Annotated in this window: 49 protein-coding genes and 2 pseudogenes (1 of these 51 only partly in view); 22 read left to right on the top strand and 29 right to left on the bottom strand. The window is 57.0% G+C overall.

Annotation, left to right across the window (positions count from 1 at the left end):
• Together ligA and zipA are read right to left on the bottom strand one after the other, a co-directional pair.
• On the bottom strand, positions 1–395 hold the 5' end (the start) of the coding sequence (ligA, locus tag ACMGGE_RS00770; protein ID WP_420293246.1) for an NAD-dependent DNA ligase LigA. 1621 nt of this gene lie to the left of the window's left edge; only the first 395 of its 2016 coding nucleotides appear in the window; the start codon lies at positions 393–395; the stop codon falls past the left edge of the window.
• Positions 396–464: 69 nt separating this feature from the next.
• Positions 465–1448: a cell division protein ZipA gene (gene zipA / locus ACMGGE_RS00765; protein WP_262810894.1), complete on the bottom strand. Its 984-nt coding sequence runs from the start codon at positions 1446–1448 to the stop codon at positions 465–467.
• A 230-nt stretch (positions 1449–1678) separates the two neighbouring features.
• Here zipA and cysZ point away from each other — a divergent pair.
• The 5 genes and pseudogenes from cysZ to crr all read left to right on the top strand — a co-directional run bounded on the left by cysZ (position 1679) and on the right by crr (position 6470).
• Positions 1679–2439 (top strand): annotated as a pseudogene (gene cysZ, locus ACMGGE_RS00760) (sulfate transporter CysZ).
• 163 nt (positions 2440–2602) lie between these two features.
• Positions 2603–3573 (top strand): annotated as a pseudogene (cysK, locus tag ACMGGE_RS00755) (cysteine synthase A).
• A 317-nt stretch (positions 3574–3890) separates the two neighbouring features.
• The gene (ptsH, locus tag ACMGGE_RS00750) at positions 3891–4148 is read left to right on the top strand and encodes a phosphocarrier protein Hpr (RefSeq protein ID WP_045909449.1); all 258 of its coding nucleotides are present in this window, start codon (positions 3891–3893) and stop codon (positions 4146–4148) included.
• Positions 4149–4192: 44 nt separating this feature from the next.
• Entirely contained in the window at positions 4193–5920 is a 1728-nt protein-coding gene (gene ptsI / locus ACMGGE_RS00745; RefSeq protein WP_023332954.1) for a phosphoenolpyruvate-protein phosphotransferase PtsI, read from the top strand.
• A gap of 40 nt (positions 5921–5960) precedes the next feature.
• Positions 5961–6470, top strand: coding sequence for a PTS glucose transporter subunit IIA (gene crr, locus ACMGGE_RS00740; protein ID WP_003861316.1), 510 nt, complete (start codon positions 5961–5963; stop codon positions 6468–6470).
• Between the two features lie 44 nt (positions 6471–6514).
• Here the strand turns inward: crr and pdxK are convergent, their stop codons facing one another.
• From pdxK to ACMGGE_RS00690, 10 genes are all read right to left on the bottom strand, one after another.
• Positions 6515–7351 carry a pyridoxine/pyridoxal/pyridoxamine kinase gene (gene pdxK, locus ACMGGE_RS00735; RefSeq protein WP_048226156.1) on the bottom strand — a complete coding sequence of 279 codons (837 nt, stop codon included), beginning with the start codon at positions 7349–7351 and terminating at the stop codon, positions 6515–6517.
• Between the two features lie 5 nt (positions 7352–7356).
• Positions 7357–8268, bottom strand: coding sequence for a cysteine synthase CysM (gene cysM, locus ACMGGE_RS00730; RefSeq protein ID WP_044597836.1), 912 nt, complete (start codon positions 8266–8268; stop codon positions 7357–7359).
• A 118-nt stretch (positions 8269–8386) separates the two neighbouring features.
• Positions 8387–9481 (bottom strand): sulfate/thiosulfate ABC transporter ATP-binding protein CysA, encoded by a 1095-nt coding sequence (cysA, locus tag ACMGGE_RS00725; RefSeq protein ID WP_008501607.1) that lies wholly within the window; start codon positions 9479–9481, stop codon positions 8387–8389.
• A complete protein-coding gene (gene cysW / locus ACMGGE_RS00720; RefSeq protein WP_045909450.1) occupies positions 9471–10346 on the bottom strand; it encodes a sulfate/thiosulfate ABC transporter permease CysW in 876 nt (291 codons plus the stop codon). Before cysW ends, cysA begins: the two co-directional genes overlap by 11 nt.
• Positions 10346–11179: a sulfate/thiosulfate ABC transporter permease CysT gene (gene cysT, locus ACMGGE_RS00715; protein ID WP_004123378.1), complete on the bottom strand. Its 834-nt coding sequence runs from the start codon at positions 11177–11179 to the stop codon at positions 10346–10348. Before cysT ends, cysW begins: the two co-directional genes overlap by 1 nt.
• On the bottom strand, positions 11179–12192 hold the full coding sequence (locus ACMGGE_RS00710) for a sulfate ABC transporter substrate-binding protein (protein WP_420293245.1): 1014 nt from the start codon (positions 12190–12192) through the stop codon (positions 11179–11181). Before ACMGGE_RS00710 ends, cysT begins: the two co-directional genes overlap by 1 nt.
• A 175-nt stretch (positions 12193–12367) precedes the next feature.
• On the bottom strand, positions 12368–13267 hold the full coding sequence (locus ACMGGE_RS00705; protein ID WP_048226164.1) for a Dyp-type peroxidase: 900 nt from the start codon (positions 13265–13267) through the stop codon (positions 12368–12370).
• Between the two features lie 92 nt (positions 13268–13359).
• Positions 13360–13935 (bottom strand): RpoE-regulated lipoprotein, encoded by a 576-nt coding sequence (locus ACMGGE_RS00700; RefSeq protein ID WP_126534718.1) that lies wholly within the window; start codon positions 13933–13935, stop codon positions 13360–13362.
• 63 nt (positions 13936–13998) lie between these two features.
• On the bottom strand, positions 13999–14448 hold the full coding sequence (locus tag ACMGGE_RS00695) for a DUF2919 domain-containing protein (protein WP_048226167.1): 450 nt from the start codon (positions 14446–14448) through the stop codon (positions 13999–14001).
• Complete coding sequence (locus tag ACMGGE_RS00690) at positions 14435–14860, bottom strand: GNAT family acetyltransferase (protein ID WP_008501614.1); 426 nt, start codon at positions 14858–14860, stop codon at positions 14435–14437. The genes ACMGGE_RS00695 and ACMGGE_RS00690 overlap by 14 nt, the downstream gene beginning before the upstream one ends.
• A 212-nt stretch (positions 14861–15072) precedes the next feature.
• Here ACMGGE_RS00690 and amiA point away from each other — a divergent pair, with 212 nt between their 5' ends.
• Together amiA and hemF are read left to right on the top strand one after the other, a co-directional pair.
• Positions 15073–15948, top strand: a complete 876-nt coding sequence (amiA, locus tag ACMGGE_RS00685; RefSeq protein WP_045325904.1) for an N-acetylmuramoyl-L-alanine amidase AmiA — start codon at positions 15073–15075, stop codon at positions 15946–15948.
• Complete coding sequence (gene hemF / locus ACMGGE_RS00680) at positions 15948–16847, top strand: oxygen-dependent coproporphyrinogen oxidase (RefSeq protein WP_045909456.1); 900 nt, start codon at positions 15948–15950, stop codon at positions 16845–16847. Before amiA ends, hemF begins: the two co-directional genes overlap by 1 nt.
• Before the next feature lie 97 nt (positions 16848–16944).
• Here hemF and maeB read toward each other — a convergent pair whose 3' ends face one another.
• Positions 16945–19224, bottom strand: a complete 2280-nt coding sequence (maeB, locus tag ACMGGE_RS00675; protein WP_045406103.1) for an NADP-dependent oxaloacetate-decarboxylating malate dehydrogenase — start codon at positions 19222–19224, stop codon at positions 16945–16947.
• Between the two features lie 289 nt (positions 19225–19513).
• On the opposite strand from maeB, the gene tal reads away from it, so the two are divergent.
• Positions 19514–20464: a transaldolase gene (gene tal, locus ACMGGE_RS00670; RefSeq protein WP_045909457.1), complete on the top strand. Its 951-nt coding sequence runs from the start codon at positions 19514–19516 to the stop codon at positions 20462–20464.
• Between the two features lie 19 nt (positions 20465–20483).
• Positions 20484–22472 carry a transketolase gene (gene tkt / locus ACMGGE_RS00665; RefSeq protein ID WP_048029620.1) on the top strand — a complete coding sequence of 663 codons (1989 nt, stop codon included), beginning with the start codon at positions 20484–20486 and terminating at the stop codon, positions 22470–22472.
• A gap of 318 nt (positions 22473–22790) precedes the next feature.
• Here the strand turns inward: tkt and ACMGGE_RS00660 are convergent, their stop codons facing one another.
• From ACMGGE_RS00660 to aegA, 3 genes are all read right to left on the bottom strand, one after another.
• On the bottom strand, positions 22791–23834 hold the full coding sequence (locus tag ACMGGE_RS00660) for a DUF1176 domain-containing protein (RefSeq protein WP_420293244.1): 1044 nt from the start codon (positions 23832–23834) through the stop codon (positions 22791–22793).
• Between the two features lie 101 nt (positions 23835–23935).
• The gene (gene nudK, locus ACMGGE_RS00655; protein WP_420293243.1) at positions 23936–24529 is read right to left on the bottom strand and encodes a GDP-mannose pyrophosphatase NudK; all 594 of its coding nucleotides are present in this window, start codon (positions 24527–24529) and stop codon (positions 23936–23938) included.
• Positions 24530–24595: 66 nt separating this feature from the next.
• Positions 24596–26575 (bottom strand): formate-dependent uric acid utilization protein AegA, encoded by a 1980-nt coding sequence (aegA, locus tag ACMGGE_RS00650; RefSeq protein ID WP_420293242.1) that lies wholly within the window; start codon positions 26573–26575, stop codon positions 24596–24598.
• Positions 26576–26727: 152 nt separating this feature from the next.
• Here aegA and narQ point away from each other — a divergent pair, with 152 nt between their 5' ends.
• Positions 26728–28422, top strand: coding sequence for a nitrate/nitrite two-component system sensor histidine kinase NarQ (narQ, locus tag ACMGGE_RS00645; RefSeq protein ID WP_343666372.1), 1695 nt, complete (start codon positions 26728–26730; stop codon positions 28420–28422).
• 142 nt (positions 28423–28564) lie between these two features.
• Positions 28565–31678 (top strand): multidrug efflux RND transporter permease AcrD, encoded by a 3114-nt coding sequence (gene acrD / locus ACMGGE_RS00640; protein ID WP_008501624.1) that lies wholly within the window; start codon positions 28565–28567, stop codon positions 31676–31678.
• 109 nt (positions 31679–31787) lie between these two features.
• Here the strand turns inward: acrD and ypfM are convergent, their stop codons facing one another.
• A complete protein-coding gene (gene ypfM, locus ACMGGE_RS00635) occupies positions 31788–31847 on the bottom strand; it encodes a protein YpfM (protein WP_015572204.1) in 60 nt (19 codons plus the stop codon).
• A gap of 387 nt (positions 31848–32234) precedes the next feature.
• Between ypfM and ACMGGE_RS00630 the strand changes: the two genes are divergently transcribed.
• From ACMGGE_RS00630 to ACMGGE_RS00620, 3 genes are read left to right on the top strand one after another with little or no spacing between them, the layout of a single operon-like run.
• Complete coding sequence (locus ACMGGE_RS00630) at positions 32235–32585, top strand: ArsC family reductase (protein WP_023294259.1); 351 nt, start codon at positions 32235–32237, stop codon at positions 32583–32585.
• A gap of 10 nt (positions 32586–32595) precedes the next feature.
• Complete coding sequence (dapE, locus tag ACMGGE_RS00625; protein WP_023294260.1) at positions 32596–33723, top strand: succinyl-diaminopimelate desuccinylase; 1128 nt, start codon at positions 32596–32598, stop codon at positions 33721–33723.
• A 24-nt stretch (positions 33724–33747) separates the two neighbouring features.
• Entirely contained in the window at positions 33748–33945 is a 198-nt protein-coding gene (locus tag ACMGGE_RS00620; protein ID WP_008501627.1) for a YpfN family protein, read from the top strand.
• Between the two features lie 38 nt (positions 33946–33983).
• Here the strand turns inward: ACMGGE_RS00620 and ypfH are convergent, their stop codons facing one another.
• The 6 genes from ypfH to dapA all read right to left on the bottom strand — a co-directional run bounded on the left by ypfH (position 33984) and on the right by dapA (position 40441).
• A complete protein-coding gene (ypfH, locus tag ACMGGE_RS00615; RefSeq protein WP_420293241.1) occupies positions 33984–34679 on the bottom strand; it encodes an esterase in 696 nt (231 codons plus the stop codon).
• 73 nt (positions 34680–34752) lie between these two features.
• Entirely contained in the window at positions 34753–36699 is a 1947-nt protein-coding gene (locus tag ACMGGE_RS00610; RefSeq protein WP_420293240.1) for a tRNA(Met) cytidine acetyltransferase TmcA, read from the bottom strand.
• Positions 36699–37568 (bottom strand): neutral zinc metallopeptidase, encoded by an 870-nt coding sequence (locus ACMGGE_RS00605; RefSeq protein WP_028016137.1) that lies wholly within the window; start codon positions 37566–37568, stop codon positions 36699–36701. Before ACMGGE_RS00605 ends, ACMGGE_RS00610 begins: the two co-directional genes overlap by 1 nt.
• A 120-nt stretch (positions 37569–37688) precedes the next feature.
• Complete coding sequence (gene purC, locus ACMGGE_RS00600) at positions 37689–38402, bottom strand: phosphoribosylaminoimidazolesuccinocarboxamide synthase (protein ID WP_008501631.1); 714 nt, start codon at positions 38400–38402, stop codon at positions 37689–37691.
• A 109-nt stretch (positions 38403–38511) separates the two neighbouring features.
• Complete coding sequence (bamC, locus tag ACMGGE_RS00595; RefSeq protein ID WP_048029613.1) at positions 38512–39546, bottom strand: outer membrane protein assembly factor BamC; 1035 nt, start codon at positions 39544–39546, stop codon at positions 38512–38514.
• Positions 39547–39562: 16 nt separating this feature from the next.
• Complete coding sequence (gene dapA / locus ACMGGE_RS00590) at positions 39563–40441, bottom strand: 4-hydroxy-tetrahydrodipicolinate synthase (RefSeq protein WP_008501633.1); 879 nt, start codon at positions 40439–40441, stop codon at positions 39563–39565.
• 145 nt (positions 40442–40586) lie between these two features.
• On the opposite strand from dapA, the gene ACMGGE_RS00585 reads away from it, so the two are divergent.
• Both ACMGGE_RS00585 and bcp read left to right on the top strand, forming a co-directional pair.
• On the top strand, positions 40587–41156 hold the full coding sequence (locus ACMGGE_RS00585) for a glycine cleavage system transcriptional repressor (protein ID WP_023325845.1): 570 nt from the start codon (positions 40587–40589) through the stop codon (positions 41154–41156).
• Positions 41156–41626 (top strand): thioredoxin-dependent thiol peroxidase, encoded by a 471-nt coding sequence (bcp, locus tag ACMGGE_RS00580; RefSeq protein ID WP_008501635.1) that lies wholly within the window; start codon positions 41156–41158, stop codon positions 41624–41626. The genes ACMGGE_RS00585 and bcp overlap by 1 nt, the downstream gene beginning before the upstream one ends.
• A gap of 83 nt (positions 41627–41709) precedes the next feature.
• On the opposite strand, the gene ACMGGE_RS00575 is transcribed toward bcp, so the two are convergent.
• Complete coding sequence (locus ACMGGE_RS00575) at positions 41710–42774, bottom strand: AI-2E family transporter (RefSeq protein WP_045908583.1); 1065 nt, start codon at positions 42772–42774, stop codon at positions 41710–41712.
• Positions 42775–42995: 221 nt separating this feature from the next.
• Here ACMGGE_RS00575 and bepA point away from each other — a divergent pair, with 221 nt between their 5' ends.
• Complete coding sequence (gene bepA / locus ACMGGE_RS00570) at positions 42996–44459, top strand: beta-barrel assembly-enhancing protease (protein ID WP_045908582.1); 1464 nt, start codon at positions 42996–42998, stop codon at positions 44457–44459.
• 18 nt (positions 44460–44477) lie between these two features.
• Positions 44478–44834, top strand: a complete 357-nt coding sequence (gene arsC / locus ACMGGE_RS00565) for an arsenate reductase (glutaredoxin) (RefSeq protein WP_032675303.1) — start codon at positions 44478–44480, stop codon at positions 44832–44834.
• An 84-nt stretch (positions 44835–44918) separates the two neighbouring features.
• Here arsC and ACMGGE_RS00560 read toward each other — a convergent pair whose 3' ends face one another.
• The 4 genes from ACMGGE_RS00560 to ACMGGE_RS00545 all read right to left on the bottom strand — a co-directional run bounded on the left by ACMGGE_RS00560 (position 44919) and on the right by ACMGGE_RS00545 (position 49364).
• On the bottom strand, positions 44919–45620 hold the full coding sequence (locus tag ACMGGE_RS00560) for a DnaA inactivator Hda (protein ID WP_213014348.1): 702 nt from the start codon (positions 45618–45620) through the stop codon (positions 44919–44921).
• A 95-nt stretch (positions 45621–45715) separates the two neighbouring features.
• The gene (gene uraA / locus ACMGGE_RS00555) at positions 45716–47005 is read right to left on the bottom strand and encodes a uracil permease (protein WP_032675304.1); all 1290 of its coding nucleotides are present in this window, start codon (positions 47003–47005) and stop codon (positions 45716–45718) included.
• 86 nt (positions 47006–47091) lie between these two features.
• On the bottom strand, positions 47092–47718 hold the full coding sequence (upp, locus tag ACMGGE_RS00550; RefSeq protein ID WP_008501641.1) for a uracil phosphoribosyltransferase: 627 nt from the start codon (positions 47716–47718) through the stop codon (positions 47092–47094).
• Between the two features lie 215 nt (positions 47719–47933).
• Positions 47934–49364, bottom strand: a complete 1431-nt coding sequence (locus ACMGGE_RS00545; protein WP_420293239.1) for a 6-phospho-beta-glucosidase — start codon at positions 49362–49364, stop codon at positions 47934–47936.
• Positions 49365–49630: 266 nt separating this feature from the next.
• Between ACMGGE_RS00545 and purM the strand changes: the two genes are divergently transcribed.
• The 4 genes from purM (at position 49631) to ppx (ending at position 55137) form a co-directional block, all read left to right on the top strand.
• The gene (purM, locus tag ACMGGE_RS00540) at positions 49631–50668 is read left to right on the top strand and encodes a phosphoribosylformylglycinamidine cyclo-ligase (RefSeq protein ID WP_420293238.1); all 1038 of its coding nucleotides are present in this window, start codon (positions 49631–49633) and stop codon (positions 50666–50668) included.
• Entirely contained in the window at positions 50665–51306 is a 642-nt protein-coding gene (gene purN, locus ACMGGE_RS00535) for a phosphoribosylglycinamide formyltransferase (RefSeq protein ID WP_063622240.1), read from the top strand. Before purM ends, purN begins: the two co-directional genes overlap by 4 nt.
• A 228-nt stretch (positions 51307–51534) precedes the next feature.
• Positions 51535–53595 carry a polyphosphate kinase 1 gene (gene ppk1, locus ACMGGE_RS00530; protein WP_048029611.1) on the top strand — a complete coding sequence of 687 codons (2061 nt, stop codon included), beginning with the start codon at positions 51535–51537 and terminating at the stop codon, positions 53593–53595.
• A gap of 3 nt (positions 53596–53598) precedes the next feature.
• Complete coding sequence (ppx, locus tag ACMGGE_RS00525; protein ID WP_008501646.1) at positions 53599–55137, top strand: exopolyphosphatase; 1539 nt, start codon at positions 53599–53601, stop codon at positions 55135–55137.
• 4 nt (positions 55138–55141) lie between these two features.
• Here ppx and ACMGGE_RS00520 read toward each other — a convergent pair whose 3' ends face one another.
• Positions 55142–57382, bottom strand: a complete 2241-nt coding sequence (locus tag ACMGGE_RS00520) for an EAL domain-containing protein (protein WP_420293237.1) — start codon at positions 57380–57382, stop codon at positions 55142–55144.
• Positions 57383–57671: the final 289 nt, after the last annotated feature.

Here is a 57671-nt window from a genome sequence, read left to right as displayed (position 1 = left end):
CGCACCAGCACGCCGTTTTCATAGAGAAGGCTGACGGCGAGGCCATCCAGCTTCAGCTCGCAGCACCAGGTGAGCGCGTCGCTGCTTTTCAGGCGATCCTGCACGCGCTTGTTAAACGCGAGGAAGCCCTCTTCATCGAAGACGTTATCCAGCGACAGCATTGGCACTTCATGCCGCACCTGGCTGAAGGCCCCCAGCGGCTCCGCGCCGACGCGCTGGGTGGGGGAATCCGGCGTGATGAGTTCTGGATGCTGCGCCTCTAATTCCCGCAGCTCACGCATCAGGCGGTCATACTCCGCATCCGGGACTTCCGGTGCGTCCATAACATGATAGAGATATTCATGATGGCGAAGCGTGGTTCGCAGTTCAGTGAGTTGTTGTTCGATTGAGTCCATATCACACCATCAATGAGAAAAAACCCCCGACATGCGGGGGTTGAGGAGGAGTTGAAGTCAACGCGGCGATTACGCGTTAGCTTCCTTAACTTCGCGGATGCGGTCCTGATACTCGCGCAGTTTCTGCGGGGTCATCATTCGACGCTGATCGTCGAGCACCACACCACCGACTTCGTCAGCGATATGCTGAGCGGACTGCAGCATCAGCTTAAAGTTTTGCAGTTCGTCGCCGTAAGACGGCACCTGCATAAAGATAGTGACGCCAGGCGTAACGAAATCACCGGTCATGTCCGGATCAAAGGTACCTGGGTTAACCATATTGGCCAGGCTGAATAGCGCCGGGCCGCTACCGTCAGGACTCAGGTGACGATGGAAAATGTTCATATCGCCAAACTTAAAGCCTGCCTGTTGAATACTGTTAAGCAGAACGTCACCGTTGAGATGGCTACCGTGATGCGCGGCCACGTTCATGATGATCACCGCTTCTTTACGCTGCGGTTTTTCAACAACCGGTTCTGGCTCTGCAACGGGCTCAGGCTCAACGTGCGGGGCTGGCGCGGGCTGCGGCGCAGGTTGAACATGAACAGGCTGCTGCGGTTGTGGTACCGGCTGTGCAGGCTGCTGTTGCACGGGCTGCTGCACCGGTTGCTGTTGAACCGGCTGTGGCGCAGCAGGCTGCTGATAGACAGGCTGTTGCGGCGGCTGGCGCACCGGTTCTTCCACAGGCTGCGGCGCTGGCTGGCGCGGCTGTGCAGAAGCATACGGCGGTTGATACTGGTGCTGCGAAGGACGAGGCGCTTCATGCTCCCCATGGCTTACGCCGGGCGCAGTATTGACCCGATGAACACGAACTTCACCCACGCCGTCGTCGTCGCTTCCATCGATGTCATCTTCACTGTCATCGTCGTCACGACTGGACTTCATGCGCTTCAGTGGGCGATCGCGAAACATTGAGGAACGCTCTTTACGGCTGGTCCAGAAACCATGTACCAGTAAAGCGATTATGGCGATCGCGCCAACAATGATTAATATCAGACGCAAATCCTGCATCATTATATTCTCTGTTGTTCTAACACCTTGCCACCACGGCAAACATTTACTCACTAAGAGTATTTGCCGTTTACGTCAAGTGCAAGTGTGTGCAGAGCATTCACAGCATAAAGATGAAGGAAATCGTGCTTTTTGCTGGTTTTTCGAACATTTCCGAACTGGTCATTGGTCCGTAAGTGGATAATATAGGCGGGCAATTCCACTGGTTGTGTAAAAAGGAGTACAGCCTGGCTATGGTTTCAACATCTTCTTCCCCCCGCGCAGCGGCGTCTGGTATTTTTCTCAGGGCTGGAAACTGGTCTCCCTGCCGGGTATTCGACGCTTCGTCATCCTGCCGCTGTTGATCAACATTATTCTGATGGGCGGCGCGTTCTGGTGGCTGTTCACAAAGCTGGAGAGCTGGATCCCGTCGCTGATGAGCCATGTGCCAAACTGGCTGCAGTGGCTTAACTACCTGCTCTGGCCGGTGGCGGTGATCTCCGTGCTGCTGGTGTTTGGCTACTTCTTCTCGACGATTGCCAACTGGATAGCCGCACCGTTTAACGGTTTGCTGGCGGAACAGCTGGAAGCGCGCCTTACCGGCGCAACACCGCCGGACACGGGCATATGGGGGATCATGAAAGACCTCCCTCGCATTATGAAGCGTGAATGGCAGAAGTTTGCCTGGTACCTGCCCCGCGCGATTGTGCTGCTTATCCTCTATTTTGTGCCCGGCATTGGCCAGACGGTGGCACCGGTGCTGTGGTTCCTGTTCAGCGCCTGGATGCTGGCCATCCAGTACTGCGACTATCCGTTCGATAACCACAAGGTGCCGTTTAAAGAGATGCGCACCGCCCTGCGCAGCCAGAAGGTTGCCAATATGCAGTTTGGTGCGCTGACCAGCCTGTTTACCATGATCCCCTTCCTGAATCTGTTCATTATGCCGGTTGCCGTCTGCGGCGCGACGGCAATGTGGGTGGACTGCTACCGTGCTAAGCACGCGTTATGGAAATAATGCAAAAATGTGTAAAGCAGGGGTGGCTTATGCCGCCCCTTATTCCATACTGATCCCCATTATTTCCTTGCAGTATATAGATATGCGAATTCCTTACTTCCCCCTACCTGCTTAGCAGGTATGCTGGGTCGGTATCCCAATTTCATACAGTTAAGGACAGGCCATGAGTAAGATTTATGAAGACAACTCGCTGACTATCGGTCATACGCCCCTGGTTCGACTGAACCGTATCGGTAATGGACGCATCCTGGCGAAGGTCGAATCACGTAACCCGAGCTTCAGCGTAAAATGCCGCATCGGTGCAAACATGATTTGGGATGCTGAAAAACGTGGCGTACTGAAGCCTGGCGTTGAGCTGGTGGAACCGACCAGCGGCAATACCGGGATCGCTCTGGCCTATGTTGCTGCCGCGCGCGGCTATAAGCTGACGCTGACCATGCCTGAAACCATGAGCATCGAGCGTCGTAAGCTGCTGAAAGCGCTGGGCGCGAACCTGGTGCTGACCGAAGGCGCGAAGGGCATGAAAGGTGCCATTCAGAAAGCCGAAGAGATTGTGGCCAGCGATCCGGCGAAATACCTGCTGCTGCAGCAGTTCAGCAACCCGGCAAACCCGGAAATTCACGAGAAGACCACCGGCCCGGAAATCTGGGAAGATACTGACGGCCAGGTTGACGTCTTTATCTCCGGCGTGGGTACCGGCGGTACGCTGACCGGCGTGTCACGCTATATTAAAGGCACGAAGGGTAAAAAAGATCTGATTACCGTTGCCGTTGAGCCGACTGACTCACCGGTTATCACCCAGGCGCTGGCGGGGGAGAACTCAAACCCGGCCCGCACAAAATTCAGGGTATTGGCGCAGGCTTCATTCCGGGCAACCTGGATCTGAAGCTGATCGATAAAGTGATCACCATTACGAACGAAGAAGCCATCTCTACCGCGCGTCGCCTGATGGATGAAGAAGGTATTCTGGCGGGTATCTCTTCCGGTGCGGCCGTTGCGGCAGCGCTCAAGCTTCAGGAAGATGAAGCCTTTACCAATAAGAATATTGTGGTTATCCTTCCTTCCTCGGGTGAGCGTTACTTGAGCACCGCGCTGTTTGCCGATCTCTTCACTGAAAAAGAGCTGCAACAGTAGTGCCAGCATGTTAATAACGCGTAAAAAAGCACCTTTTCAGGTGCTTTTTTGTGGCCTGCTTCAAACTTTTACCCCTCCTGGCATTGCTTCACCCCGAAGGGTCTGGTATTTAAACCAGCAATTATTTTGATGCGTGAAATTAATCAGCGAACGAAATAGCCTTGCTGAATCGATTTTATGATTTGGTTCAAGTCTTGCTTTCGCTGCATAATGTTTAATGACGATCGAAACGTCAGCGCTAACAATACAGGCTAAAGTTCAGTCGCCAGGCTAGACTTTAGTTCCACAACACTAAACCTATAAGTTGGGGAAATACAATGTTCCAGCAAGAAGTTACCATTACCGCTCCGAACGGTCTGCACACCCGCCCTGCTGCTCAGTTTGTTAAAGAAGCAAAAGGCTTTTCTTCTGAAATCACTGTGACTTCCAACGGCAAAAGCGCGAGCGCAAAAAGCCTGTTCAAACTGCAGACTCTGGGCCTGACTCAGGGCACCGTTGTCACCATCTCTGCGGAAGGTGAAGACGAGCAGAAAGCAGTTGAGCATCTGGTAAAACTGATGGCTGAGCTCGAGTAAGTTTCCGGGTTCTTTTAAATATCAGTCACAAGTAAGGTAGGGTTATGATTTCAGGCATTTTAGCATCCCCGGGTATCGCTTTCGGCAAAGCACTGCTGCTGAAAGAAGACGAGATCGTCATCGACCGGAAAAAAATTTCTGCCGACAAGGTTGATCAGGAAGTTGAACGTTTTCTGAGCGGTCGTGCCAAGGCATCTGCGCAACTGGAAGCAATCAAAACTAAAGCTGGCGAAACTTTCGGTGAAGAAAAAGAAGCCATCTTCGAAGGGCACATCATGCTGCTCGAAGATGAGGAGCTGGAGCAGGAAATCATAGCCCTGATTAAAGATAAAGGCATGACGGCCGACGCGGCTGCGCATGAAGTTATCGAAGGTCAGGCAACTGCCCTGGAAGAACTGGATGATGAATACCTGAAAGAGCGTGCGGCTGACGTACGTGACATCGGTAAGCGCCTGCTGCGCAACATCCTGGGCCTGGCCATTATCGACCTGAGCGCAATTCAGGATGAAGTGATCCTGGTTGCCGCGGACCTCACCCCGTCTGAAACCGCACAGCTGAACCTGAAAAAGGTCCTCGGTTTCATCACCGACGCGGGTGGCCGTACCTCCCACACCTCTATCATGGCGCGTTCTCTGGAACTGCCTGCCATCGTGGGTACCGGTAGCGTCACCTCTCAGGTGAAAAACGGCGACTATCTGATTCTGGATGCCGTAAACAATCTGGTTTACGTCAACCCAACCAATGAAGAGATCGATAAACTGCGCGCGGTTCAGGAGCAGGTTGCGACTGAAAAAGCGGAACTCGCTAAGCTGAAAGACCTGCCAGCCATCACCCTGGACGGCCATCAGGTTGAAGTGTGCGCAAACATCGGTACCGTCCGCGACGTTGATGGCGCTGAGCGCAACGGTGCGGAAGGCGTCGGTCTCTATCGTACTGAATTCCTGTTCATGGACCGCGACGCGCTGCCTACAGAAGAAGAGCAGTTTGCCGCGTATAAAGCCGTGGCTGAAGCGTGTGGCTCCCAGGCGGTTATCGTCCGTACCATGGACATCGGTGGCGACAAAGAGCTGCCGTACATGAACTTCCCGAAAGAAGAGAACCCGTTCCTGGGCTGGCGTGCAATCCGTATCGCAATGGATCGTAAAGAGATCCTGCGTGACCAGGTTCGCGCGATCCTGCGTGCCTCTGCGTTCGGTAAGCTGCGCATCATGTTCCCGATGATCATCTCTGTTGAAGAAGTGCGTGCACTGAAGAAAGAGATCGAAATCTACAAACAGGAACTGCGCGACGAAGGTAAAGCGTTTGACGAGTCAATCGAGATCGGCGTGATGGTGGAAACACCAGCGGCGGCGACCATTGCGCGTCATTTAGCCAAAGAAGTTGATTTCTTTAGTATCGGTACCAATGATTTAACGCAGTACACCCTGGCAGTTGACCGTGGTAATGATATGATTTCACATCTCTACCAGCCAATGTCACCGTCCGTACTGAACTTGATCAAGCAAGTTATTGATGCTTCTCATGCAGAAGGTAAATGGACTGGCATGTGTGGTGAGCTTGCAGGCGACGAACGTGCTACACTTCTGTTGCTGGGTATGGGTCTGGACGAATTCTCTATGAGCGCCATTTCCATCCCGCGCATTAAGAAGATTATCCGTAACACGAACTTCGAAGATGCGAAGGTGTTAGCAGAGCAGGCTCTTGCTCAACCGACAACGGACGAGTTAATGACGCTGGTTAACAAGTTCATTGAAGAAAAAACAATCTGCTAATCCACGAGATGCGGCCCAAATTACTGCTTAGGAGAAGATCATGGGTTTGTTCGATAAACTGAAATCTCTGGTTTCTGATGATAAGAAAGACTCCGGAACTATTGAGATTGTTGCTCCGCTCTCCGGCGAGATCGTCAACATCGAAGACGTGCCGGATGTAGTGTTTGCTGAGAAAATCGTTGGTGATGGCATTGCTATCAAACCAACTGGCAACAAAATGGTTGCTCCAGTTGACGGCACCATCGGTAAAATTTTTGAAACCAACCATGCGTTCTCTATCGAATCTGATAGCGGTATCGAACTGTTCGTTCACTTCGGTATCGACACCGTTGAACTGAAAGGCGAAGGCTTCAAACGTATCGCGGAAGAAGGCCAGCGTGTTAAAGTTGGCGACCCGGTGATTGAATTCGATCTGCCACTGCTGGAAGAAAAAGCCAAGTCTACCCTGACTCCGGTTGTTATCTCCAACATGGACGAAATCAAAGAACTGATCAAACTGTCTGGCAGCGTCACCGTGGGTGAAACCCCGGTTATCCGCATCAAGAAGTAATTCTTGCCGCACAGTAAAATGGCGCCTTCGGGCGCCATTTTTGTTTATGCCGGCAGGATAAGCTCGTCGTAGCCTTTCGACTGGGTGTAGAGCATCACGTCCGTCACCCGATCGCCAGCCATGCGAATGGCATCGGCAACGGTTTTCCCCTCAACAATGCCGCTCACCAGTTCTGAACAGAACAGATCGCCCGTCCCTTTCAGATCGGTTTCTACCCGCGGATGCGCACTGACGGTAACGCCTTCATTCGTCACCAGCACCACGTGGATGTTTTGCGGGTCGTCAGCGACCGGCGCACTGGTGATCGCCACCCATTTCAGGCTGTCAGAGAGCAGTCCCTGTGCCGCCGCGATGGCGCTTTCCGGCGTGCGGCACGGTTTGCCGCTTAGCACTTCCAGCTCATAGACGTTTGGCGTAATCCCCTGCGCCAGCGGCAGCAGGTGCTCCCGATACGCCTCGGGGATCTCGGGCTTCACGTACATCCCGCTGTCGATATCGCCTATAACCGGGTCGACCAGCACCAGCAGGTCAGGATGCTGCGCTTTGACCGCCTTCAGCCACTGCGCCAGCAGGGCGATCTGGCTGGCATTTCCCATATATCCGGTAGTGACCGCCTTAAGCTCGCGCAGGATCTCGCGCTCTTCCAGCGCCTTCAGGTAGCCGCTGAACCACTCATCGGGGATCACGCCGCCGTAGAACGTGTCATAGTGTGGCGTGTTGCTGAACAGTACCGTTGGCACGGCGGTGACGTTCAGCCTGTGGGTTCGAATATTCGGCACCGCGATGCTGTTTCCCACGCTGCCGTACACCACCTGCGACTGCACCGCGACAATATCGGTTTGCTGCGCCCGGGTATTATCCCGGAATAGAATCATCTCCATGACGCTTAAATCCCCGCCCCCTGCGAATAACTCTCTTCACCAAAGACGCCGGTAGACAGATAGCGATCGCCGCGATCGCAAATAATCGCCACCACCACCGCGCCCGGGTTTGCCTGCGCCACCCGAATCGCGCCCGCTACCGCGCCGCCCGAGCTGACGCCGCAGAAGATGCCTTCGCGCACGGCCAGCTCACGCATGGTATTTTCCGCCTCGCGCTGATGAAGATCCAGCACCTGGTCCACAAGCTGCGCATTAAAGATGCCGGGCATATACTCCGCCGGCCAGCGGCGAATGCCCGGAATGCTGCTCCCCTCTTCCGGCTGCAGGCCGACAATGGTGACGGCTTTATCCTGCTCACGCAGAAAACGCGATACCCCGGTAATGGTGCCGGTGGTGCCCATGCTGGAGACAAAATGGGTGATTCGCCCGTCGGTTTGCTGCCAGATTTCCGGGCCGGTGGTGGTGTAGTGCGCGTAAGGGTTGTCCGGGTTATTAAACTGATCGAGCAGTTTACCTTCGCCGCGCTCGGCCATTTCTAACGCCAGGTCGCGCGCGCCTTCCATCCCCTGCTCTTTGGTCACCAGAATCAGCTCGGCCCCGTAGGCACGCATCGCGGCGCGGCGCTCCTGGCTCATGTTGTCCGGCATCAGCAGCTTCATGCGGTAGCCTTTCAGCGCCGCAATCATCGCCAGGGCGATACCGGTGTTGCCGCTGGTAGCTTCAATCAGCACGTCGCCCGGCTTAATCTCGCCGCGCTTTTCGGCCTGGACGATCATCGACAGCGCGGCACGGTCTTTCACCGACCCCGCCGGGTTATTGCCTTCGAGTTTGACCCAGATTTCGCTGCCGTTATCCGGCCCCATGCGCTGAAGCTTGACCAGAGGCGTGTTGCCGATGGTATGTTCGAGTGTATTCACGATTTTTACTCAATAAAAAAGCCGGGTTGCGCGCAGCGATCCCGGCCTACAAGACACAGTTTTAGCTGTAGGCCCGGTCAGCGCAGCGCCACCGGGCGATAAACATCCTAATAACCTATCAGGCTGACTCCGCCAGAGCAATATCCTCGCGCGTCTCGATGCGTTCCTTGCCGTGATAAATACGGGCATGCTGCAGACCGACAAACAGGCGTTCTCCCCGATGCGGCGGGACGTCGTCGCGCATGACCACCGTCAGCGGCTCGGTATACCAGCCCAGCGGCTGTACCACCAGTTGGGTATAGTGCCCTTTAGGGCTCGCTTCCAGCACCTGCACCGGCAGCGGTGAATCCAGGCTGGTTCGACGGCTCACATCCACTTCCCACGGACGCAGGAACAGATCGACCGGTCCCTGGTGCGCAGAGGTATAGCCCAGCGGCCAGCGGTGCGCGCCGACGTGGAACTGTCCGCCGCGAATGGTTCCCTGCAGACGGTTCACCTCGCCCATAAACTCCAGCACGAAGCGGGTCGCCGGTTCACGCCAGAGTTGTTCCGGCTCGTCAACCTGCTCAATGTTGCCCTGACTCATGACCACCACGCGATCCGCGACTTCCATCGCCTCTTCCTGGTCGTGGGTCACAAAGACGCTGGTGAATTTCAGCTCTTCATGGAGCTGACGCAGCCAGCGGCGCAGCTCTTTACGCACCTGTGCATCCAGCGCGCCAAAGGGTTCATCCAGCAGCAGAATTTGCGGCTCAACGGCCAGCGCGCGCGCCAGCGCCACGCGCTGTTTCTGCCCGCCGGACAGCTGGGCCGGGAAACGGTCCGCCAGGTGAGCCAGCTGCACCATCTCCAGCAGTTTGGTCACTTTCGCCTTAATAGTTGCCGCATCCGGGCGCTCGCGACGCGGCAGCACCGTGAGGCCAAACGCAATGTTGTCAAACACGGTCATGTGGCGGAACAGCGCGTAGTGCTGGAACACAAAGCCCACTTTACGATCGCGGGCGTGCAGGCGGCTCACGTCGGTACCGTGGAAGCGGATGTGCCCGCTGGTCTGATGCTCAAGCCCGGCGATAATACGCAGCAGCGTGGTTTTGCCGGAGCCAGACGGTCCCAGCAGCGCCACCATTTGTCCGGAAGGGATATCCAGCGAGATATCATTCAGCACCTGGGTGCGACCAAAAGACTTCTTAATATTGGCAATCTCAATGCTCATGATTTCCCTCCTGATGCAGACGTTTTTCCTGATTTTCTAAACGCCACTGCACCACACTCTTCAAAAACAGGGTCAAAATGGCCATCAGCGTCAGCAACGCTGCGGCAGTAAACGCGCCGATGGTGTTGTAGTCCTGCTGCAGCAGTTCAATCTGCAGCGGCAGCGACAGGGTTTCACCGCGAATGGATCCGGAAACAACGGAAACAGCACCGAACTCGCCAATCGCGCGGGCGTTGGTCAGTACCACGCCGTAAAGCAGCGCCCAGCGAATGTTCGGCAGCGTCACGCGGCGGAACATTTGCCAACCTGAAGCCCCCAGCAGCACCGCCGCTTCGTCTTCGTTGCTCCCCTGGCTTAACATCACCGGCACCAGCTCGCGCACCACGAACGGACAGGTCACGAAGATGGTAACCAGCACCATGCCTGGCCAGGCGAACATGATCTGCAGGTTATGCGCATCCAGCCAGCCGCCCAGCGGGCCGTTGGAGCCGTAAAAGAGCAGGTATACCAGGCCCGCCACCACCGGCGACACGGCAAACGGAATATCCAGCAGGGTCAGCAGCAGCTGACGTCCCGGGAAGTTAAAGCGCGTCACCAGCCACGCCAGCAGGGTACCAAACACCAGGTTCACCGGAACGGTAATCAGGGCAATCAGCACGGTCAGCCAGATGGCGTGCAGCATATCCGGGTTCGCCAGATTTTCCAGCGCGGGCATCAGGCCCTTGCTGAACGCCTGAACGAAGATATAAATCGTCGGCACGACGAGAATGAGGGCGGACACCAGTACGCCCGCCCCAATCAGAAACCATTTACCCCAGTTGATGCGGGGCGCATCGTATCGCTTCAATTGCGTAACTTCCGCCATCAGTGACCTACCACACGTCGACCAAAGCGACTTTGCAGAGTGTTAATCGAGTACAGCAGCAGCAGCGAGGCCGCGAGGATCACCGAAGCAATCGCGCTCGCCGCCGGATAATCAAACTCCTGCAGGCGAATGAAAATCATCAGCGAGGTCACTTCCGTTTTCCAGGCGATGTTCCCGGCGATAAAAATCACCGCGCCGAACTCGCCAAGGCTGCGGGTAAACGACAGCGCGACGCCCGCCATCAGCGCCGGAGACAACTCCGGCAGCACCACCTTGCGGAAGCTCTGCCAGCGCGTGGCGCCCAGCGTTTCCGCCGCTTCTTCGTATTCCGGACCTAACTCTTCCAGCACCGGCTGCACGGTACGCACCACAAACGGGATGCTGGTAAAGGCCATCGCCACCGCGATACCGAGCCAGGTATAGGTCACCTTGATGTCAAATTTCGCCAGCCACTCGCCGTACAGCCCGTTAACGGAGAAGAGCGAGGCGAGGGTTAAGCCGGCGACCGCCGTCGGCAGCGCAAACGGCAGATCCATCAGGGCGTCAAGCAGCGTGCGGCCCGGGAAGCGATAGCGGGTTAAAATCCATGCCATCAGCAGACCAAACACGCCGTTAAAAATGGAGGCGACAAACGCCGACAGCAGCGTCACCTTATAGGCCGCCACCACCTGGGGGTTAGTGACCACGTCCCAGTACTGCGCCCAGCTCATCTGCGCAAGCTGCATCACCAGGGCGCTGAGCGGCAACAGCAGGATCAGGCAAACGAACAGCAGGCTGGTCCCGAGACTTAAGGTAAAGCCCGGCAGCACGCGTTTAGTCGATACTGCAAACATTACTTATGCCCCGCCGCCAGCAGTTTGTCTAACTCACCGCCGCTGGCAAAATGCGTTTTCATCACGTCTGGCCAGGAGCCAAAATGATCTTCCACGCGGAACAGCGCGGTCTGCGGGAATTTTTCTTTCAGCTTGTTCATCACGTCTGGGTTGTTCACGCGGTAGTAGTAATCGGTAATGATGGTCTGCGCCTGTGGGCTGTACAGGTAGTTGAGATAGGCTTTTGCCGCTTTCTCGGTACCGTTTGCCTGCACGTTTTTATCCACCCACGCCACCGGGAATTCGGCCAGAATATTGGTTTTAGGGATAACCACCTCAAAGCCCTGCGCTTCATACTGTTTGCGAATGTTGTTCACTTCCGACTCGAAGCTGATCAGCACATCGCCCAGACCGCGCTCTGCAAAAGTCGTGGTCGCCCCGCGGCCGCCGGTATCAAACACTTCGACGTTTTTCAGGAACTGGGTCATGAACTGCTCGGTTTTGGCTTTATCGTTACCGTCAGCCTTGTCCGCCGCGCCCCACGCAGCTAAATAGGTGTAACGCGCGTTACCGGAGGTTTTTGGGTTCGGGAAAATCAGTTTCACGTCGGAACGCACCAGGTCGCTCCAGTCGTGGATATTCTTCGGATTGCCCTTGCGCACCAGGAAACCCATGGTGGAATAGAACGGCGAGCTGTTGTTCGGCAGACGGCTCTGCCAGTCCGCCGGGATGAGCTTGCCTTTGTCATGCAGGATCTGCACGTCAGTGACCTGGTTGTAGGTCACCACATCCGCTTTCAGCCCCTGGAGAATGGCCAGCGCCTGCTTGGACGAACCGGCGTGGGACTGCTTGATGGTCAGCTTATCGCCGTTATTGTCTTTCGCCCACTGCTGTTCGAACGGGGGGTTAAGGGCGGCAAACAGCTCGCGGGAGACGTCATACGAACTGTTCAACAGTTCAGTCGCCTGCGCCTGTGCCACCAGCAGTAAACCTGCCAGCGCCAGAGTTCCTTTTTTCAGTACAGTAACGGCCATTGCGCACCCTTATAAATGTGATGACTATCTTATAGTCATAATATTTATAACGGGGATGAAAGGAGTAACGGTTTTATATACCGTTTGGTGATTTAGAAGCAGAAAAGGGAATAAGGGGCAGGGAAAATTGCCGGGTGGCGCTAACGCTTACCCGGCCTACGTATGGAGAGCGGTTTTACAGCGCCAGCAGACGCTCAACGGACGGCGCGAAGTAGTAGCCGCCGGTCACCGGTTTGGTGAAGCGCAGCATGGCGTCGCGCTTGCCGTCGGTATCGCCGAACATGCTCAGCAGCTGCTGTTCAATATTATACAGGCGCGCGCAGTAGGCGCAGAAGTAGAGGCCGTGCGTGCCGCTTGCCGTGCCGTACGGCAGGCTCTGGCGGACAATCTTCAGTCCTTTACCGTCTTCCTTGAGGTCAACGCGGGTCAGGTGCGAGGTGACCGGACGGTCATCACCGTCGATCTCTTCGTTGGCCTCTTTCGTACGGCCAATCATCATCTCCTGGTCGTGCACGCTCATGCGGTTAAGCTGCTTGAGGTTATGCTCCCAGCGCTGCACGAACACGTAGCTGCCGCCCGCGTCCACGCCGTCTTTGATTACCGCGACTTCACGACGCGTCTCTTCACCCGCCGGGTTTTCCGTTCCGTCAACGAAGCCGCTCAGATCGCGCTCTTCGACCCAGCGGAAACCGTGAACCTCTTCCTGCACCTCGATGCTGTCGCCAAAGGCCGCCACCGCCGCCTGCGCAACGGAGAAGTTCACGTCGTGACGCAGAGAAAGAATGTGGATCAGCACATCGTACTGGGTCGCCGGAGCCAGGCCTTTGCCGTAAGGGATGAAGTCTTTCAGCTCTTCCGCCCCTTCGCCGCCGCTCAGTTGACGCCAGACGTTATTGCCAAAGGCAACGACGGCGCCGAGGTGGGCTTCCGGGAATTTGGCCTGGAAGGTCGCCAGTTTATCAATAAACGCTTTGCTGGCCGCACGCAGGGCATCCACGTCCCCTTTGACGTTGGCTTCAATCCAAATCGCCGCGCGGCAATGTTCTGGCAAAATGCCACTCTGAACCTGAGACATCGCTCCTCCTGAAATAAAGATGCCACGTCAGCGTGGCATTGATGGCGGCTATTATACCCGGATTTCAGCGAGGCGGTTTGTTCAGACGCAAATTACTGCTTCCAGAGTATTTTGCTCACTTTCCAGCTCTTCAGCGTGTCGTCAGACGGCATCAACCCTTCCGGACCGCTCCAGGTGCCGGTAAAAACATAGCTGATGTGCTGGCTGCCTTCCGCCTTACACTCCACCGCCACTTCATCGTCGGATGGCGCGCTGGAGCAGTTGCCAAAGGCCTGCTTATAAAGATCGCTAAACGGGGTCCCGACCTTCACGCCGCTGGCGGTCGGAATATCTTCATCCATGACGGCAATCCGGTTTACCGTGCCTTTGTCACCGTTGATTACCAGTGCCAGCTTGTCGCCCTTCAGCGCTTCGTAATAGCGCACTATATTGCCATTCTCTGTTTTCATGCCGCTGCGAAGGCGGTAATCGCTGCTGAGCGCATCCTGAATAGCATTCTGATCCAGCGCCGTCGCGGCGGTAATTTTCCCCACGCCCTGCTCGGTCACTTCCGTTGATGAGCCAAACCAGTTCCACGGATACGCGGCGGACCAGTTAATGGAGGAGAGTGTCGAACAGCCGGTCAATGCCAGCGGGAGAGCGCATAAGAGTAAACGCAGCGATTTCATTGAAACGTCCTTACGTGTTAAATCAACGCTTGTTGGAGTGCGACATCGGCAAAAAGTGCCGGATTAATCATCCTGCGGCGCAAAACAGGCGCGAAGGCGCGGGTTGGTCAGCAGCCACAGCAGCGCCACAATATCGGCAACCACCAGCGCAACGCCGATGCCCGTCAGCGGTTCACCGTACCACCAGAGTACCGGCTGCCAGAAGAGCAGCGCAATCTGGGCAAGGATCAGCAGCCCGCGAAGCGCGCGCCACAAACGCGGGATCGCATGCCGTCGGCCGCTGCATAAGAAAGCCACCACCGCCGGTACGCCCGGCAGCAAGCCGAGCCAGAAGGCATCGTGATCGGGATAAAAGAGCGTCAGCAGCGTGTCGCCCTGCCCGCGCGACGCGGCGGCCATCACGAACAGCACCCAGGTCCGGGCCTGGAGCAGCAGAACGCACCAGAATAAAAAGGGCAGCCTGACGCGCCCCTGCGCGTCATAGTCTGCCGGATGGATCTCAGTACTCTTCATCTTCGATGAGACGCTTTCCTAAATTCAGCACGTCGGCGTGTACGTAGCCCAGGCGTTCATACATGCCCAGCACCACGTCGTTATCTTCCCGCACCATGATCTGGATTTTCGGACAGCCGCGGGCGATCAGCTTCTTCTCGAGCCGGTTGAGCAGCGCATTGGCGATGCCACGACCACGGTATTCCGGGTGCACGCCCAGATAATAGGCCGAGCCGCGATGGCCGTCGTAACCGCCCATGACCGTCCCCACGACCTCGCCATTGACTTCCGCGACCAGAAACAGACTGACGTCGTGATTCACCTTACGTTCGATATCCATTTCCGGATCGTTCCACGGACGCAGCAGATCGCAGCGCTCCCAAAGGGTGATCACCTCTTCGAAATCTTCCTGGCGAAAAACGCGTATCTCCATGGTATTAACCGCCTTTTCGGGTTTAAAAACAGTGATTATGGCGCGAACCATGCCTTTAGCCAATAACCGGGGAAAATCTCGCCAAAATTTGGCATAATGTCACTTTGTCACGTATTGAAATGAAAAGTAAAACAATTCTCACTATGGACTGTCGTAACGCTAAACGCGATACGATATAACACCAGGACCCCATTTTTTAGTATTCAGGCCGCATGAGCACATTCAAACCATTAAAAGCACTCACATCGCGTCGTCAGGTTCTCAAAGCGGGGCTGGCGGCCTTAACGTTAACGGGCATCGCAAAGCAGGCTCAGGCGAAAGACGAGAGCACGCTCAAAACCAGTAACGGACACAGCAAACCGAAAACGAAAAAGCCGGGCGCGAAGCGTCTGGTGATGCTCGACCCGGGCCACGGCGGTATTGATACCGGCGCCATCGGCAAAAACGGGTCGAAAGAAAAACACGTCGTGCTGGCGATTGCAAAAAATGTGCGGGCGATTTTACGCAGCAACGGCATTGACGCCCGCCTGACGCGCTCTGGCGACACCTTTATTCCGCTGTATGACCGCGTAGAGATCGCCCACCAGCACGGGGCGGATCTGTTTATGTCGATTCACGCCGACGGCTTTACCAACCCGTCAGCCGCCGGCGCCTCGGTGTTTGCGCTTTCCAACCGCGGCGCCAGTAGCGCCATGGCGAAATACCTCTCCGATCGCGAAAACCGGGCGGATGAAGTCGCCGGGAAGAAAGCCACGGACAAGGACCACCTGCTACAGCAGGTGCTGTTCGACCTCGTGCAGACGGATACGATCAAAAACAGCCTGACGCTCGGCTCGCATATTCTGAAAAAGATTAAGCCAGTGCATCGACTGCACAGTAAAGGCACCGAGCAGGCGGCGTTCGTGGTGCTGAAATCACCGTCCATCCCGTCCGTACTGGTGGAAACCTCGTTCATTACCAACCCGGAAGAGGAGCGACTCCTCGGCACCGCGGCGTTTCGTCAGAAGATTGCCAACGCCATCGCTTCCGGCATTATCAGTTACTTCAACTGGTTCGATAACCAAAAAGCGCACTCCAGGAAACGTTGATGAAACCCAATGCTCAACTGGTCAAAACGTTCCTGCTGCAGCTGCAGGATGAGATTTGCCAGAAACTGGCCGCCGCAGACGGCGGAGAATTTCAGGAAGATACCTGGCAGCGCGAGGCCGGTGGCGGCGGACGCAGCCGCGTGCTGCGTAACGGCGGCATCTTTGAACAGGCCGGGGTGAATTTTTCCCACGTTCATGGCGACGCGATGCCCGCGTCTGCGACGGCACATCGTCCTGAACTTGCAGGCCGCAGCTTCGAAGCGATGGGCGTCTCGCTGGTGGTGCATCCGCACAACCCGTTTGTGCCGACCAGCCACGCCAACGTGCGCTTTTTCATTGCCGAAAAGCCGGGGGCCGATCCGGTCTGGTGGTTTGGCGGCGGTTTCGACATGACGCCCTACTACGGCTTCGAAGAGGATGCCGTGCACTGGCACACCACCGCGCGGGACCTTTGTCTGCCGTTTGGCGAAGACGTTTACCCGAAATATAAAAAGTGGTGCGACGACTACTTTTACCTGAAGCACCGCGACGAGCAGCGCGGCATCGGCGGGCTGTTCTTTGACGACCTCAACACGCCTGATTTTGATACCGCGTTCAGCTTTATGCGCGCGGTGGGTGAAGGCTATACCGACGCCTATCTGCCCATCGTCGAACGCCGTAAAAACACCGACTACGGCGTGCGCGAGCGTGAGTTCCAGCTCTACCGCCGCGGGCGCTACGTGGAGTTCAACCTGGTGTGGGATCGCGGGACGCTGTTCGGCCTGCAGACCGGCGGGCGCACGGAGTCGATTCTGATGTCGATGCCGCCGCTGGTGCGCTGGGAGTACTGCTACGAGCCAAAAGAAGGCAGCCCGGAGGCTGCCTTAAAAGAGTTTATTCAGGTTCGGGATTGGGTGTAACTCCCCTCACCCCGGCCCTCTCCCCATAGGGGAGAGGGTGAAAGACGGCTCGGTGCAGTTCCCTCTCCCCTATGGGGAGAGGGTTAGGGTGAGGGGTTTACAGCGGCTGCGTCTGCGCCTCAACCACCGCCAGCGCCACCATATTCACGATACGGCGCACGGAGGCAATCGGCGTTAACACGTGCACCGGTTTTGCCACGCCCATCAGCACCGGTCCTACGGTCACCCCTTCAGAGCTGGAGACGCGCAGCAGGTTATAGCTGATACGCGCCGCTTCCACGTTCGGCATAATCAGGATATTTGCCGATCCCTTCAGCGGGCTGTCCGGCATACGTTCGTTACGGATGCTCTCCACCAGCGCCGCATCGCCGTGCATTTCCCCGTCAATCATCAGCTCTGGCGCGCGCTCGCGCACCAGCGCCAGCGTCTCACGCATTTTGCACGCCGCCGCGGATTTAGACGAACCAAAGTTAGAGTGCGACAGCAGCGCCACCTTCGGTTCGATACCAAAGCGACGCACGGTCTCAGCGGCCATCACGGTGATCTCCGCCAGCTCGTCCGGGGTGGGATCGTCGTTAACGTAGGTATCGGCAATAAAGGTGTTGCCGCTTGGCAGCAGCAGGGCGTTCATCGCCCCGGCGGTGTGCACGCCGTCGCGATAGCCGAAGATCTCCTGCACCACGCTAAAGTGCTCGTGGTAATCGCCGATGGTGCCGCAGATCAGCGCATCCGCCTCGCCGCGATGAACCATGATCGCGCCGATCACCGTCGTGTTGCTGATGACGGCTTTCTGCGCCTGCTCCTGGGTGATCCCCCGACGTTTCATGATCGCGTAGTATTCGCTCCAGTACTCTTTGAAGCGCGGATCGGATTCGTTGTTGACGATCTCGAAGTCGACGCCCGGCTTAATCTGCAGGCCCAGCTTCTGGATACGCATTTCGATCACGCTCGGACGACCAATCAGAATCGGCTTCGCCAGGCCTAAGGTGATCAGCTCCTGGGTAGCGTGCAGCACGCGCGCCTCTTCCCCTTCCGCCAGCACCACGCGCTTCGCGTCGGCGCGCGCCTGGGAGAAGATCGGCTTCATGAACAGGTTCGTTTTATAAACAAACTCGGTGAGTTTATCGACGTAAGCGTCGAAATCCTCAATCGGACGCGTCGCCACGCCGGAATCCATCGCCGCTTTGGCCACCGCAGGGGCAATTTTGACAATCAGACGCGGGTCGAACGGTTTTGGAATGATGTAGTCAGGGCCAAAGCTCAGATCCTGATCGCCATAGGCTGAGGCAACCACTTCGCTCTGCTCGGCGTGGGCCAGCTCCGCGATGGCGTGCACGGCGGCCAGCTTCATCTCTTCGTTGATTGCCGTCGCGCCGACGTCCAGCGCGCCGCGGAAGATGAACGGGAAGCAGAGCACGTTGTTGACCTGGTTCGGGTAGTCGGAACGTCCTGTACAGATAATGGCGTCTTCACGCACCGCTTTCGCCAGCGGCGGCAGAATTTCCGGTTCCGGGTTGGCCAGGGCCAGGATCATCGGCGCGCGCGCCATCTTCTTCACCATCTCCTGGGTCAGCACCTTCGGACCCGAGCAGCCGAGGAAGATATCCGCGCCGTCGATCACGTCCTCAAGCGTGCGTTTACCGTCGTCTTCTACCGCATAGGCTGCTTTGGTTTCCGCCATGTTCGGCTCGCGGTCTTTGTAAATCACGCCCTTGGAGTCGCAGACCACGATGTTGTGTTTCTGCATACCCAGCGCCACCAGCAGGTTCATACAGGCGATGGCCGCGGCGCCTGCGCCAGAAACCACCATGCGCACGTCGGAGAGATTTTTCTCCACCACGCGCAGGCCGTTGAGAATGGCGGCGGTGCTGATAATGGCCGTACCGTGCTGGTCGTCATGGAACACGGGAATGTTCATACGCTCGCGCAGCTTCTGCTCGATATAGAAACATTCCGGCGCTTTAATGTCTTCCAGGTTGATCCCCCCGAAGGTCGGCTCCAGCGCGGCTACCACGTTGATGAATTTGTCAGGATCGAGCTCGTCCACCTCGATATCAAACACGTCGATACCGGCGAATTTCTTGAACAGCACCCCCTTGCCTTCCATCACCGGCTTACCGGCCAGCGCGCCGATGTTACCGAGACCCAGTACCGCCGTGCCGTTAGAGATCACGGCAACAAGGTTGCCACGCGCGGTATATTTGTAGGCCGCCAGCGGATCTTTTTCGATTTCCAGACACGGGGCCGCTACGCCCGGCGAATAGGCCAGCGCCAGATCGCGCTGGGTTGCCAGCGGTTTGGTTGGGGAGACCTGAATTTTGCCCGGGACAGGGAACTCGTGAAAATCGAGGGCACTCTGTTTCAACTGCTCATCCATCTTATTTATCCTTTCACGTATCGGTCAAAAGGGTGACGAAAGCGATCCGGTTGCACACCCTGGTGTGCCGCCTAGTATCGCCTCAGACCGCCTCCTAAACTTTGAAGGCTGCCAAACTCTCACCATCACACATTAAAAATTGTTATCAATTTATAACAGCCATGTTACCCGTCTCAAAAGCAATGCCTCCCCCGTCTGCTATGCTTTTTTGTTAAGTCCATCATGATTTTTCCAGAAGTGTGAACTAACGCACTCATCTAACTCTTTTATTTCCAAGGAGTAATCATTTATGAACCAGCTAGACGGCATCAAACAATTCACCACCGTGGTCGCCGACAGCGGCGATATCGAGTCGATTCGTCACTACCAGCCGGAGGATGCGACCACTAACCCTTCGCTACTGCTCAAGGCAGCCGGGCTTGCCCATTTTAGTCATCTGATTGATGACGCGATTGCCTACGGTAAGCAGCGCGGGAAAACGCAGGAGCAGCAGGTCGCCGAAGCCAGCGACAAGCTGGCGGTTAATTTTGGTGCGGAAATTCTTAAAAGCATTCCGGGGCGCGTCTCGACTGAAGTCGACGCCCGCCTCTCGTTCGATAAAGAAAAGAGCATTAATAAAGCGCGTCGTTTGGTGGAACTCTACCAGGAGCAGGGGATCGATAAATCACGCATTCTGATCAAGCTGGCGTCGACCTGGGAAGGCATCCGCGCCGCAGAGGTGCTGGAAAAAGAGGGGATTCACTGCAACCTGACGCTGCTGTTCTCCTTTGCCCAGGCGCGCGCCTGTGCCGAAGCGGGCGTGTTCCTGGTGTCACCGTTTGTAGGCCGCATCTACGACTGGTACCAGGCGAAACAGCCGATGGATCCGTACGTGGTGGATGAGGACCCGGGGGTGAAATCGGTGCGCAATATTTACGACTACTACAAGCAGCATCGCTACGAGACCATCGTGATGGGGGCCAGCTTCCGCCGTACCGAGCAGATCCTTGCCCTGGCAGGCTGCGACCGCCTGACCATCTCCCCTAACCTGCTCAAAGAACTACAGGACAAAGAAGAGACGGTGATCCGCAAGCTGGTGCCAACCTCTACCGTTCTGCCAAAACCGAAAGCCATGACCGAAGCGGAGTTCCGCTGGGAGCATAATCAGGACGCAATGGCCGTGGAAAAACTGGCGGAAGGTATCCGTCTGTTCGCCGTCGACCAGCGCAAACTTGAAGATCTTCTCGCTGCCAAACTTTAACCTTGCCACGGAGTGAACTATGTCCCGTAAAGAGCTCGCCAATGCCATCCGCGCCCTCAGCATGGATGCCGTGCAGAAAGCCAATTCCGGCCACCCCGGCGCACCGATGGGCATGGCCGATATTGCCGAAGTGCTGTGGAACGACTTCCTGAAGCACAACCCCAACGATCCCACCTGGTATGACCGTGACCGCTTTATTCTCTCCAACGGCCACGCCTCGATGCTGCTCTACAGCCTGCTACACCTGTCCGGTTACGATCTGCCGCTTGAGGAGCTGAAAAACTTCCGCCAGCTGCACTCCAAAACCCCGGGACACCCGGAGATTGGCTATACGCCGGGCGTGGAGACCACCACCGGGCCGCTCGGTCAGGGGCTGGCAAATGCGGTCGGGCTGGCGATTGCCGAACGTACCCTGGCGGCACAGTTCAACCAGCCGGACCACGAGATTGTCGATCACTACACCTACGTGTTTATGGGTGACGGCTGTCTGATGGAGGGGATCTCCCACGAGGTCTGCTCCCTGGCGGGCACCCTGGGGCTGGGCAAGCTGATCGGGTTCTACGATCACAACGGCATCTCCATCGACGGGGAAACCGAAGGCTGGTTCACTGACGACACGGCAAAACGCTTCGAGGCCTACCACTGGCACGTGGTGCATGAGATCGACGGCCACGATCCTGAGGCGGTGAAAAAAGCGATTCAGGAAGCGCAGAGCGTGAAGGACAAACCGTCCCTGATTATCTGCCGCACGGTTATCGGCTTCGGCTCACCGAACAAGGCGGGCAAAGAAGAGGCGCACGGCGCGGCGCTGGGTGACGAAGAAGTGGCGCTGACCCGCCAGAAGCTGGGCTGGAAATACCCGCCATTTGAAATCCCGAAAGAGATCTACAGAGCCTGGGATGCCCGTGAAGCGGGTGAAAAAGCCCAGCACGCCTGGAACGAGAAGTTTGCCGCCTACAAAAAAGCGCACCCGGATTTGGCCGCCGAGTTTTCCCGCCGCATGAGCGGCGGTCTGCCGGAGGACTGGGACGATAAAACTCAGGCGCTGATTGAAAATCTGCAGTCCAACCCGGCAAAAATTGCCACCCGTAAGGCGTCGCAAAACACCCTGAATGCGATTGGCCCTCTTCTCCCTGAACTGCTGGGCGGCTCGGCGGATCTGGCACCGAGTAACCTGACCATCTGGTCGGGCTCGAAATCGCTGAAAGAGGACATTGCCGGGAACTATATTCACTACGGCGTGCGCGAGTTCGGGATGACCGCGATCGCCAACGGCATCGCTCACCACGGCGGCTTCGTGCCCTACACTGCCACCTTCCTGATGTTCGTCGAGTACGCCCGTAACGCGGCGCGCATGGCAGCGCTGATGAAGGCGAGGCAGATTATGGTCTATACCCACGACTCTATCGGTCTGGGAGAAGACGGTCCCACCCACCAGGCGGTTGAACAGCTGGCGAGCCTGCGCCTGACGCCAAACTTCAGCACCTGGCGTCCCTGCGATCAGGTCGAAGCGGCGGTGGGCTGGAAGCTGGCGGTAGAACGCCATAACGGCCCGACGGCACTGATTCTGTCACGCCAGAACCTGGCGCAGATAGAGCGCACGCCGGAGCAGGTGAAAAACATCGCTCGCGGCGGCTATATCCTGAAAGACAGCGGCGGCAAGCCGGACGTGATCCTGATTGCGACCGGTTCAGAGGTGGAAATCACGGTGAAAGCGGCGGAGAAACTGACCGCCGAGGGCCACGCGGTGCGGGTAGTCTCCCTGCCTTCCACGGATATCTTTGACGCCCAGGACGAGGCGTACCGGGAATCGGTCCTGCCGTCCAGCGTCACGGCGCGCGTGGCGGTGGAGGCCGGTATTGCCGACTACTGGTACAAGTATGTCGGGCTCAAAGGAGCGATTGTGGGCATGCGGGGCTACGGTGAGTCCGCCCCTGCCGATAAGCTGTTCCCGTACTTCGGCTTTACCGTTGAGAACGTGGTGGAGAAGGCGCTGAGCGTGCTGTAGTGCGGCCTGCGTTGCCGGGTGGCGCTATCGCTTACCCGGCCTACGGCTCGGTTTTTTGTAGGCCGGGTAAGGTGAAGCCGCCACCCGGCACATTGCCACAGACCGCATGATTCGTAGGCCGGGTAAATCGAAGCCACCACCCGGCACATTGCCACAGACCGCAAGATTCGTAGGCCGGGTAAGGCAAAGCCGCCACCCGGCACATTGCCACAGACCGCAAGATTTGTAGGCCGGGTAAGGTGAAGCCACCACCCGGCACATTGCCACAGGCCGCAAGATTCGTAGGCCGGGTAAGCGACTGCGCCACCCGGCAAAAAGCTACCGCGTGATCCACAGCGTGGGCCAGGCGTCTGGCCCGTTCCAGTTATCGCAACTGGGTTCCTCAGCATAACGCACCAGGCGGAAACGCTGGCCGTCAAACCGCCAGCGCGTCTGGAACCCACAGTCGCCCATACCGCGCCCCAGCGAGAGCGTGGTCAGCTCGCGCGTCTTCTCATCAAAGCTGGCGTTCATCAACTCTATTTCGCTGCTGTCGCTTGACGGCGTAAACGGCAGACGCAGCCTGACGCTGCGGGCAGAGAACGGTTTCTTACGTGACACCAGCCACGCCAGATCGACGGTGTTATAGGCCCCCGCCTCGCAGCTGACGATCAGCAGCGCCTTGTCATCGGTTAACGCGGTGACGCGCACTTCCCGGCGGTTAGGATCCAGCGAGCACTGGCTGCTGTTCATCCTGCCGGTGCCATAATCCAGCAGGTCGTTCAGTTCGGCATGGGAAAGCGGTGTTGGGGTAGGATTAACGGTCGCCACCTTTTTCAGGGCGGGTGCGGGCGGTACGCTTAACGGCGGATCGTCACCTTTTCTGATCCACGCGGTTTCACTGCCCACGCGCTTTTGCTGCGCATCAATGAACAGCAGCGCGGCTTTCAGACCGCTCAGAGATATCACCTGCTTACCGCCGCGAAGGGTCAGGGCCTTCCCTTCCTGGATATTTTTCAGAAAGGCGGTGATGGTGGCCGCATCGTCCGTTTTCAGATGCCAGGGCGTGAGCTGCCAGCGCTGTTTGTCCAGCTTCAGGGGAACATTATCCAGCAGCAGCCGGGGGGCAATCTCAGGCTCTTTCACGGAAGGCGTATCAAGCCCGCCGAGATCGATACGCAACGTGGCATCCGTTTTCGCCCCGGCGCTTCGGGTGAGCGTCATGACCAGACCACGGTGTTCGCCCGTGTTGCGGGCAAGGCAAAAGTTCTGGTTATTGCAGGTCACCTGCCAGTCAGAAAAGGCTTGCTGCGCGGGTGCAGCCCGCAACTGCGGCGCGAGGAGCACACAAAACAGGGAAAATAAAAAAACGCTGTAGCGCATGAATGGCACAATCCCGGAACGAAAACGCGTAACTGGGCAGTATCTTCGTGTTCCCGCCGGGGTTGCTCAATCGGATTTATCAGATATACCCGAAAAACAGGCTATATCCGTTCGAAAGGGGAATTCATCAGCCCGGTCGTCTGTAAATACTGCAGTAATATCACCGCCTTACCATCCCTGATTTCGCCTGAACGCACCATCTCCAGCGCCCGGTCAAAAGGAAGCTCCAGCACTTCGATATCTTCATCCTCTACGCCACCGCCCCGGTGAGTGCGCTGCGCGTCGCTGTATTCCGCGATGAAGAAATGGACAATTTCCGTCACGCCGCCCGGCGACATAAACAGCTCGAAGACCTTTTTGACCTCGCCCACTTCGAAGCCGGTCTCTTCGACGGCCTCTTTGCGGATGCAGACTTCTGGCTCATCGTCATCGAGCAGGCCCGCGCAGGTTTCAATCAGACGTCCGTCCGGGTTGCCATTGACCCATGTTGCCACCCTGAACTGGCGGATCAGCACCACGCTCTGCTTTTCACGATTATAGAGCAGGATAGTTGCCCCGTTGCCGCGGTCGTAGACCTCGCGCCTGTGGCGGATCACTTCACCGTTGTTACGCGTCAGATCGTAGGTGATGTTACGCAGGACAAAGTAGTTTTCAGAGAGAATTTTGTCTTTGATAACGTCTATTTTCAGGGTCATACGGGCTCCACGACACAATGAGTCGTCCTATACTACGCCGTGAATCCCGCTTTGTCGCCCGCCGGATTAATGATGCTGTGGCGCATTACCTCCCAGCCAGTCGAGTATTCCTTGCGCGGCATGACGTCCTTCCGCCATCGCGGTCACCACCAAATCCGCGCCGCGTACCGCATCGCCCCCGGCGAAGATCTGCGGGTTGGCCGTCTGGTAACGGTAGCGGCTCTCGACCGAGGCCACGATCCGTCCCCAGTCGTCCGTTTCAACCCCCTGCGCCTGCAGCCAGGGCATCGCGTGCGGATTAAAACCAAACGCCATGATGACCGCATCCGCGTCCATCACAAACTCGCTGCCCGCCAGCGGAACGGGCCGACGCCGTCCCTGCGCATCCGGTTCACCGAGCACGGTTCGCAGCATCCGGATACCGTTGACCTTACCGTTCGGATCCAGCGTCAGCTCAACCGGCTGAACGTTAAACTCAAACGCGGCCCCCTCTTCTCTGGCGTTCTTCACCTCTTTCTTCGAGCCTGGCATGTTGGCCTCATCCCGACGATAGGCGCAGGTGACGTTTGCCGCCCCGTGGCGTAACGCAGTGCGGACGCAGTCCATCGCGGTGTCGCCTCCGCCCAGCACCACCACGTTCAGGCCACGGGTGTCGATGAACGGTTCGCTGGCCGTCGCCTCCAGCCCCATAACATGCCGCGTGTTGCCCACCAGGAAAGGCAGCGCGTCGTAGACCCCTGGCGCGTCCTCGTTCGGGATACCCGCCTTCATCGAACGATAGGTTCCCACCCCAATAAACAGGGCGTCGTAATCGTGCTTTAGCTGTGACATCGACACGTCCTGGCCCACCTCGCAGTTCAGCTCGAAGCGGATCCCCATCGCGGTAAATATCTCTCTGCGCCGCGCGAGCAGCGATTTGTCGAGCTTAAATGCCGGGATGCCAAAGGTCAGCAAACCGCCGATCTCCGGATGCCGGTCATAGACCGTCACGCTCACGCCGTGGCGCGCCAGCACGTCGGCGCACGCCAGCCCGGCGGGCCCCGCGCCGACAATCGCGACACGTTTACCTGACGGCGTGACGGCGGACATATCCGGCCGCCAGCCCATCGCCAGCGCCCGATCGGCGATATAGCGCTCAATGTTGCCGATGGTCACGGCGCCCGCCGCTTCACGCAGCGTGCAGGCACCCTCGCATAGCCGGTCCTGCGGACAGACGCGGCCGGTAATTTCAGGTAAACAGTTGGTCTGATGAGAAAGCTCAGCCGCGCCGGTGATATCCCCCGCGTTGAGGCGCTCAATCCACTGCGGAATGTGGTTGTGCAGCGGGCAGGTCCATTCGCAAATGCTGTGCTCGCCGCACTTCAGGCAGCGCGACGCCTCGCGGGCGGCCTGTTCGGCCCGGAACGGCAGGTAAATTTCGTTAAAATGGCTCACGCGTTCGACGGCAGCCAGCTTATCGGGCTCGCCGCGGGGCGCCGTCGCCTGCATCTGTAGCAGTTTGGTACGCGGCGCGTCCACGCTGACGGCCTCCGCATCATGCCAGGGTTGCGCCTCCAGGCAGGCCGTGCGCTGTCGGCGCGATTTCGCCAGATTATCCAGCACGACAGGCGTCGCCAGGGAGAGGACATCTGCGGGGCAATTTTCGATACAGGCCGGGCCGTGTGGACGCGTCAGGCAGAGATCGCATTTATTCGCCGAGGCCTTCACGCTGCCATTGTCGAGCGGGGTGACGATAATCTCCATCGTGCCAAACGGGCAGGCCACCACGCAGGCCTTACAGCCGATACATTTTTGTTGATTCACCTGTACGCTGTCATCGCATTTGCTGATGGCACCGTTCGGGCAGCTTTGCGCGCAGGGTGCATTTTCGCAATGATGGCAGGTCACCGGGCGGCTCTTCTCGCCGGATCTCAGGACCGTGATACGGGGATGAAAATGGCGCTCGCTCAGGACATGCTGCTCATCGTTGTGCGCCATCACGCAGGCCACTTCGCAGGCGCGACACCCAATGCACTGCTGGCTGTTAGCCATAATAAAACGATTCATAACCACACCTGTTTTTGGTTCAATAACCTTTCTCTTTATAAGAGTATGGTATTTACGCATCACGGTGCGATCGGGCAATGTTCAAATGCCCTGAACGCCCAATTATTTCCAGTGAACCTGTGGCAGATCAATTTTATTCAGAGAGCCGTTCTGTGACCGTTAAACGACCCGTTTCCGGAAGCCTTGCCTGGGCTTTCTTTTCGATCATTGCCCTATCCGTGCTCAGCAGCACCGTCGCGCTGCTGACGCTGGCCAGCAGCCAGCGCGATGCCGAAGCCATCAACATCGCTGGCTCACTGCGCATGCAGAGCTATCGTCTGGGCTACGAGATGCAGCGCAACAGCCCTTCCCTTGCGGCACATCGTGAGAGCTGGCAACAGACGCTCGGCGCGCCTGCCCTGCAGAAGCTGAACCGCTGGTACGTCCCGGACAATGTGAAAGCACGCTATCAGCAGCTGCATGTGGCCTGGCAGGAGATGGATGCGCGCATCGCCCGCGGCGACAGCGCGTGGTATCAACGTAATATTGAAGATTTTGTCGGCCGCATTGATGCCTTTGTGCTCGCCCTCCAGCACTACACCGAACACAAAATTCAGACGGTCACCCTGCTCTCGCTGGCTGGCGCACTCGGGATCCTGCTGCTGACGCTGTTTACCCTGCGACGCATCCGTCGTCAGGTGGTGCTGCCGCTGAATAACCTGGTGGCGGCCAGCGAACGCATTGAGCGCGGCGAATTTGCCACTCCTGCGCCGGATAGCGCCCTGCCGAACGAGCTGGGCCAGCTTTCGCGCGCCTTTAACCACATGTCAGCCGAGCTCGATACGCTCTACCGTTCGCTCGAAGCCTCGGTTGCGGAAAAGACGCGGCACCTGCACGAAGCCCACCAGCAGCTCGACATGCTGTTCAAGTGCTCGCAGGCGCTCAATACCGGCCAGATAGACAGCCACTGTTTCCGGCATATCCTGCAGATTGTCCATGACTATACGCAGATGAATTATCTGGAACTGCGCACCAGCGACGACTGGCGGCTGTGTGAAGGGACGGAGGCTGAGGGTATCCCTCTGCAAAACCTGCCGGTACTGATGCAGGACACGCTCTATGGCGAGCTGCGCTGGCAAAGCGAGGCGGACAGCGTCCCCCTTCCGCTGATGAGAAGCGTGGCGACCATGCTCGGACGCGGGCTGTACTTTAACCAGGCGCAAAAGCATTACCAGCAGCTGCTGCTGATGGAAGAGCGCGCCACCATTGCCCGCGAGCTGCACGATTCGCTGGCGCAGGTGCTGTCGTATCTGCGCATTCAGCTTGCGCTGCTCAAACGCGCCGTGCCGAAAGAAAATACCCAAGCGCAGGCCATTATCACCGACTTCTCCCGCGAGCTGAACAATGCCTGGCAGCAGTTGCGCGAGCTGCTGACTACCTTCCGACTGACGCTGAACCATGCGAATTTACCCGCGGCGCTGCAGGAGTCCCTCGACGTGCTGCAGAGTCAGACGCAGGCGAAACTGCATCTCGACTGCCGCCTCTCCTCGCTGGCGCTGGACGCGCAAAAGCAGGTGCATTTGCTGCAGATCGTGCGTGAGGCGGTGTTGAACGCCATTAAGCATGCGCAGGCGAGCGAAATCACCGTCAGCTGCGTGACCGCAGCGGACGGTACGCACAGCGTCAGCATTCGCGACAACGGCATCGGGATTGGCGAAGCCAGCGAGCCGCCGGGACATTACGGGCTGAACATTATGCGCGAACGCGCGCAGCGGCTAGGAGGAGTGCTGCTCTTTTCACAGCCGCAAAACGGCGGCACGCTGGTCACCGTGACGTTCCCGGCGCCCGCGCCGTTAACGGGTAAATAACGGTAAAGAGGGAAGCGCAGGGAAAAGCGCATGATAATTTACACTATCTCCTTTATTTCTCCACGTTTGACCTGGGCCTTACCGCTAAAGTTATGCGGGCAATAAACAATAATGACGTGCAGCAAAACGAGGTCACACTTTCATGGCGAATTTTTTCATCGATCGCCCCATTTTTGCCTGGGTGCTTGCCATCCTGTTGTGTCTGACAGGCGTCCTGGCGATTACTTCACTTCCCGTTGAGCAATACCCCGACCTGGCACCGCCGAACGTGCGCGTCACCGCAAACTACCCCGGCGCGTCGGCACAGACGCTGGAAAATACCGTGACGCAGGTTATCGAGCAGAACATGACGGGTCTGGATAACCTGATGTACATGTCCTCGCAAAGCAGCGCCACGGGACAGGCGACGGTCACCCTGAGCTTTAAGGCGGGCACCGACCCGGACGAAGCGGTGCAGCAGGTCCAAAACCAGCTGCAGTCGGCCATGCGCAAGCTGCCCCAGGCGGTGCAAAACCAGGGCGTGACCGTGCGTAAAACCGGCGATACCAACATATTGACCATCGCGTTTGTCTCGACAGATGGCTCGATGGATAAACAGGACATCGCGGACTACGTCGCCAGTAATATTCAGGATCCCATCAGCCGGATTAACGGCGTCGGGGATATCGACGCCTACGGCTCACAATACTCCATGCGTATCTGGCTCGATCCCAATAAGCTGAACAGCTACCAGATGACGGCAACCGACGTGACGGATGCTATCAAAGCCCAGAACGCCCAGATTGCCGTAGGGCAACTGGGGGGAACGCCTTCCGTTGATAAGCAAGCCCTGAACGCCACCATTAATTCGCAATCCCTACTGCAGACGCCGGACCAGTTCCGCAATATCACCCTGCGCGTGAATCAGGACGGGTCGGAAGTGCGTCTCGGCGATGTCGCCACGGTGGAAATGGGGGCGGAGAAATACGACTACCTGAGCCGCTTTAACGGCAATCAGGCCTCCGGTCTGGGGATTAAGCTGGCCTCCGGCGCGAACGAAATGGCGACGGCAAAACTGGTGTTAGACCGTCTGGACGAGCTGTCGCAGTATTTCCCGCACGGGCTGGAGTACAAAGTCGCCTATGAAACCACCTCCTTCGTAAAAGCCTCCATTGAAGACGTGGTGAAGACTCTGCTCGAAGCCATCGCGCTGGTGTTCCTGGTCATGTACCTGTTCCTGCAAAACTTCCGCGCGACGCTGATCCCCACCATTGCCGTCCCCGTGGTGCTGCTGGGGACCTTTGCGGTGCTCTACGCCTTCGGGTACAGCATTAATACCCTGACGATGTTTGCGATGGTGCTGGCAATCGGCCTTCTGGTGGATGATGCCATCGTGGTGGTTGAAAACGTCGAGCGCATCATGAGCGAAGAAGGGCTCTCTCCGCGCCAGGCGACGCGCAAGTCCATGGGGCAAATTCAGGGGGCGCTGGTCGGGATTGCGATGGTGCTGTCGGCCGTCTTTATCCCGATGGCCTTCTTTGGCGGCACCACCGGGGCGATTTACCGCCAGTTCTCGATCACCATCGTCTCGGCGATGGTGCTCTCGGTGCTGGTCGCGCTGATCCTCACCCCCGCGCTGTGCGCCACCATTCTGAAACCGCTGCACAAAGGAGAGCATCACGGGCAGAAAGGGTTCTTCGGCTGGTTTAACCGCATGTTCAACCGCAACGCCGCGCGCTATGAATCTGCCGTTGGTCGCGTACTGCACCGCAGCCTGCGCTGGATGATGATTTACGTTGTGCTGCTGGGCGGCATGGTCTGGCTGTTCCTGCACCTGCCCACCTCGTTCCTGCCGATGGAAGACCGGGGGATGTTCACCACCTCGGTGCAGCTTCCGAGCGGCGCAACGCAGCAGCAGACGCTGAAAGTGGTGCAGAAAGTGGAACAGTACTTCTTCACCAAAGAGAAAGATAACGTTGTGTCGGTCTTCTCCACCGTCGGCTCCGGCCCGGGTGGTAACGGGCAGAACGTCGCCCGCATGTTTGTTCGCCTGAAGGACTGGGACGAGCGCGATACCCGGACGGGCACCTCGTTTGCCATCATCGAACGTGCGACAAAAGCCTTTGCGCACATCAAAGAGGCGCGCGTCTTTGCCAGCAGTCCGCCGGCGATAAGCGGGCTGGGCAGTTCCGCCGGGTTCGATATGGAGCTGCAGGATCACGCTGGTGCGGGCCACACGGCGTTGATGGCGGCACGCGATAAGCTGTTAGCGCTGGCAGGCAACGATCCTGGCCTGACCCGCGTTCGCCATAACGGCCTCGACGACAGCCCGCAGCTTCAGGTGGATATCGACCAGCGTAAGGCGCAGGCGCTGGGCGTCTCGATCAACGATATCAACGACACCCTGCAAACGGCGTGGGGGTCGAGCTATGTGAATGACTTTATGGATCGCGGCCGCGTGAAAAAAGTGTATGTCCAGTCCGCCGCGCCGTTCCGCATGCTGCCGGATGATATTAACCGCTGGTTTGTCAGAAATAATGCTGGCGGCATGGTGCCGTTCTCCGCCTTTGCCAGTTCGCACTGGGAGAGCGGATCGCCACGCCTGGAACGCTATAACGGCTATTCTGCGGTTGAAATCGTCGGGGAAGCCGCGCCGGGCGTCAGCACCGGTACCGCCATGGACACCATGGAAAAACTGGTGCAACAGCTGCCCGCCGGTTTTGGTCTCGAGTGGACGGCCATGTCTTACCAGGAGCGTCTCTCAGGGGCGCAGGCCCCCGCCCTTTACGCGCTCTCGCTGCTGGTGGTCTTCCTCTGCCTTGCCGCTCTGTATGAGAGCTGGTCGGTCCCGTTCTCGGTCATGCTGGTCGTGCCCCTTGGGGTTATCGGTGCGCTGCTCGCGACCTGGATGCGCGGCCTGGAGAACGATGTTTACTTCCAGGTGGGCCTGCTCACCGTCATTGGGCTATCGGCGAAAAACGCCATTCTGATCGTTGAGTTTGCCAACGAGATGAATGCCAAAGGCCACGAGCTGATGGCCGCCACGCTGCACGCTTGCCGTCAGCGCCTGCGTCCAATCCTGATGACATCACTGGCGTTTATTTTTGGTGTGCTGCCGATGGCGACCAGCACTGGCGCAGGTTCCAGCAGCCAGCATGCCGTCGGCACGGGGGTGATGGGGGGCATGATTTCGGCCACCATCCTGGCCATTTACTTCGTTCCGCTGTTCTTTGTGCTGGTGCGTCGCCGCTTCCCGCTAAAGGAACGTCCTGAGTAAGTGGTTGAAATAAAAAAAGGCGGCTTTATCGGCCGCCTTTTTACTGTGTGATTAATTCACACTATGGTTATTTTACTTATTTTAGTGCTCTTGCAATTCTTACTGAATGTCATTTACGAAGCATGCCTTCGATAAAATCTTTCCAGTTCCCCAGTTCACGTTCAATCATAACAACCTCTCTTATTATTATGCGCATTCTACAAAAACGTACCATCATTGTGAAGACTATTTAACCAATTGCTGTGATTGTACCCCACGTCCTGCGGGGATTTATGATAAATATGAACGGAGAGCCCTCAATTTTTTGTGACGGCCAGCAATATTTTGAAATAACCCTACGAACGGGTGAGTTTTATTTTATTGGCTGAGTTTATTGGGTTTTTAAAGTTTATGGACATCTATGCTTAAATGATGAAAGAATATTCAGCGTACAGTTGTGAGTCGAATTAAGCAGGCGCATTAATCCAGACAATTCCTGAATGTGTTATATTCCACTTAAGGATATATCTTCGAATTTACTGAACATTTAATTATCAGAACATCAAAAGGATTCACCATGGTTGTGATGTACGGCATTAAAAATTGCGACACCATCAAAAAAGCCCGCCGCTGGCTGGACGCTAACAGCGTAGAGTACCGCTTCCACGATTACCGTGCCGATGGGCTCGATGCAGAATTTCTGCATAGCGCTATTCGCGAACTGGGCTGGGAAGCCCTGCTGAACACCCGCGGTACCACCTGGCGTAAACTGGACGACTCTCTGCGCGCCAGCATCAAAGATGCCGACAGCGCGGCAAAACTGATGCTCGAGATGCCGGCAATTATCAAACGCCCATTGCTCTGCGCGCCAGGGCAGCCTATGCTGCTGGGTTTCAGTGAAACCCTTTATTCCGACTTTTTTCGTTGAGGTGTAGTTTATGTCATGCCCGGTCATTGAGCTGACTCAGCAGCTTATTCGCCGTCCTTCCCTTAGCCCGGACGACGCAGGTTGTCAGGCTCTTATGATTGAACGCCTGCGCGCCATCGGTTTTACCGTTGAACGCATGGATTTTGGCGATACCCAGAACTTCTGGGCGTGGCGCGGACAGGGCGAAACGCTGGCCTTCGCCGGGCATACTGACGTCGTTCCTGCCGGTGACGCGGATCGCTGGATTAACCCGCCGTTTGAGCCGACCATTCGCGATGGCATGTTGTTTGGTCGCGGCGCGGCAGACATGAAAGGCTCCCTGGCGGCGATGGTCGTGGCGGCAGAGCGCTTTGTGGCGCAGCATCCGAACCACAAAAACCGTCTCGCGTTTTTGATCACCTCCGACGAAGAAGCCAGCGCGCACAACGGTACCGTGAAGGTCGTTGAAGCGCTGATGGCACGCAACGAGCGTCTCGACTACTGTCTGGTCGGTGAGCCGTCCAGCACCGAAGTGGTGGGTGACGTCGTCAAAAACGGACGCCGTGGCTCGCTGACCTGTAACCTGACCATTCACGGCGTTCAGGGCCACGTCGCTTACCCGCATCTCGCCGATAACCCGGTTCACCGCGCCGCGCCAATGCTGAGCGAGCTGGTGGCGATTGAGTGGGATAAGGGCAACGAGTTCTTCCCGCCGACCAGCATGCAGATAGCAAACGTCAAGGCCGGGACCGGCAGCAATAACGTGATCCCGGGGGATTATTTCGTCCAGTTCAACTTCCGCTTCAGCACGGAACTGACCGATGAGATGATCAAGGCGCGCGTTATCGCCCTGCTGGAAAAATATCAGCTGCGCTATACCGTGGAGTGGTGGCTTTCCGGCCAGCCGTTCCTGACGCAGCGTGGCAAACTGGTGGATGCGGTGGTGAACGCCATCGAGCACTATAATGAAATTAAGCCACAGCTGCTGACAACGGGTGGTACCTCAGACGGACGCTTTATCGCCCGTATGGGTGCTCAGGTTGTCGAACTGGGGCCAGTGAACGCAACCATTCATAAAATAAATGAGTGTGTCAATGCGGCAGATTTACAACTGCTGGCCCGTATGTATCAACGTATTATGGAGCAAATCGTCGCCTGACGAACGCTCTGAGAGGAATAGCGAATGGATTGGCTTTCAAAGTACTGGTGGGTTCTGGTGTTGGTTTTTCTGGTCGGCGTACTGCTTAACGTGATTAAAGACCTTAAGCGCGTGGACCATAAAAAATTTCTCGCCAACAAACCGGATCTTCCCCCGCACCGTGATTTCAACGACAAGTGGGACGATGACGACGACTGGCCGAAGAAAGACCAGAAGAAGTAACCGGTCTGTATCCCCTCTCCTGTGGAGAGGGGATAACCTCACATAAACTCAACAATATCATCGTTATCCGGCTTACCGCCGCTGAGCGCTTCATCAAAGTAGTGCTTCGGTACGGTATAGCGTAAACGATCGAGCGCAAACTGCATGCTGCGGTCGTCAATGGCGTGGCCCAGATCGTCAACGATATCCAGCGTCACATCCCCACCTTCCCGAATCAGCGCTTCCTGGGCAGCAACCGCATGCGAGAGTTCAATCACCCGGTCTTCACCGCCGTGGATTAAGTGGATCGTGGTCTGCGTGGTTGCGCTTGTCGGTAACGTCGCAAAACGACCGTTAAACGCGATCACCCGTGACACCAGACCTGGCTGCGACTTTACGCTTTCCAGCGACATGATTGACCCCTGCGAGAAGCCAATCAGCGCGGTCGCATCGGCTCCTACGCCGCTCTGCTGCTGCCAGTAGCGGACGACCTCGATAAAGGTCGGCATGATGGCATCAATGCGCGCCTGACGGTTCTCTTCCGTCACGCCCTGAACCGAGAACCACTGGCGCCCGTTCGGGCCGCATGGCTCTACGCCCCCGATGCTTACAATCAGCGCGTCGGGGAAAACGGGCGCAAACCAGCTGCCAATCTGACCCATATTGACGGCATTATCGCCAACCCCATGAAACAGAAGCAGTAACTGTTTAGCCGGTTTGTCAGGGCTTTGAACAACAAAATGGTCATGTTTCATGGTGGTCTCCTTAATAGATGACCTGGATTCTACGCCTCCCGGCGGGAATGACCATGCCACTTTACTGAAGAAGTCATTGAAAAAATTGCCATTGCAAAATGGCGTCCTTCAACTGCTGGCAGCGGGGATAATCAAGGCTTTCAAGCGCTTGCGCGGTTTCACTGCGCAGCTTGGCCAGCAACGCTTTTCGCCCGACCTCATCCGTTTTCCCTGCCATTTTCCCCCGCAGGGCCGGAAGCGGCATATCAACGGTGAGCAACAACCGCGTCAGGGCGGCAACCGAGGTTGAAAACGCGCGATGGGCAAAAGCAAACCCCGCCAGCTCCCGCCAGTCATCACTATTAAGGGTAGCTTCCCAGCCGTCGTCCACCGGGATCTTTTCACCGTTCCAGGCCGACAGGACGCGCATATCCCGGCACAAACGCTGATGTTCCTGCGCGCACAGCCGATGCCCTGCCTCGCTCAGCGGCAGCAGCGCCATCGCCGTGTAGCAGCCGCTGCTGGCTTCCCGATGGCTCCCCATCCGCACCAGCACAAACCCGCACCGCTGCCAGAAACGCCACAGTTCGTCGGTGTAGCCAAAACTCACCGACAGATAATCTTCCCCGCGGGCGCTACGGATAAGCCGTTGCCCGATGCCTTCCCGCTGGCGCAGGGGGTGAACCGCAATGCGGCTAACCCGTCGCCCTTTCAGCGTTGCCGCGAGTGGCGATCCGCCGTGTGCCGCCAGAGACTGCGCCACGAGATTCCCGCGTGGACGCCGGTATCCCGCCCACACGGCGCGGCTAAGCTCAGGGGACAACCCGCCCTCTTCCACCAGCCAGAGCGCGCCTGCAATCTCTGCCTCCGTCCCGGCAACAGCAAAGTGCTGTCCGGGCGCGTCCATCATCCGGCGTAAATCGAGCGGTGACGTGCGGTAGTGTGCAGCACACAGCAGTTCATAAACGCTTGCCACGCGTGCCGGGTCGCTCTCCCACATCCGCGGCGCCAGCGGCGTTATACGCACATCGCCTTCCGGTTTGCGGTCGATAAGCGCATCATCAAATAACAGAGCATTCGCCACGAACCGCTCAAGCGGACATCCGGCAGCCCAGCGAATGGGGGTCGATAAGGCATAATGCCGCAGTCCGCTAAAACGGGCGCAAAACTTCAGCAGGAAACCCCTGCCCGTCCCTTCATAGCCCTGCACCGTGGTGGTTAACACTACGCGCGGAAAGCGCGTGACCAGCTTCTCCAGCAGCGGGCCCGGGATGGCAGCCGCTTCATCTACAATCAGCCAGTCGGCCTGCAGCGCGGAGGCCAGCAGCGCATCCGGGGCCATAAAGTGAAAATGCTGGCCCGCGAAGCGCGCAATGACATCCGTTGCCCCTTTAGCCGGTGCCGTGACCACCGCACTCCCCTGAATGTTACTGAGCAGCATCCCCGCCAGGGCTGACTTTCCGCGCCCGCGCGGTGCCGTTACCGCGGCAATGCCCGCAGGCATGGTCAGAAGCGCGTCGAGGATCTCCGCCTGCTCGCGCTGCGGTGCGCCGCTGGCAGGCTGCCAGGCGGGTAAATCCGGCGCAACGGGAACGGACAAGGGGCGATGCTGCTGCCAGACAATCGCATCCGGATCGGCGGCAAGCGTCCGGCAGAAGTGGTGCACAAAGTGTGGAGTGGCGATCGGCTCCGCGCTGTCGCTCCAGCGCAAAGAATCGCTGTCTGGCCTGTCGGCCCAGTCAGCAAGCGGAGGGACCAGCAGTACCAGGAGGCTTCCGGCGCGCAGCGTCCCGCTGAGCGCGGCGAAGGCTGAGACGTCAAACCCGGCGCGCGCGTCAAAGACAGCATGCCGATATTCGCGTCCCAGCAATCCGCTGAGGGCTTTAGAGGGATTATCATCCAGCCACAGCCAGTCTCCCGGCAGGGTATTACGCAGGTCAGTCGCCTGACTCAACGTCCACTGCGCCTCGCCGCTGAGCACCACCAGCCGACGATGGCCGGTGCGCTCAAGCTCGCGTATCAGCTGATCAAACGCCAGCATTACATCGCTTTGCCGAAGGTATTACACTGCGCCGGGTCGCCGCTGTCGAAACCGCGTTTAAACCAGCTGTAGCGCTGCTGTGAGGTACCGTGGGTGAAGCTGTCCGGCACGACGCGCCCCTGGCTCTGCTGCTGAAGACGGTCGTCACCGATCGCCTGAGCGGCATTCAGCGCCTCCTCAAGATCGCCGGATTCCAGCACGCCCTGCTGCTGCATGCTGTGGCCCCAGACGCCCGCGAAGCAGTCCGCCTGCAGCTCCATTTTGACGGACAGGCGGTTCACTTCAGCCTGCGACGCATTTTGCTGCAGCTGGCGCACTTTTGGCTCAATCCCCAGCAGCTTTTGCACGTGATGGCCGACTTCATGCGCGATCACATAGCCCTGGGCAAAATCGCCGTCAGCGCCAAGCTTGCGTTTCATGTCATCGTAAAAGGAGAGATCGATATAGACGGTGCCGTCCGCCGGGCAGTAGAACGGCCCCATCACGGACTGTCCGGTGCCGCATCCGGTGCGGGTTGCGCCCCGGTACATCACCAGCTTTGGCTGCTGGTAGGTACGACCCATCTTCTCAAACAGCTGACCCCACGTATCTTCCGTTGTGGCGAGGATCACCGAGGTAAATTTGGCCGCTTCATCTTCATTCGGGCTGATGGAGCGCTGAGAATGCTGCTGCTGTTGCAGCGGCTGACCGGTCATTAACCCGGTGAGATCGACGCCGTAATACCCCGCGACCAGCACCACTATCAGCAGGATAATACCGCCCTTGCCGCTGGGTAAGCGGAAGCCGGGTCCCCCCATGGAAGGACCGCCGCCGCCATCACTGCGTCTGTCTTCTACATTGTCACTTTCACGACGCCCTTGCCAGCGCATAACCACCTCGAACTATTCCATTTATAATAGCTATGATCGTAGGCGGTTAACGACAAGATTACCATAGGAAACAAAGGTAAGACGCCAAAGGATGCGAACATCCTTTGGCAAGTGAGGGAGTTAGTCGAGCTTAACGCCTAAACGGTGAGCAACCGCTTCGTAGGCTTCAATCAGGCCACCCAGACTCTGACGGAAACGGTCTTTGTCCATTTTATCCAGGGTTTCTTTGTCCCACAGGCGGCTGCCGTCCGGTGAGAACTCATCGCCCAGCACCACTTCGCCTTTGAACAGACCAAACTCCAGCTTGAAGTCGACGAGGATCAGGCCCGCGTCATCAAACAATTTTTTCAGCACGTCGTTGGCTTTGTAGGTCAGCTCTTTCATGCGCGCCAGGTTCTCTTTGTTCACCCAGCCGAAGGTTTCGCAGTAGGAATCATTGACCATCGGGTCGTGCATGGCGTCGTTTTTCAGGAACAGATCGAACAACGGTGGATTCAGTTCGATACCTTCTTCAATGCCCAGACGCTTCACCAGGGAGCCCGCCGCACGGTTACGAATAACGCACTCAACCGGAACCATATCCAGTTTTTTCACCAGACATTCCGTATCGGACAGCAACGCTTCCATCTGAGTCGGGATACCCGCTTCGGCCAGTTTGGTCATAATGAAGTGGTTGAACTTGTTGTTCACCATGCCTTTACGATCGAACTGCTCAATGCGTGCGCCATCCCCTGCTGACGTATCATTGCGGAACTCGAGCACCAACAGATCCGGGTTTTCCGTGCTGTATACGGTCTTCGCTTTGCCACGATACAACTCAGCTTGCTTCTGCATCTTCATTACTCCTGGTGTGATGATTTGTGTTCAAAACTGGGGATATTATGCCACGCACACGTTTGCGTAGCACGAAAATAAAAAGGGCTGGATTCACCAGCCCTCGTATTTATTTGCTGAATGCTGCCTGGAAGACAGCGACCAGCGCATCGTTCTGCGACTGGGTCAGCGTGTGACCTTTTGGATCGATAAACTGCAGGCTACTGCGGTTATCAAGGTCACCGACCTGAATTTTGTAGTCACCGGAGGCAAGCTGAGGATCTTTCGCACCCAGTTCCTGCCACGCGCTGTCGGAGAGCGGCTTATAGGTTGCCGTCATGCTGCCGGTTGAGCGGGTGCTGTCAGTGACTTTCATGCCCACTTTTTCCAGCGTCGCTGGCAGACGCTGCCAGGTCTGGTTAAACGGTGCGCGCACCACCAGCATTGGCAGGCCGGTATCATCCGCGCCGCTCTGGACATCGAAGGTTACACCGTTGCGGCTCTGCGCGGCGTTGGCGGCATCGGTCGCGGTTTTATCCAGACCTGCGGCAATCACGTTCAGCATTTCGGTGCTGTAACGCTGCAGGGACGAGGCATCCGCAACCGGTTTACCCGCCTGCTCCAGGTTCAACAGCTTAACGTTGACCGCCTGCTGGTAACCCTGTGGTTTTACGGAGACTTGATAGCGACCGCGGTACTGCTGATCTTCATCCAGACGGTTCCATTCGATCCAGTCGGTGGTTAACGTCTGGCTGGCGTCATCGCGTTTATCGATGGTGTAGTTCTTCGACTGAATGACGCTGACAACCTGTGGCCACAGCGTGCTACCGCGCGCGCTCTCAACCATCAGAGACGCGGTATCACCGGTGAACTGGGTACGCGCCCCGTTAACCAGCGCCAGAGGCTGTGCTGGTGGACGAATATCAAGCGCTTTACCGACCAGGCCGCTGCCGTTGGTCACGGGAATATTATAATCGCCGTTCTGAATCGGCAGGATCATACCAGCCGGTGCGTGAAGTTCAGCAAGCGGGGTCGCATCCAGATAGGATTCATCACCGCTCACCTGGCGCTTGTAGCGCGAGTCTGAACTACAGGCAGCGAGCAGCATAACAAGCGAAACACTCGCAACCTTCGCCAGGCGCGACTTCTGTACTGAATAAGCCATCAAATCTCCCTAAACTCTACAGCAAACCGGCATGCTTCAGCGCTGCCCTGACGATATCACGACCGTGGTCGGTAATCGGTGTCATTGGCAGACGCAGCGTGTCGGTTGCTACAAGCCCCAACTCCTTACATGCCCATTTCACTGGGATCGGATTGGGTTCGACAAATAATTTATTGTGCAGCGGCATCAGACGCTGATTGATGACACGCGCTTCATCAAAGTGACCGGCCGCGGCCAGTTTGCACATTTCAGCCATGTCGCGCGCCGCAACGTTTGCCGTTACGGAGATCACGCCATGACCACCGAGCTGCATAAAGTCCAGCGCGGTCGCATCATCACCGCTCAACAGGATAAAGTCGTCTGAAACCAGCTCTTTGATCTGATGAACGCGGCTTAAGTTCCCTGTCGCCTCTTTAATACCGATAATATTTTTTACTTCCGAGAGACGGCCAACGGTTTCCGGCAGCATATCGCAACCAGTACGGGACGGCACATTATACAGAATTTGTGGCAAGTCAGTATGTTCAGCGATGGCTTTGAAGTGCTGGAACAAACCTTCCTGAGTGGGACGGTTGTAGTAAGGGGTCACCGTCAGACAGCCGACAATGCCGCTGTCGTTAAAACGTTTAGTCAGGCTGATCGCTTCTGCGGTGGCATTCGCGCCTGTGCCCGCGATGACCGGAATACGTCCGTCAGCCAGTTCCAGGGTCAGCATAACCACATCGCCGTGCTCGTCGTGGCTCAGCGTTGCAGATTCACCGGTAGTCCCTACCGAAACGATCGCCGAGGTTCCATTGGCGACATGGTAATCAATCAGCTTCTTCATGCTAGACCGGCAGACGTTACCTTTTTCATCCATCGGTGTTACAAGCGCGACAATACTTCCCGTGAACATGAGCCATCCTCTGTGCGAACAAGAGTCTCAATGGTACGTTTGGAACTGTAATAAAAGCAAGCGACCTGAGGCCCTCAGGCGGTTGTATGCATGTTTTTTTTATGCTTTCCTTAGGAAGACTTAACCATGCAAAGGAAGAACAGGTTTGACAACCTCATCACAACATTACCTGGTTATCACTGCGCTGGGTGCCGACAGGCCGGGTATCGTGAACACCATCACCCGCCACGTAAGCAGCTGCGGCTGTAATATCGAAGACAGCCGTCTGGCCATGCTCGGCGAAGAGTTCACATTCATTATGTTGCTTTCCGGGACATGGAACGCCATCACGTTGATTGAATCGACCCTGCCGCTGAAAGGCGCCGAGCTGGACTTGCTGATCGTCATGAAGCGCACCACCGCGCGACCGCGTCCGGCTATGCCTTCTACCGTCTGGGTGCAGGTTGAAGTGCCTGATTCTCCGCATCTGATTGAGCGCTTCACCGCGCTGTTTGACAGCCATCAGATGAACATCGCCGAGCTCGTTTCCCGCACACAGCCGGGGGACGCAAGCACGGTTCCCACGCTCTTTATTCAAATTACCGCGCACAGTCCTGCATCACAGGATGCGTCAAATATCGAGCAAGCGTTCAAAGCCCTCTGTACAGAATTAAACGCGCAGGGCAGTATAAGCGTCGTCAATTATTCGCAGCACGAACAGGATGGAGTTGAGTAATGAATCCACTGAAAGCCGGTGACATCGCACCGAAATTTAGCTTACCGGATCAAGACGGCGAGCAAGTAAATTTGACCGACTTCCAGGGACAGCGTGTTCTGGTCTATTTCTACCCGAAAGCCATGACCCCCGGCTGCACCGTACAGGCCTGCGGCTTACGCGACAACATGGATGAGTTGAAGAAAGTCGGCGTGGAAGTGCTGGGTATCAGCACCGATAAACCAGAAAAGCTGTCACGATTTGCTGAAAAAGAGCTGCTGAACTTCACGCTGCTTTCTGATGAAGATCATCAGGTTTGCGAGCAGTTCGGCGTCTGGGGCGAGAAGACGTTTATGGGTAAAACCTACGACGGCATTCACCGCATCAGCTTCCTGATTGACGCTGACGGTAAAGTTGAACACGTGTTTGACGACTTTAAAACCAGCAACCACCACGACGTGGTGTTGAACTGGCTGAAAGAAAGTGCCTGAAAGTGAGTGTCGGGTGGCGGCTTCGCCTTACCCGACCTACAAGGATAAGTCGGCCGGGTAAGCGCAACGCCACCCGGCAAAACTTACTGCTCTTCTACCGCCGGCACATCCGGCCACGCGTGGACGACCGCTTTAATCAGCGTTGCCAGCGGAATGGCGAAGAACACGCCCCAGAATCCCCACAGCCCGCCGAAAATCACCACCGATAAGATAATCACCAGCGGATGCAGGTTTACCGCTTCGGAGAACAGCACCGGTACCAGCAGGTTACCGTCCAGCCCCTGAATAATCAGGTACACCGCGAAACAACTCCAGAACTCGGTCCCCAGCCCAAACTGGAACAACGCCACGCCAACCACCGGAATGGTCACCACAAACGCGCCGATATACGGGATCAGGACCGATAACCCCACCAGCACCGCCAGCAGCAGCGAGTAGTTCAGGCCGAAAATCAGGAAGCCAATCCAGGTGGCGACCCCCACGACAATCATCTCCAGCACCTTGCCGCGAATGTAGTTGGTGATCTGCTGGTTCATCTCTTCCCAGACCTGCCCCGCCAGCCCGCGGTTGCGCGGCAGAATACGGCGCACGGCGTTAAGCATCTGGTCTTTATCTTTCACCAGGAAGAAGACCATCAGCGGCACCAGCACAAGGTAGACCGCCAGTGTCAGCAGTCCGACCAGGGACGCCAGCGAGTACTTCACCACCGAATCGCCCATCGTCATGATGCGGGCGCGCATGTTTTCGGCCATCGCGTCGATAATCCCGGCATCCATCAGCGCAGGATAACGGCGCGGTAGCGTGGCGGCGAAATCAGACAGTTTGTTCAACATGCCGGGCATATCGCGGATCAGGTTGATTCCCTGTTGCCAGGCAACCGGCATCACCACAAAGGCCATCAGCAGCAGGATGCCAACAAACAGCACCAGCACGATGCTGGTCGCCCAGCGGCGGGAACAGCCGATATGTTCCAGGCGCGCCGTGGGCCACTCCAGCAGGTACGCCAGCACAATCGCCACCAGCAGAGGGGCGAGCAGACCGCTAAAGAAGAACAGGATACCGAACCCGGCAACCAGAATAACCAACAAAGCAATGGCTTCCGGGTCGCTGAAGCGACGCCGGTACCACTGCATTAACATTTCGAGCATACAACCCTTCCCTGAATCGAATGGCGGGAGTGAGACGGTGAATTGTATCTAACTGTCACAAAAAAGACTTTCGCTTTTTGTATCCCGATCGCAATCCGCAAAAGCCTGATGAATGGGATTTTCTTCATGCTACAACACGGCTACACTCGCAGGGCAGCAGAGATGAACGATATGCCGGTTCATCGGTCAAATTAGCACATCCAACATACAGGACAGTGGTTATGTTCAGGCAATTGAGAAAAACACTGGTTGCAACACTGATTGCCGCGGTGACGGTCGGTCAGGTGTTGCCCGCTTTTGCTGACTCGTCCGATACATTGCCGGACATGGGCACCACAGCAGGAAGCACGCTCTCTATTGGGCAAGAGATGCAAATGGGGGATTACTATGTTCGCCAGCTGCGCGGCAGCGCCCCGCTGATTAACGACCCTTTGCTGGTACAGTACATAAACGGGTTGGGAATGCGTCTGGTGGCGCACGCCGATTCGGTCAGAACCCCCTTCCATTTCTATTTAATTAATAACGACGAAATCAACGCCTTCGCCTTCTTTGGCGGTAACGTGGTGCTGCATTCGGCGTTATTCCGTTACTCAGACAACGAAAGCCAGCTGGCCTCGGTGATGGCGCACGAAATTTCGCACGTCACGCAGCGTCACCTGGCGCGTGCGATGGAAGACCAGAAACGTAACGCTCCCCTTACCTGGGTAGGCGCACTGGGATCGATTCTGCTGGCGATGGCCAGCCCGCAGGCCGGGATGGCAGCGCTGACCGGTACGCTGGCAGGAACGCGCCAGGGGATGATCAGCTTTACCCAGCAGAACGAGCAGGAAGCAGACCGCATCGGCATTCAGGTGTTACAGCGTTCAGGCTTTGACCCGCAGGCCATGCCGAGCTTCCTCGAAAAACTGCTCGATCAAGCGCGTTATTCTTCCCGTCCACCGGAAATTTTGCTCACGCACCCGCTGCCTGAAAGCCGTCTGTCGGACGCGCGTAACCGTGCCAACCAGATGCGCCCGGTCGTGGTCCAGTCTTCGCAGGATTTCTACATGGCGAAGGTGAGAACGCTGGGGATGTACAATTCCGGGCGTAACCAGCTCACCAGCGACCTGCTGGATACCCTGGCGAAAGGCAACGTGCGCGAGAAGAACGCCGCGCAGTATGGTCAGGCGCTCCAGGCGATGGAAGCCAGCAAATACGACGAGGCGCGTAAGGCGCTGCAGCCGCTTCTGGCTGCCGACCCAAACAACCCGTGGTACCTCGATCTGTCAACGGATATCGATCTGGGGCAGAAGAAGCCTGCCGATGCGATTAACCGCCTGAAAGGGGCAAAAGACGTCCGTACCAACCCGGTGCTGCAGCTTAACCTGGCGAATGCTTACTTGCAGGGCGGCCAGCCGGGTGAAGCGGCGACCATCCTGAACCGCTACACCTTTAATAATAAAGACGATCAAAACGGCTGGGATCTGCTCGCTCAGGCGGAAGCCCAGCTCGGCAACCGCGATCAGGAGCTGGCGGCACGCGCAGAAGGCTTTGCCTTGGTGGGGCGCCTCGATCAGGCCATTTCCGCGCTCAGTAGCGCCAGCTCGCAGGTCAAACTCGGCAGCCTCCAGCAGGCCCGATACGACGCGCGTATCGATCAGCTTCGCGGCCTGCAGCAGCGCTTCAAGCCGTACGAGAAGATGTAATCAAGGAGAATTCACGTCATGACAGACGCCGTAAAAATTTACCACAACCCGCGCTGCTCCAAGAGCCGCGATACCCTGAGCCTGCTGAAGTCTAACGGCGTGGAGCCGGAGGTGGTGCTGTACCTCGACACCCCACCGGACGCGCAGACCCTCCGCCAACTGCTGCATATGCTGGGCATGGGCAGTGCGCGAGATCTGATGCGCAAGAAAGAAGATCTGTATACGTCGCTTAACCTGGATGACAGCCGTCTCTCCGAGGCTCAGCTGATACAGGCGATGGTTGAAAATCCAAAGCTGATTGAGCGCCCGATTGTCGTGGCGAACGGCCAGGCGCGCATTGGACGCCCGCCGGAAGACGTGCTCGAGATCCTCTGATGGTTTCGCCCGGTGGCGCTGCGCTTAGCGGGCCTACGGGTGCCATATGTAGGCCGGGTAAGGCGCAGCCGCCACCCGGCACAACTATAGCTTCAGAATATCTTTCACAAACGGAATGGTCAGCTTGCGCTGGGCGGTAATGGAGGCGCGATCGAGCTGATCCAGCGTGTCAAACAGCGTACGCATTTCGCGATCCAGCCGCTTCAGCAGGAAACGGCCCACGTCTTCCGGCAGCTCAAAGCCGCGCTGCTTTGCGCGCAGCTGTAGCGCCTGAAGCTTATCTTCGTCCGACAGCGGCTGAAGCTTATAGATTTGGCCCCAGTCCAGGCGAGACGCCAGATCCGGCAGTCCCAGATTCAGCTGGCGAGGCGGACGATCGCCGGTGATCAGCAGCCGGGTTTTGCCCGATTCCAGAATGCGGTTGTAGAGGTTAAAGATCGCCATTTCCCACGGCTCATCCCCCGCCACGCATTCGATGTTATCGATGCAGACCAGGGAGAGATGTTCCATCCCCTCAAGCACGTCAGGGACAAACCAGGTTCGTTTATCCAGCGGCACATAGCCTACCGCATCACCGCGCGCAGAGAGCTCCGCGCAGGCGGCATGCAGCAGGTGGCTGCGCCCCGCGCCTTCGCGTGACCAGATATAGATGTATCCGCTGTGTTCCTGACGCAGCACGTTTTGCAGTGCAGCCAGTAAAGAGGGGTTATCACCCGGCCAGAAACTCGCAAACGTTTCGTCGTCAGGGAGATAGAGTGGCAGAGAGAGCTGTGCCGGTCCGTTCAGAAGTACCTCAACCAGATCTGACATAAAATCGGCATGGAGTTTAACACGGAACCTGCAAGGAGAGAACCGGGCGGATCGTCCGCCCGGTTATAGGATCAGTGTGACGCTTTTTCGTTTTCGTCAGCGTCCAGCACCACCTCTTCCGGACGGATCACGGAGATCAGCTTGAAAATCAGGCTCAGGCCCACGCCGACGATGGTTGCCAGCGCCATGCCTTTCAGCTCGGCCGCGCCGATGTGCACCTTCGCGCCGCTCACGCCGATAATCAGGATCACCGACGTCAGGATCAGGTTCTGCGCCTTGCTGTAATCCACTTTAGATTCAATCAGCACGCGAATACCGGAGGCACCAATTACCCCGTACAGCAGCAGAGACACGCCGCCCATCACCGGAACCGGGATGATCTGAATCGCTGCCGCCAGCTTGCCGACGCAGGAGAGCAGAATGGCGATGATCGCCGCGCCGCCGATAACCCAGGTGCTGTAAACGCGGGTAATCGCCATCACGCCGATGTTTTCACCGTAGGTGGTGTTTGGCGTAGACCCAAAGAAACCGGAGATGATGGTGGAGAAACCGTTCGCAAACATGGAGCGGTGCAGGCCCGGATCGCGGATTAAATCGCGCTTAACGATGTTCGCCGTTACCACCAGGTGGCCGACGTGCTCCGCAATCACCACCAGCGCCGCAGGCAGAATGGTGAAGATCGCAAACCATTCGAAGCGCGGCGTGTAGAAGGTTGGCAGCGCGAACCAGTGCGCCTCGGCAATCGGGGTGGTATCCACCACGCCCATCACGAAGGAGAGCGCATAGCCTGCCAGCACGCCGATCAGGATCGGGATAATCGCCATAAAGCCGCGGAACAGCACGGAGCCAAACACCGTTACGCCCAGCGTCACCAGCGAGATGATAATGGTTTTGGAATCCGGTGACTGGCCGTCCGCAGGCAGCAGACCGGCCATATTCGCCGCCACGCCCGCCAGTTCGAGACCGATGACGGCCACGATAGCACCCATCGCCGCTGGTGGGAACATCACGTCCAGCCAGCCGGTCCCGGCTTTCTTCACGATGAAGGAGACCAGGCAGAACAGTACGCCACACATGATAAAGCCGCCCAGCGCGACCTCATAACCCAGCGGCAGCAACAATAACACCGGAGAGATAAAGGCAAAGCTTGACCCGAGATACGCCGGGATTTTGCCTTTACAGATGAAGAGGTACAGCAGCGTACCGATGCCGTTGAACAGCAGCACGGTAGCCGGGTTAATGTGGAACAGGATTGGCACCAGCACGGTTGCGCCAAACATGGCGAACAGGTGCTGCAAACTAAGCGGGATAGTCTGTAAAAGCGGCGGTCTTTCACTCACCCCGATAGCACGGCGCGTCATAGTGTTTTCCTCTGAGTAGTATCGTTGTTGGTGTTTTATTCAAAAAAAAGCCGACTATCAAAGTCGGCTTATTTATCGTTATTCGATTATTTCGTACCAAAGATCTTATCGCCGGCATCGCCGAGCCCCGGGATGATGTACCCGTGCTCGTTCAGGCCCTGGTCGATAGAGGCGGTATACAGCTCAACGTCCGGGTGCGCTTTTTCCAGCGCCGCGATCCCTTCCGGTGCCGCAACCAGCACCAGCACTTTAATGCTGCTGCAGCCCGCTTTTTTCAGCAGGTCGATAGTGGCAATCATTGAACCGCCGGTTGCCAGCATCGGGTCAACCACCAGCGCCATACGCTCGTCGATGTTGGACACCAGCTTCTGGAAATAAGGAACTGGCTCGAGGGTTTCTTCGTTACGGTAGATCCCCACCACGCTGATGCGCGCGCTTGGCACGTGCTCCAGCACGCCTTCCATCATGCCGAGACCGGCACGCAGGATAGGCACGACGGTAATTTTCTTACCTTTGATCTGCTCAACCTGTACCGGACCGTTCCAGCCTTCGATGGTGACTTTTTCCGTTTCCAGATCAGAGGTCGCTTCGTAGGTCAGCAGGCTGCCGACTTCAGAGGCCAGTTCGCGAAAACGCTTCGTGCTGATGTCATGCTCACGCATCAGGCCCAACTTGTGTTTAACGAGTGGGTGTTTCACTTCCACAATCTTCATTCTCTTTCTCCTCTGAATGGCATCCGCAAAAAAATCGCGGGATTATACCGCTTTTTTCGGATTAGGCCATACCCATGTTGCTTGATGTACATCAATCAAAAACAAAAAAGCCAGAGGCTGGGCTCCGGCTTGGGTGCGGGGTTCTGCCGGGTGGCGCTAACGCTTACCCGGCCTACACATCCCGTAGGCCCGGTAAGCGCAGCGCCACCGGGCAATTATAGCTGCTCCCCGTTGCTCGCGATCACCTGCTTATACCAGTCGAACGATTTCTTCTTGCTGCGGTTCAGCGTGCCGTTGCCTTCATTGTCTTTATCGACAAAGATAAAGCCGTAGCGTTTTTTCATTTCACCGGTACCGGCAGACACCAGGTCGATACAGCCCCACGGGGTATAGCCCATCAGGTCTACGCCATCTTCCACCACCGCTTTTTTCATCTCGCGGATGTGGGCGGCCAGGTAGTCAATGCGGTACTGGTCGTTCACCGTGCCGTCGCTCTCCTGCACGTCGATTGCGCCAAAACCGTTCTCAACGATAAACAGCGGCAGCTGGTAGTGATCCCAGAACCAGTTGAGGGAGTAGCGCAGCCCCACCGGGTCAATCTGCCACCCCCAGTCGGATTTCTGCACGTACGGGTTGGAGACCAGGCTCTTGCTTTCGTCATAGTCCAACTGCGGGTTGTCCGCCGTCGCCTTGGTGGCGAAGGACATATAATAGCTAAACCCGATGTAATCCACGCAGCCCTGCGTCAGCGCGGCTTTATCTTCTTCGGTGATATCCAGCGTGAAGCCGCGACGCGCAAAGTAGTTGAGCAGATGCTGCGGGTACTTGCCGCGCACGTGCACGTCGGTGAACCAGTAGCGGCGGTGCATGGCGTTCATCGCCATCATCATGTCGTCCGGCGCGCAGGTCAGCGGGTAGATTGGGCACATGGCAATCATGCAGCCGATCTGCAGGGACGGGTTAATCTCGCGCCCCGCCTTCACCGCCAGCGCGCTGGCCACCAGCTCATAGTGTGCGGCCTGGAACATCACCGGCTCACGGTCTTCGCCCGGCGCGTACTTCAGCCCGGAGTTGGTGAACGGCGCAAAGTCTTCATGGAAGTTGGCCTGGTTGTTGATCTCGTTAAAGGTCATCCAGTACTTCACTTTATGCTGATAGCGCTGGAAAACCACTTTTGCAAAACGAACGAAGAAGTCGATCAGCTTACGGTTGCGCCAGCCGCCGTATTCGGTGACCAGGTGGAAAGGCATCTCGAAGTGAGAGAGGGTAATAACCGGTTCGATACCGTACTTCAGGCACTCGTCGAACAGGTCGTCATAGAATTTTAGGCCAGCCTCGTTCGGCTCAAGCTCGTCCCCTTTCGGGAAAATGCGCGTCCAGGCGATAGAGGTGCGGAAGCATTTGAACCCCATCTCGGCAAAGAGTTTGATGTCTTCTTTATAGCGGTGGTAGAAATCGATGGCATCATGGTTAGGGTAATTTTTCCCCGGTAGCACGCCGTTGGTGATTTCACGCGGCACGCCGTGCGCGCCCGCAGTCATAACGTCGGCTACGCTTACGCCTTTACCCCCTTCTTTCCAGCCGCCTTCCAGCTGGTGCGCCGCAACCGCACCGCCCCACAGAAAATCTGCTTTAAATCCTGACATTCGCTTTCCCTCATTCTGCGTTATTTTCTGCAAAAACAATTACAGAAACCGGTTTCAGTTGAATGATGTGCAAAGCCGTTTCGGGTTGCAAGGAGAATACCGAAACCGGTTTCATTTTCGTGAACAGACGCAAGTTTGGGCGCACTGGCAGGCTGCGCGTAAAAAAAGATCCTCTCGCCGAGAATAGGCTCGCAAACGTTTGCCTGGACTGTTAGAATTGCGCCGATTTTTCTTACTAGCTATGCAATCGCGTGGGGATTTAAGCCGTGACCAACAAAACTTCTCTCAGCTACAAAGATGCCGGTGTTGATATTGACGCAGGTAATGCGCTGGTTGACCGAATCAAAGGTGTGGTGAAAAAAACCCGCCGCCCGGAAGTGATGGGTGGTCTGGGTGGATTCGGCGCACTGTGCGCGCTGCCGCAAAAATATCGTGAACCTGTTCTGGTCTCGGGAACTGACGGTGTAGGCACCAAACTGCGCCTGGCGATGGATTTAAAACGTCACGACACGATCGGTATCGATCTGGTCGCGATGTGCGTGAATGACCTGGTGGTTCAGGGCGCAGAGCCGCTGTTCTTCCTCGATTACTACGCGACCGGCAAACTGGACGTGGATACCGCGGCAAGCGTCATTAATGGTATCGCCGAAGGGTGCCTGCAGTCTGGCTGTGCGCTGGTCGGCGGTGAAACCGCGGAAATGCCGGGCATGTATCACGGCGAAGATTATGACGTCGCAGGCTTCTGCGTCGGCGTAGTAGAAAAATCAGAAATTATTGACGGCAGCAAAGTGGCGGATGGCGATGTGCTGATCGCGCTGGCCTCCAGTGGCCCGCACTCCAACGGCTACTCCCTGGTGCGTAAAATCCTCAAGGTGAGCGGTTGCGACCCAGAGACGACCGAGCTTGAAGGGAAACCGCTGGCTGACCATCTGCTGGCCCCAACCCGCATCTACGTGAAGAACGTGCTGGAACTGATCGAGAACGTCGACGTGCACGCCATTGCCCACCTGACCGGTGGTGGCTTCTGGGAAAACATCCCGCGCGTGCTGCCGGACAACACCCAGGCGGTGATCGACGAGTCCTCATGGCAGTGGCCAGCGGTCTTTAACTGGCTGCAGACCGCAGGCAACGTGAGCTCTCACGAAATGTACCGCACCTTTAACTGCGGCGTGGGCATGGTTATCGCCCTGCCGGCAAGCGAAGCGGATAAAGCGGTCAAGCTGCTGACCGAAAAAGGTGAAAACGCGTGGAAAATCGGTACGATTAAAGCCTCCGATTCCGAACAGCGTGTGGTCATTGAATGAAAAACATCGTGGTGCTCATTTCCGGCAACGGAAGTAATTTGCAGGCCATCATAGACGCCTGCAAGCAGAAGAAAATCAACGGCACCATTCGGGCAGTATTCAGCAACAAGGCCGACGCGTTCGGCCTTGAGCGCGCGCGGGAAGCGAACATACCCGCGCACGCGCTGGAAGCCAGCCAGTTCGCCGGGCGTGAAGCCTTTGACCGCGAGCTGGTTCAGGAGATTGATGCCTACGCGCCGGACGTCGTGGTGCTGGCGGGCTATATGCGCATTCTGAGCCCGGCCTTTGTCGCGCACTACGCCGGACGTTTGCTGAATATTCACCCTTCTCTTCTGCCGAAATATCCCGGCCTGCACACCCATCGTCAGGTTCTGGAAAACGGCGATGAGGAGCACGGCACCTCCGTGCATTTCGTGACCGACGAGCTGGATGGCGGTCCGGTGATCCTGCAGGCCAAAGTCCCGGTCTTTGAAGGCGACAGCGAAGAAGACGTGACCGAACGCGTGCAGACCCAGGAGCATGCCATTTACCCACTGGTGGTAAGCTGGTTTGTCGACGGGCGTCTTGAAATGCGCGACGGCGTAGCCTGGCTGGATGGCGTGAAGTTACCCCCGCAGGGTCATGCTGCCGAAGAGTAGTCTGTTTGAATTGCCCGGCGGCGCTTCGCTTGCACGGGCCTACGGTCTCGTAGGTCGTGGGAAGCGAAGCGCCACCCGCCCCCTCTCCCCCAACCCTCTAAATTCCCCAACAAAAAAAATAACTGTCATACTTTTCTGGCACTGTTGGACATATCGTGGAAATGCTCGCCATAATAAGGACGAGACGGATTTACCACGTCCTGTGATTGAACTGGAGTGTGAGCTGTAATGGGTCAGGAAAAGTTATATATCGAGAAAGAGCTAAGCTGGTTAGCATTTAACGAACGTGTACTCCAGGAAGCGGCTGACAAAAGTAACCCGCTGATCGAACGCATGCGTTTTTTGGGCATCTATTCCAACAACCTGGATGAGTTCTACAAGGTTCGCTTTGCCGAGCTAAAGAGACGCATCATCATCAGCGAAGAACAGGGCCTAAACTCGCACTCGCGGCACCTGCTGGGCAAAATCCAGTCCCGCGTGTTGAAAGCCGATCAGGAATTTGACGGCCTGTATAACGAACTGCTGCTGGAGATGGCGCGTAATCAAATCTTCCTGATTAACGAACGTCAGCTTTCCGTTAACCAACAAAACTGGCTGCGCCACTATTTTAAACAGTACCTGCGCCAGCACATTACCCCGATTCTCATCAACCGCGAAACCGATCTGGTGCAGTTCCTGAAAGATGACTACACCTATCTGGCTGTGGAAATTATCCGCGGTGAATCTATCCGTTACGCGCTGCTGGAGATCCCGTCCGACAAAGTGCCGCGCTTTGTGAACCTGCCGCCGGAAACCCCGCGCAGACGCAAGCCGATGATCCTGCTCGATAATATCCTGCGCTACTGTCTGGACGACATCTTCAAAGGCTTCTTCGATTACGATGCGTTAAACGCCTACTCGATGAAGATGACCCGTGACGCCGAATATGACCTGGTGCACGAGATGGAAGCCAGCCTGATGGAGCTGATGTCCTCCAGCCTGAAACAGCGCCTGACGGCCGAGCCGGTGCGCTTTGTTTATCAGCGCGATATGCCGGACGCCATGGTGGAGATGCTGCGCGAGAAGCTGACCATTTCGCGCTATGACTCCATCGTGCCGGGTGGCCGTTACCACAACTTTAAAGACTTTATCGGTTTCCCGAACGTCGGCAAAGCCAATCTGGTGAACAAGCCGCTGCCGCGCCTGCGCCATCTCTGGTTCGATAAATTCCGCAACGGTTTTGACGCCATCCGCGAACGCGATGTCCTGCTCTACTATCCGTATCACACCTTTGAACACGTGCTGGAACTGCTGCGTCAGGCCTCGTTCGATCCGAGCGTGCTGGCGATCAAAATTAACATCTACCGCGTGGCAAAAGATTCCCGCATCATCGATGCGATGATCCACGCGGCGCACAACGCCAAAAAAGTGACCGTGGTGGTGGAGCTGCAGGCGCGCTTCGACGAAGAGGCGAACATTCACTGGGCGCGTCGTCTGACGGAAGCCGGTGTACACGTCATCTTCTCCGCGCCGGGGCTGAAAATTCACGCCAAGCTGTTCCTGATCTCCCGTAAAGAGGGCGACGAGGTGGTGCGCTACGCCCACATCGGTACCGGGAACTTTAACGAGAAAACGGCGCGAATCTATACCGACTACTCGCTGCTGACCGCCGATGCCCGCATCACCAACGAGGTGCGCCGGGTCTTTAACTTTATTGAGAACCCGTACCGTCCGGTAAGCTTCGACTATCTGCTGGTCTCGCCGCAGAACTCGCGCCGTCTGTTGTACGATATGATCGATAAAGAGATCGCCAATGCCCAGAAAGGGCTGTCGTCCGGCATCACGCTGAAGCTCAACAACCTGGTGGACAAAGGGCTGGTAGACAGGCTGTACGCCGCGTCCAGCTCCGGCGTACCGGTTAACCTGCTGATCCGCGGCATGTGCTCGCTGATCCCGGAACTGGAAGGCATCAGCGACAATATTCGCGTGATCAGCATTGTTGACCGCTACCTGGAACACGATCGGGTCTATATTTTCGATAATGCGGGTGATAAACAGGTCTATCTCTCTTCGGCAGACTGGATGACGCGCAATATTGACTACCGAATTGAAGTCGCGGCACCGCTGCTGGATCCGCGCCTGAAGCAGCAGATCCTCGACATCATCGAGATTCTGTTCAGCGATACCGTGAAAGCACGCTATATCGACAAAGAACTCAGTAACCGCTATGTACCGCGCGGCAACCGCCGCAAAGTGCGGTCGCAACTGGCGATTTACGACTATATCAAATCACTCGAGCAACCCGATTAACCTATGCCGATAAATGATAAGACCCCACGCCCGCAGGAATTCGCCGCGGTCGATCTAGGCTCTAACAGTTTCCATATGGTCATCGCCCGTGAGGTGGATGGCGCGCTGCAGATCATTGGTCGTCTGAAGCAGCGCGTGCACCTGGCGGATGGCCTTGATGAACGCAGCATGCTCAGCGAAGAGGCAATGGAGCGTGGGTTAAACTGCCTGTCGCTGTTTGCTGAACGCCTGCAGGGCTTCTCGCCCTCCAGCGTCTGCATTGTGGGCACCCACACCCTGCGCCAGGCGCTGAACGCGCCAGAGTTTCTCAAGCGGGCCGAAAAGGTGATCCCCTACCCGATTGAGATCATCTCCGGTAACGAGGAAGCGCGTCTGATTTTCATGGGCGTCGAACACACCCAGCCGGAAAAAGGGCGCAAGCTGGTAATCGACATCGGCGGCGGTTCTACGGAGCTGGTAATCGGCGAAGACTTTGAGCCTCGCCTGGTGGAAAGCCGCCGTATGGGCTGCGTCAGTTTCGCGCAGATGTATTTCCCGGGGGGCACCATCACCCGCGAGAACTTCCAGCGTGCGCGTATGGCGGCTGTCCAGAAACTGGAAAACCTGGCCTGGCAGTACCGTATTCAGGGCTGGAACGTGGCGCTGGGCGCGTCAGGCACCATCAAAGCGGCGCATGAGGTGCTGCTGGCAATGGGTGAAAAAGACGGGTTCATCACGCCCGAACGCCTGACGCTGCTGACCGACGAAGTGCTGAAGCATAAAAGTTTTGACGCCTTAAGCCTGCCGGGTCTTTCCGACGAGCGTAAGGCGGTCTTCGTGCCGGGGCTGGCCATCCTCTGCGGCGTGTTTGATGCCCTCGCCATTAAAGAGCTGCGCCTTTCCGATGGCGCGCTGCGCGAAGGCGTGCTGTACGAAATGGAAGGCCGTTTCCGCCATCAGGATATTCGCAGCCGCACCGCGCAAAGCCTGGCTAACCAGTACAACATCGACCGCGAGCAGGCGAAGCGCGTGCTGGACACCACGGTGCAGATGTACGAGCAGTGGGAAGAGCAGAATCCGAAGCTCGCGCACCCGCAGCTTGCCGCGCTGTTAAAATGGGCCGCGATGCTCCATGAGGTGGGGCTGAACATCAACCATAGCGGGATGCACCGCCATTCGGCCTATATTCTGCAAAACAGCGATCTGCCTGGCTTCAACCAGGAGCAGCAAACCATGATGGCGACCCTGGTGCGGTATCACCGCAAAGCCATCAAGCTCGACGACCTGCCGCGCTTCACGCTGTTCAAGAAAAAGCAGTTCCTGCCGCTCATTCAGCTGCTGCGTCTTGGCGTGCTGCTCAATAACCAGCGTCAGGCGACCACCACGCCGCCCACGCTGAAGCTTAAAACCGACGACCATCACTGGACGCTGAGCTTCCCGCACGACTGGTTCAGCCAGAATGCGCTGGTCCTGCTGGACCTGGAAAAAGAGCAACAGTACTGGGAAGCGGTCACCGGCTGGCTGCTCAAAATTGAAGAAGAGAGCGCTGACGTCGCCGCGTAACGGTTCAGGCGTCCGCGCAGGACGCCTCTGTTTCCAGCAGTGATTCCAGCGGCGCTGGCCTGCCAATCAGATAGCCCTGCACATAATCGATGCCTAGCGCGTGAACCGCGCTACGTATCTCCTCGGTCTCGACATACTCTGCCACCACCAGCATCTTCTTCATGCGCGCCAGATGGCAGATAGACGCCACGATCTGATAATCCAGGCTGTTGTTGACGATATTGCGGATAAAGCTGCCGTCGATCTTGAGAATGTCGGCATCCACGCTTTTCAGCCGCGCATAGCTTGCATAGCCGGTCCCGAAATCATCAATCGCAATGCGTACCCCCATTTTCTGCAACTGCTGGAGGATGTGTAGCGCCTGCTCCCCGCTGCCGAAGGTGCTGCACTCCGTCACCTCAAAAATCAGCTGCCACGGCTCAATGGCGTATTTCGCCAGCAGGCGACTCACCTCAAGCGGGAACGGCACCCGGCATACGGTTGAGGGGGCCAGATTAATGGCAAAACGCTGGCCGGGCAGGCTCTCGCGATGCGCGGCCAGGAAGCGCAGCGTATGCTCAAGCACCCACAGGTCCACCCGGGAGGACAAACCAAACTCCTGCGCGACAGGCAGGAACTGGTCGGGAGAGATCAATAGCCCGTTTGTATCCGGCATCCGCAGCAGGACTTCGTGATAGCGATCGCCACGCAGGCCGCGAACGGGTTGAACCAGCAGGGTGAATTCGTCGTTCTCGAGCGCCTTTTGCAGTCGGCTCATCATCGCGACTTTATCCTTCAGGCTGCGCTGCAAATGGACGGCACCACGCTGCTGAAGATTTTCCGGATGGTTTGAGGAGAGTGACAGATCGGCCACCACCCCCAGCTCACCCAGCACCAGATAAAGATGGTTAACCGGGGACCGGACATAGCAGTAGCTTACACCCACCTGCGGCTGCAGCGGCATGCCGTCCCAGACAAAGCGGAACTGCTTGATATGCTCGTCCAGGGTTTCAATTCGCTGCTGGTGCGATTCCGCGTTGAGCCGCACCGCCATGTCATACCCGGTGAGGTGATACACCTGCTCGTTGGGCTGGAGGGTACCGTTTACCCACTGCGCCAGCTGCTGTTTGTACAAAATACGCAACAGCACGCCGTAATTTCGGCCCAGAATTTCCAGCTCCGGAATGCGCAGCAGGCAGAGCGCCGACCACGGATTCTTCGCCAGATCGCGCGACAGCGCCCGCAGGTTAGGCATATGGACGACCGGGTCGAGCAGCGCCAGCCTGCGGGAGCGTTTATTCACGGCGCGCTGGCGAGTCGCCAGCATCGACATATAAATCACCACAAACGAGAAGACCAGGTAACTGGACGAGGTGATCGCCAGCTGAATGTCATACCCCTGGTTCAGCGGGATATAGTGATAATAGTAGTGAATTGACACCAGCAGCACCGGCGTCCAGATCAGCGATATCAGCTTATAGCCGAAACGCATCGCGCCCCAGAGCATCACCGGCATCAGCAGCGACAGGGTATAGTTTGTGGTGAATATGGAGCTGTTTTCATTCATCGGGAGCAGCAGCAGCGTAAGCAGCCCGCCTAGCGCAATCGCCCACAGCACAAACTCAGCGATCGTCACCTTTTTGTCTACCTGGGCACGGATCTGCGAGAAAAGACTTTTGATATAGCGCGGATGACGAATCAGGCGGATCAGCAGATAACTCAGCGGCACGCCCGTCAGCCCGCTGACCAGCAGCGCCTGGTAGTTGATGAGCGTACGAATGTTAAGAGGGTTTAATCCCGCAAGGCTCTGGCGGCTCTCATACACGCCCAGATACACGGCAAACTGAAACAGCACCAGAAACAGCGTCGCGGGGCAGAAGGCCTGCCAGAAGATGCGCTGCGCCATCAAGCGGATGTCGCCGTACGCCGTCATATTGCGTCTGGGCGCAAACACCCGGTAGCCGCCCCAGCTGAGCACTAAAGGGACGATAAAATGGAGCACACCGGCAACCGTTTCAAACATCCCGACCGACGGGTAATAGCGGATAAACAGGGATAATACGATCCCGGGCAGCGCTTCCAGGCCAAAGAACATCATCAGCGAAAGCAAAAATGAGAGCGGTAAATAATAGAGTGCCACAATGCCGTCGCCCAGCTGCGTAAACGTATTCGCAACGCTCAGCGCGGGGAGTAAAACCACAGGTAAAATAAGCGGCAATGCCCACCAGCGGTTTGCATTGTTTTTCAGGAAAGCGAGAATAGTCATAGATGCCCGGTTAAACCCCTATCGCTCCAGAGGGAAATAAAGACAGGCATCCAACCTGACGTACGCGCCGCCCGGCAGCATGTCGGGCGAACAGTGTGGAGGAAGGATTTTAAATATCAGGGCCGGGAATCCGTTGACATAAATCAAACTACTTTACGCAAATAACATTTTGTGGCGTTTTTTCGACATCTTTTTCTTCATATTATCAATATGGTAAATGCGTTGATTAATTTCAATAACATTAATTAATGTAAACATTGACGGTTATTTACACATCACAGAATTGACC

The organism is Enterobacter sp. BNK-22 (assembly GCF_048684805.1).
Lineage (GTDB): Bacteria > Pseudomonadota > Gammaproteobacteria > Enterobacterales > Enterobacteriaceae > Enterobacter > Enterobacter quasiroggenkampii.
The sequence above is the reverse complement of the archived record's forward strand: the minus strand, read 5'-3'. Positions and strand labels throughout refer to the sequence as shown.

What these genes read in the sequence shown, in the direction of transcription:
- zipA (WP_262810894.1), bottom strand. Translation starts at nt 1,448, where the DNA reads ATGATGCAGGATTTGCGTCTGATATTAATCATTGTTGGCGCGATCGCC.
- ptsH (WP_045909449.1), top strand. Translation starts at nt 3,891, where the DNA reads ATGTTCCAGCAAGAAGTTACCATTACCGCTCCGAACGGTCTGCACACC.
- ptsI (WP_023332954.1), top strand. Translation starts at nt 4,193, where the DNA reads ATGATTTCAGGCATTTTAGCATCCCCGGGTATCGCTTTCGGCAAAGCA.
- crr (WP_003861316.1), top strand. Translation starts at nt 5,961, where the DNA reads ATGGGTTTGTTCGATAAACTGAAATCTCTGGTTTCTGATGATAAGAAA.
- pdxK (WP_048226156.1), bottom strand. Translation starts at nt 7,351, where the DNA reads ATGGAGATGATTCTATTCCGGGATAATACCCGGGCGCAGCAAACCGAT.
- cysA (WP_008501607.1), bottom strand. Translation starts at nt 9,481, where the DNA reads ATGAGCATTGAGATTGCCAATATTAAGAAGTCTTTTGGTCGCACCCAG.
- cysW (WP_045909450.1), bottom strand. Translation starts at nt 10,346, where the DNA reads ATGGCGGAAGTTACGCAATTGAAGCGATACGATGCGCCCCGCATCAAC.
- cysT (WP_004123378.1), bottom strand. Translation starts at nt 11,179, where the DNA reads ATGTTTGCAGTATCGACTAAACGCGTGCTGCCGGGCTTTACCTTAAGT.
- ACMGGE_RS00710 (WP_420293245.1), bottom strand. Translation starts at nt 12,192, where the DNA reads ATGGCCGTTACTGTACTGAAAAAAGGAACTCTGGCGCTGGCAGGTTTA.
- ACMGGE_RS00705 (WP_048226164.1), bottom strand. Translation starts at nt 13,267, where the DNA reads ATGTCTCAGGTTCAGAGTGGCATTTTGCCAGAACATTGCCGCGCGGCG.
- ACMGGE_RS00700 (WP_126534718.1), bottom strand. Translation starts at nt 13,935, where the DNA reads ATGAAATCGCTGCGTTTACTCTTATGCGCTCTCCCGCTGGCATTGACC.
- ACMGGE_RS00695 (WP_048226167.1), bottom strand. Translation starts at nt 14,448, where the DNA reads ATGAAGAGTACTGAGATCCATCCGGCAGACTATGACGCGCAGGGGCGC.
- ACMGGE_RS00690 (WP_008501614.1), bottom strand. Translation starts at nt 14,860, where the DNA reads ATGGAGATACGCGTTTTTCGCCAGGAAGATTTCGAAGAGGTGATCACC.
- amiA (WP_045325904.1), top strand. Translation starts at nt 15,073, where the DNA reads ATGAGCACATTCAAACCATTAAAAGCACTCACATCGCGTCGTCAGGTT.
- hemF (WP_045909456.1), top strand. Translation starts at nt 15,948, where the DNA reads ATGAAACCCAATGCTCAACTGGTCAAAACGTTCCTGCTGCAGCTGCAG.
- maeB (WP_045406103.1), bottom strand. Translation starts at nt 19,224, where the DNA reads ATGGATGAGCAGTTGAAACAGAGTGCCCTCGATTTTCACGAGTTCCCT.
- tal (WP_045909457.1), top strand. Translation starts at nt 19,514, where the DNA reads ATGAACCAGCTAGACGGCATCAAACAATTCACCACCGTGGTCGCCGAC.
- tkt (WP_048029620.1), top strand. Translation starts at nt 20,484, where the DNA reads ATGTCCCGTAAAGAGCTCGCCAATGCCATCCGCGCCCTCAGCATGGAT.
- ACMGGE_RS00660 (WP_420293244.1), bottom strand. Translation starts at nt 23,834, where the DNA reads ATGCGCTACAGCGTTTTTTTATTTTCCCTGTTTTGTGTGCTCCTCGCG.
- nudK (WP_420293243.1), bottom strand. Translation starts at nt 24,529, where the DNA reads ATGACCCTGAAAATAGACGTTATCAAAGACAAAATTCTCTCTGAAAAC.
- aegA (WP_420293242.1), bottom strand. Translation starts at nt 26,575, where the DNA reads ATGAATCGTTTTATTATGGCTAACAGCCAGCAGTGCATTGGGTGTCGC.
- acrD (WP_008501624.1), top strand. Translation starts at nt 28,565, where the DNA reads ATGGCGAATTTTTTCATCGATCGCCCCATTTTTGCCTGGGTGCTTGCC.
- ACMGGE_RS00630 (WP_023294259.1), top strand. Translation starts at nt 32,235, where the DNA reads ATGGTTGTGATGTACGGCATTAAAAATTGCGACACCATCAAAAAAGCC.
- dapE (WP_023294260.1), top strand. Translation starts at nt 32,596, where the DNA reads ATGTCATGCCCGGTCATTGAGCTGACTCAGCAGCTTATTCGCCGTCCT.
- ACMGGE_RS00620 (WP_008501627.1), top strand. Translation starts at nt 33,748, where the DNA reads ATGGATTGGCTTTCAAAGTACTGGTGGGTTCTGGTGTTGGTTTTTCTG.
- ypfH (WP_420293241.1), bottom strand. Translation starts at nt 34,679, where the DNA reads ATGAAACATGACCATTTTGTTGTTCAAAGCCCTGACAAACCGGCTAAA.
- ACMGGE_RS00610 (WP_420293240.1), bottom strand. Translation starts at nt 36,699, where the DNA reads ATGCTGGCGTTTGATCAGCTGATACGCGAGCTTGAGCGCACCGGCCAT.
- ACMGGE_RS00605 (WP_028016137.1), bottom strand. Translation starts at nt 37,568, where the DNA reads ATGCGCTGGCAAGGGCGTCGTGAAAGTGACAATGTAGAAGACAGACGC.
- purC (WP_008501631.1), bottom strand. Translation starts at nt 38,402, where the DNA reads ATGCAGAAGCAAGCTGAGTTGTATCGTGGCAAAGCGAAGACCGTATAC.
- bamC (WP_048029613.1), bottom strand. Translation starts at nt 39,546, where the DNA reads ATGGCTTATTCAGTACAGAAGTCGCGCCTGGCGAAGGTTGCGAGTGTT.
- dapA (WP_008501633.1), bottom strand. Translation starts at nt 40,441, where the DNA reads ATGTTCACGGGAAGTATTGTCGCGCTTGTAACACCGATGGATGAAAAA.
- bcp (WP_008501635.1), top strand. Translation starts at nt 41,156, where the DNA reads ATGAATCCACTGAAAGCCGGTGACATCGCACCGAAATTTAGCTTACCG.
- ACMGGE_RS00575 (WP_045908583.1), bottom strand. Translation starts at nt 42,774, where the DNA reads ATGCTCGAAATGTTAATGCAGTGGTACCGGCGTCGCTTCAGCGACCCG.
- bepA (WP_045908582.1), top strand. Translation starts at nt 42,996, where the DNA reads ATGTTCAGGCAATTGAGAAAAACACTGGTTGCAACACTGATTGCCGCG.
- arsC (WP_032675303.1), top strand. Translation starts at nt 44,478, where the DNA reads ATGACAGACGCCGTAAAAATTTACCACAACCCGCGCTGCTCCAAGAGC.
- uraA (WP_032675304.1), bottom strand. Translation starts at nt 47,005, where the DNA reads ATGACGCGCCGTGCTATCGGGGTGAGTGAAAGACCGCCGCTTTTACAG.
- upp (WP_008501641.1), bottom strand. Translation starts at nt 47,718, where the DNA reads ATGAAGATTGTGGAAGTGAAACACCCACTCGTTAAACACAAGTTGGGC.
- ACMGGE_RS00545 (WP_420293239.1), bottom strand. Translation starts at nt 49,364, where the DNA reads ATGTCAGGATTTAAAGCAGATTTTCTGTGGGGCGGTGCGGTTGCGGCG.
- purN (WP_063622240.1), top strand. Translation starts at nt 50,665, where the DNA reads ATGAAAAACATCGTGGTGCTCATTTCCGGCAACGGAAGTAATTTGCAG.
- ppk1 (WP_048029611.1), top strand. Translation starts at nt 51,535, where the DNA reads ATGGGTCAGGAAAAGTTATATATCGAGAAAGAGCTAAGCTGGTTAGCA.
- ppx (WP_008501646.1), top strand. Translation starts at nt 53,599, where the DNA reads ATGCCGATAAATGATAAGACCCCACGCCCGCAGGAATTCGCCGCGGTC.
- ACMGGE_RS00520 (WP_420293237.1), bottom strand. Translation starts at nt 57,382, where the DNA reads ATGACTATTCTCGCTTTCCTGAAAAACAATGCAAACCGCTGGTGGGCA.